The sequence below is a fragment of the Amycolatopsis sp. MtRt-6 genome (genome assembly GCF_017308975.1).
Taxonomy (GTDB): domain Bacteria; phylum Actinomycetota; class Actinomycetes; order Mycobacteriales; family Pseudonocardiaceae; genus Amycolatopsis.
In genome coordinates this window covers 57,672-115,342 of sequence record NZ_JADWPD010000029.1, presented here as the reverse complement: position 1 = coordinate 115,342, position 57,671 = coordinate 57,672, and the positions used below count along the sequence as shown (strand labels likewise).

37 protein-coding genes and 1 pseudogene (1 of these 38 only partly in view) are annotated in these 57,671 nt (G+C 74.3%); 20 read left to right on the top strand and 18 right to left on the bottom strand.

The annotated features are described in order from the left end of the window. Positions 1 to 12 carry the 3' end of an MFS transporter gene (locus I4Q55_RS36905; RefSeq protein ID WP_206794758.1) on the top strand. It extends 1,332 nt beyond the left edge of the window, so only the last 12 of its 1,344 coding nucleotides appear in the window; the start codon falls outside the window, past its left edge; its stop codon occupies positions 10 to 12. A gap of 75 nt (positions 13 to 87) precedes the next feature. Here the strand turns inward: I4Q55_RS36905 and I4Q55_RS49730 are convergent. The 3 genes and pseudogenes from I4Q55_RS49730 to I4Q55_RS36890 all read right to left on the bottom strand — a co-directional run. After that, a pseudogene (locus tag I4Q55_RS49730) lies at positions 88 to 330 on the bottom strand (ion channel); the annotation flags it as partial. A 173-nt stretch (positions 331 to 503) separates the two neighbouring features. Next, the gene (locus tag I4Q55_RS36895) at positions 504 to 866 is read right to left on the bottom strand and encodes an SHOCT domain-containing protein (protein WP_206794756.1); all 363 of its coding nucleotides are present in this window, start codon (positions 864 to 866) and stop codon (positions 504 to 506) included. A 129-nt stretch (positions 867 to 995) separates the two neighbouring features. Further along, entirely contained in the window at positions 996 to 3,662 is a 2,667-nt protein-coding gene (locus tag I4Q55_RS36890) for a LuxR C-terminal-related transcriptional regulator (protein ID WP_206794755.1), read from the bottom strand. Between the two features lie 118 nt (positions 3,663 to 3,780). On the opposite strand from I4Q55_RS36890, the gene I4Q55_RS36885 reads away from it, so the two are divergent. Both I4Q55_RS36885 and I4Q55_RS36880 read left to right on the top strand, forming a co-directional pair. Beyond that, a complete protein-coding gene (locus tag I4Q55_RS36885; RefSeq protein WP_242547403.1) occupies positions 3,781 to 4,104 on the top strand; it encodes a hypothetical protein in 324 nt (107 codons plus the stop codon). Next, positions 4,101 to 4,340, top strand: a complete 240-nt coding sequence (locus I4Q55_RS36880; RefSeq protein WP_206794753.1) for a hypothetical protein — start codon at positions 4,101 to 4,103, stop codon at positions 4,338 to 4,340. Before I4Q55_RS36885 ends, I4Q55_RS36880 begins: the two co-directional genes overlap by 4 nt. On the opposite strand, the gene I4Q55_RS36875 is transcribed toward I4Q55_RS36880, so the two are convergent. Both I4Q55_RS36875 and I4Q55_RS36870 read right to left on the bottom strand, forming a co-directional pair. Further along, positions 4,335 to 5,693 (bottom strand): DUF2252 domain-containing protein, encoded by a 1,359-nt coding sequence (locus I4Q55_RS36875; protein ID WP_206794751.1) that lies wholly within the window; start codon positions 5,691 to 5,693, stop codon positions 4,335 to 4,337. The two genes, I4Q55_RS36880 and I4Q55_RS36875, sit on opposite strands and share 6 nt — an antisense overlap. Positions 5,694 to 6,081: 388 nt before the next feature. After that, positions 6,082 to 6,576 carry a DUF1269 domain-containing protein gene (locus I4Q55_RS36870; protein ID WP_206794749.1) on the bottom strand — a complete coding sequence of 165 codons (495 nt, stop codon included), beginning with the start codon at positions 6,574 to 6,576 and terminating at the stop codon, positions 6,082 to 6,084. A 196-nt stretch (positions 6,577 to 6,772) separates the two neighbouring features. On the opposite strand from I4Q55_RS36870, the gene I4Q55_RS36865 reads away from it, so the two are divergent. Both I4Q55_RS36865 and I4Q55_RS36860 read left to right on the top strand, forming a co-directional pair. Beyond that, positions 6,773 to 7,234 carry a hypothetical protein gene (locus tag I4Q55_RS36865; protein ID WP_206794747.1) on the top strand — a complete coding sequence of 154 codons (462 nt, stop codon included), beginning with the start codon at positions 6,773 to 6,775 and terminating at the stop codon, positions 7,232 to 7,234. Positions 7,235 to 7,337: 103 nt separating this feature from the next. After that, complete coding sequence (locus I4Q55_RS36860; protein ID WP_206794744.1) at positions 7,338 to 9,896, top strand: LuxR C-terminal-related transcriptional regulator; 2,559 nt, start codon at positions 7,338 to 7,340, stop codon at positions 9,894 to 9,896. Between the two features lie 4 nt (positions 9,897 to 9,900). Here the strand turns inward: I4Q55_RS36860 and I4Q55_RS36855 are convergent, their stop codons facing one another. The 3 genes from I4Q55_RS36855 to I4Q55_RS36845 all read right to left on the bottom strand — a co-directional run bounded on the left by I4Q55_RS36855 (position 9,901) and on the right by I4Q55_RS36845 (position 13,353). Further along, on the bottom strand, positions 9,901 to 11,124 hold the full coding sequence (locus tag I4Q55_RS36855; RefSeq protein WP_206794742.1) for an AI-2E family transporter: 1,224 nt from the start codon (positions 11,122 to 11,124) through the stop codon (positions 9,901 to 9,903). A gap of 571 nt (positions 11,125 to 11,695) precedes the next feature. Beyond that, a complete protein-coding gene (locus tag I4Q55_RS36850) occupies positions 11,696 to 12,238 on the bottom strand; it encodes a cysteine hydrolase family protein (protein WP_206794740.1) in 543 nt (180 codons plus the stop codon). Next, complete coding sequence (locus tag I4Q55_RS36845) at positions 12,235 to 13,353, bottom strand: epoxide hydrolase family protein (RefSeq protein ID WP_206794739.1); 1,119 nt, start codon at positions 13,351 to 13,353, stop codon at positions 12,235 to 12,237. Before I4Q55_RS36845 ends, I4Q55_RS36850 begins: the two co-directional genes overlap by 4 nt. 64 nt (positions 13,354 to 13,417) lie before the next feature. Between I4Q55_RS36845 and I4Q55_RS36840 the strand changes: the two genes are divergently transcribed. The 5 genes from I4Q55_RS36840 to I4Q55_RS36820 all read left to right on the top strand — a co-directional run bounded on the left by I4Q55_RS36840 (position 13,418) and on the right by I4Q55_RS36820 (position 18,181). After that, the gene (locus I4Q55_RS36840) at positions 13,418 to 14,368 is read left to right on the top strand and encodes a YafY family protein (RefSeq protein WP_206794737.1); all 951 of its coding nucleotides are present in this window, start codon (positions 13,418 to 13,420) and stop codon (positions 14,366 to 14,368) included. A 90-nt stretch (positions 14,369 to 14,458) separates the two neighbouring features. After that, on the top strand, positions 14,459 to 15,865 hold the full coding sequence (locus I4Q55_RS36835) for a DHA2 family efflux MFS transporter permease subunit (RefSeq protein WP_307793412.1): 1,407 nt from the start codon (positions 14,459 to 14,461) through the stop codon (positions 15,863 to 15,865). Continuing rightward, entirely contained in the window at positions 15,865 to 16,626 is a 762-nt protein-coding gene (locus tag I4Q55_RS36830; RefSeq protein ID WP_206794732.1) for an isocitrate lyase/phosphoenolpyruvate mutase family protein, read from the top strand. The genes I4Q55_RS36835 and I4Q55_RS36830 overlap by 1 nt, the downstream gene beginning before the upstream one ends. Before the next feature lie 50 nt (positions 16,627 to 16,676). Further along, positions 16,677 to 17,234 (top strand): maleylpyruvate isomerase family mycothiol-dependent enzyme, encoded by a 558-nt coding sequence (locus tag I4Q55_RS36825; protein WP_206794730.1) that lies wholly within the window; start codon positions 16,677 to 16,679, stop codon positions 17,232 to 17,234. Between the two features lie 2 nt (positions 17,235 to 17,236). Next, complete coding sequence (locus I4Q55_RS36820) at positions 17,237 to 18,181, top strand: RNA polymerase subunit sigma-70 (RefSeq protein ID WP_206794822.1); 945 nt, start codon at positions 17,237 to 17,239, stop codon at positions 18,179 to 18,181. A gap of 24 nt (positions 18,182 to 18,205) precedes the next feature. On the opposite strand, the gene I4Q55_RS51090 is transcribed toward I4Q55_RS36820, so the two are convergent. The 5 genes from I4Q55_RS51090 to I4Q55_RS36795 all read right to left on the bottom strand — a co-directional run bounded on the left by I4Q55_RS51090 (position 18,206) and on the right by I4Q55_RS36795 (position 21,686). After that, positions 18,206 to 18,913 carry a hypothetical protein gene (locus I4Q55_RS51090; protein WP_206794727.1) on the bottom strand — a complete coding sequence of 236 codons (708 nt, stop codon included), beginning with the start codon at positions 18,911 to 18,913 and terminating at the stop codon, positions 18,206 to 18,208. Positions 18,914 to 18,982: 69 nt separating this feature from the next. After that, a complete protein-coding gene (locus tag I4Q55_RS36810; protein WP_206794725.1) occupies positions 18,983 to 19,450 on the bottom strand; it encodes a hypothetical protein in 468 nt (155 codons plus the stop codon). Between the two features lie 9 nt (positions 19,451 to 19,459). Continuing rightward, positions 19,460 to 20,107: a DedA family protein gene (locus tag I4Q55_RS36805; protein WP_206794723.1), complete on the bottom strand. Its 648-nt coding sequence runs from the start codon at positions 20,105 to 20,107 to the stop codon at positions 19,460 to 19,462. 269 nt (positions 20,108 to 20,376) lie between these two features. Beyond that, the gene (locus I4Q55_RS36800) at positions 20,377 to 20,757 is read right to left on the bottom strand and encodes a bacteriophage spanin2 family protein (RefSeq protein WP_242547402.1); all 381 of its coding nucleotides are present in this window, start codon (positions 20,755 to 20,757) and stop codon (positions 20,377 to 20,379) included. Positions 20,758 to 20,759: 2 nt separating this feature from the next. After that, positions 20,760 to 21,686 (bottom strand): TerC family protein, encoded by a 927-nt coding sequence (locus I4Q55_RS36795; protein WP_206794719.1) that lies wholly within the window; start codon positions 21,684 to 21,686, stop codon positions 20,760 to 20,762. Positions 21,687 to 21,871: 185 nt separating this feature from the next. Here I4Q55_RS36795 and I4Q55_RS36790 point away from each other — a divergent pair, with 185 nt between their 5' ends. Then, positions 21,872 to 22,162, top strand: coding sequence for a winged helix-turn-helix domain-containing protein (locus I4Q55_RS36790; protein ID WP_206794717.1), 291 nt, complete (start codon positions 21,872 to 21,874; stop codon positions 22,160 to 22,162). 33 nt (positions 22,163 to 22,195) lie between these two features. Here I4Q55_RS36790 and I4Q55_RS36785 read toward each other — a convergent pair whose 3' ends face one another. After that, positions 22,196 to 34,441, bottom strand: a complete 12,246-nt coding sequence (locus I4Q55_RS36785; protein WP_206794715.1) for a non-ribosomal peptide synthetase — start codon at positions 34,439 to 34,441, stop codon at positions 22,196 to 22,198. Positions 34,442 to 34,523: 82 nt separating this feature from the next. Then, positions 34,524 to 37,181 (bottom strand): LuxR C-terminal-related transcriptional regulator, encoded by a 2,658-nt coding sequence (locus tag I4Q55_RS36780; protein WP_206794713.1) that lies wholly within the window; start codon positions 37,179 to 37,181, stop codon positions 34,524 to 34,526. Positions 37,182 to 37,572: 391 nt separating this feature from the next. Here I4Q55_RS36780 and I4Q55_RS36775 point away from each other — a divergent pair, with 391 nt between their 5' ends. Next, positions 37,573 to 40,164: a LuxR family transcriptional regulator gene (locus I4Q55_RS36775; protein ID WP_206794712.1), complete on the top strand. Its 2,592-nt coding sequence runs from the start codon at positions 37,573 to 37,575 to the stop codon at positions 40,162 to 40,164. A gap of 13 nt (positions 40,165 to 40,177) precedes the next feature. On the opposite strand, the gene I4Q55_RS36770 is transcribed toward I4Q55_RS36775, so the two are convergent. The 3 genes from I4Q55_RS36770 to I4Q55_RS36760 are packed head-to-tail and all read right to left on the bottom strand — an operon-like array spanning position 40,178 to position 42,113. Further along, complete coding sequence (locus I4Q55_RS36770) at positions 40,178 to 40,381, bottom strand: hypothetical protein (protein WP_206794710.1); 204 nt, start codon at positions 40,379 to 40,381, stop codon at positions 40,178 to 40,180. A gap of 8 nt (positions 40,382 to 40,389) precedes the next feature. Next, positions 40,390 to 41,181, bottom strand: a complete 792-nt coding sequence (locus I4Q55_RS36765) for an ABC transporter permease (RefSeq protein WP_206794708.1) — start codon at positions 41,179 to 41,181, stop codon at positions 40,390 to 40,392. Next, a complete protein-coding gene (locus I4Q55_RS36760) occupies positions 41,178 to 42,113 on the bottom strand; it encodes an ATP-binding cassette domain-containing protein (RefSeq protein WP_206794706.1) in 936 nt (311 codons plus the stop codon). Before I4Q55_RS36760 ends, I4Q55_RS36765 begins: the two co-directional genes overlap by 4 nt. Positions 42,114 to 42,251: 138 nt before the next feature. On the opposite strand from I4Q55_RS36760, the gene I4Q55_RS36755 reads away from it, so the two are divergent. The 8 genes from I4Q55_RS36755 (at position 42,252) to I4Q55_RS36720 (ending at position 57,608) form a co-directional block, all read left to right on the top strand. After that, the gene (locus I4Q55_RS36755; RefSeq protein WP_206794704.1) at positions 42,252 to 43,499 is read left to right on the top strand and encodes a condensation domain-containing protein; all 1,248 of its coding nucleotides are present in this window, start codon (positions 42,252 to 42,254) and stop codon (positions 43,497 to 43,499) included. Beyond that, positions 43,496 to 53,452, top strand: a complete 9,957-nt coding sequence (locus I4Q55_RS36750; protein ID WP_206794702.1) for a non-ribosomal peptide synthetase — start codon at positions 43,496 to 43,498, stop codon at positions 53,450 to 53,452. Before I4Q55_RS36755 ends, I4Q55_RS36750 begins: the two co-directional genes overlap by 4 nt. Continuing rightward, positions 53,449 to 53,658 (top strand): MbtH family protein, encoded by a 210-nt coding sequence (locus I4Q55_RS36745; protein ID WP_206794700.1) that lies wholly within the window; start codon positions 53,449 to 53,451, stop codon positions 53,656 to 53,658. Before I4Q55_RS36750 ends, I4Q55_RS36745 begins: the two co-directional genes overlap by 4 nt. 9 nt (positions 53,659 to 53,667) lie before the next feature. Continuing rightward, positions 53,668 to 53,919, top strand: coding sequence for an acyl carrier protein (locus tag I4Q55_RS36740; RefSeq protein ID WP_206794698.1), 252 nt, complete (start codon positions 53,668 to 53,670; stop codon positions 53,917 to 53,919). Beyond that, complete coding sequence (locus I4Q55_RS36735; RefSeq protein ID WP_206794697.1) at positions 53,919 to 55,142, top strand: beta-ketoacyl synthase; 1,224 nt, start codon at positions 53,919 to 53,921, stop codon at positions 55,140 to 55,142. Before I4Q55_RS36740 ends, I4Q55_RS36735 begins: the two co-directional genes overlap by 1 nt. Further along, a complete protein-coding gene (locus I4Q55_RS36730; RefSeq protein WP_206794695.1) occupies positions 55,139 to 56,119 on the top strand; it encodes a beta-ketoacyl synthase N-terminal-like domain-containing protein in 981 nt (326 codons plus the stop codon). The genes I4Q55_RS36735 and I4Q55_RS36730 overlap by 4 nt, the downstream gene beginning before the upstream one ends. Beyond that, positions 56,116 to 56,850 (top strand): 3-oxoacyl-[acyl-carrier-protein] reductase, encoded by a 735-nt coding sequence (gene fabG, locus I4Q55_RS36725; RefSeq protein WP_206794693.1) that lies wholly within the window; start codon positions 56,116 to 56,118, stop codon positions 56,848 to 56,850. The genes I4Q55_RS36730 and fabG overlap by 4 nt, the downstream gene beginning before the upstream one ends. Positions 56,851 to 57,005: 155 nt before the next feature. Then, the gene (locus I4Q55_RS36720) at positions 57,006 to 57,608 is read left to right on the top strand and encodes a LuxR C-terminal-related transcriptional regulator (RefSeq protein WP_206794691.1); all 603 of its coding nucleotides are present in this window, start codon (positions 57,006 to 57,008) and stop codon (positions 57,606 to 57,608) included. The last annotated feature ends 63 nt before the right edge of the window (positions 57,609 to 57,671 follow it).

Here is a 57,671-nt window from a genome sequence, read left to right as displayed (position 1 = left end):
CCGCCCGAGTGAAGCGTCCTTTGTGGACTGGACCGCGGTGACGATCACCCGCAGGACCACGCCCAGCACCACCAGGTCGGCGATCATCTGCAGGGTGACCAGCACCCGGGCGCCGGTGGCGATCGGGGCGATGTCGCCGAAGCCCACGGTGGTGAAGACGGTGACCGTGAAGTACAGCGCGTCGGTGCGCGTCAAGGCCGTGCCGAACGCGCCCGCGCCGTCCCGGGCGAGCACGTAGTAGCCGTCGGCGAACAGCAGCAGGAAAAGCGGGAGGATGAGGGCCAGCGCCTGGACACCCTGCCACGCCGGGAACGGCGAGCGCAGGATCATCCGCACCTCACCGACGACCAGCAGCACCACGAGGCCGAGCCCGGCGGCGAAGACGACCGCCGTCCACGGCTGGAGTGCCTGGTCGACCGGGAGCAGGTAGTAGAGGCAGACCAGCGCGGTGACCGTGAGCAGCGGCCGGAGCACCGCGAGGTGGACGAACCGCCACCGGCGCGTCACCGCGCGAGCGCCTTCCGCTTGAGCGCCTGGTATTCCGCGTCGTCGATGACGCCCTCCGCGAGCAGCCGCCGGGCTTCGGCGATCTGCGCCGCGCCGGTGGTGGCCGACGCGGCTTCGCGGGCCCGCTGCCGCTCGAGGAGGTGCCGGCCCTGGGTGACCAGGTAGAGCAGGATGCCGAGGAAGGGCAGCAGGATGAGCAGCACCGTCCAGCCGGCCTTGGCCCAGCCGGACACGTCGGTGCGGCGGAAGAGGTCGCCGAAGGCCACGAACAGCAGCCAGAACCAGGCGACCCACAGAAAGAACACCAGCATCGTCCACATGAGGTTCAGGAAGGGGTACTCCGCGCTCGCCAGTGCCATGACATCTCCTCGTCCGGGGATCGGGGGCCCGGCCCCGTAGCACCGGCCCCGCCCCCACCACCCGATCCCCCCCCCCCCTCTTCTTCTCCCCCCGACACCGGCGGCAGGGCCCGGGCCGGGAACCGCCGCTCAGACCGTGAAGTCGGCCACCTCGGCGTCGAGCAGCCCGCGTTCCTGTGCGATCGCCACGGCCTCGCGCCTGCTGCGGACGTCGAGCTTCGCGTAGATGCCGCGGACGTGGGTCTTGACCGTGTTCGGCGAGACCGTCAGGTCCTGGGCGATCTCGTCGATCGACCGCTGGGTGGGCAGCAGGCGCAGGACGCTGCGCTCGCGTTCGGTCAGCGGTGCCGGCATCGGTGGGGTGCGCAGCCGTTGCCGCACGGCCAGGATCTCGCCCGCGAACCGCTCGCCGGCGCCGAGTCCGCCCAGCCTGCTGGTCAGGAAGCCGATCAGCTCGGGCGGGGCGAACACGAACGGGAACCGGACCCCGGTCGGCTCCGCGGCGCGCAGGGCCTCGTCCAGCAGCCGGGCCGCGCGCTCGGCCGCGCCGGCCGCCAGTGCGGCCTGCACCCCGATCAGCGACGCCTCGATCGTGGCCCACGCCAGCTCCATCGGTGCTTCGTCGTCCAGCAGGGACCGCAGCACCGACGTCGCCGCGTGGTGGCGGCCGAGCCGCAGCTGGGTGCGGGCGCGCATCAGCTGCAGCTCACCCGAGCCGGCGAGGATCGGCAGTGCCCAGCGGACCGTCTCCCTGGCCTGGCCCGCCGCGCCCAGCCGCAGCGCGGCGCGCTGTTCCAGGACCGCGCACAACGCCGCGTGGCCGGTCGGGCAGGCGCGTCCGGTGCCGAGGCGGGTGCGGGCCCGGCGCATCCGCCGCAGCCCCGCGTGCCAGCCGCCGAGCTCGAACTCCGCGGCGCCCCGCAGTGTTTCGGCGAACAGCCGCAGCTCCCTGGCCGCCCGTGCGGGCGCGTCCCCGAGCAGCTGACCGATCCGCTTCGTGTGCTTGAGGCAGTCGGCCGGCTCGCCGCACAGCAAGGCTCCGTACGCCAGCAGCGCCCCGGCCTGGGCGCCCTGGAGCGACCGCGGCGGATCCCGGTGCGGCAGCCGGGCGCCGGCCCGGCGGGCCAGCGTCTCCATCGCCCGGTAGTCGCCGTCGTGGCAGGCCAGCTCGGCCAGCAGGGTCAGGCACTGGGCGACCGTGAAGTCCTGGTGGACCCGCTCGGCGGTGCCGAGGACGCGCAGCAGGGCTTCCCGGGCGGCCTCGCGCTCGTCGCGGGCGATGAGGACGCCGGCGCGGTGCAGGGTCGCGAGTGCGCCCAGCCCGGCGCCGCCGGCCAGCTCCTCGTCGACCTGCCCGGCCCGGCGGGCGGCCGGGGCCGGGGAGTGGTCGAGCCGGTCGAGCCAGGCGTACGTCAGCTGCCGCAGCACGGTCAGCTCCGCCGTCGGCCGGTCCGGCCACGACGCCTCCGCCCGGGCCAGCTGCAGGCCGGCCGCCGACGGCTCGGCCGCCTCCAGATACAGCCCGGCCGAGACCAGCGCGGCCGGCGGGTCGACGGCGATCCGGCGGTCCTCCAGCAGGGCCAGCGCCAGCCGCAGGACGTGGTGCTCACCCGCGAGGAACAGCGTCACGGCGTGCTCGCGCAGCAGCTCGCGGACCCGCTCGGGCCGGCCCGAACGGACGCTGTGGAGCAGCGCCGGCGCGGGCCGGTCGTGCTCGGCGAACCAGCGGGCCGCCTTCGCGTGCAGGGTCCGCGTCCGGTCCGGCGCCCGCCGCTGCAGGTCCGCGCGCAGGTAGGTGCGCAGCACCGGCAGCACCTGGTGGTGCGGCGGGGTGCCGCCGGAGTCGACGACCTGGGTGGCCGGCTCGCCGAGCTCGCGCAGCAGGGCCTCGGCGTCCACCCGGCCGGAGAGCTCCGGCGCCAGCCCGGCCGGGACGTCGTCGCAGATGCTGATCGTCCGCAGCAGTTCCCGCTGCGGCGGGGTGAGGGCGGCGAGCACCTCGTCGGTCAGGTAGCCGAGCACGGAGCTGTCGCGGCCGGCGCAGAAGTCCCGCAGGCTGCCGTGCCGGGCCGCCGACGCCGCGGCGAGCCGCAGCCCGGCGGGCCAGCCTCCGGTCCGGGCGACCAGGTGGCCGACCTGGTCCCGCGGGATCGCCGAGCCGGCCGTGGCCAGCAGGGCGCCCGCCTCTTCGGCGGTGAACCGCAGCCGGGCGGCACCGACCTCGACGAGCCGGTCCGCGAGCCGGGCCCGGCCCAGCGGCAACGGCGGTTCCCGCCGGCTCGCGACCGCCAGGCACAGGCCCGCCGGCTGGTGGCGGACCAGCGCCCGCAACCCCCGCCACGGGCCGGGGGAGGTGATCTCTTGAGCGTTGTCGAGGACGAGCACCACGGGTTCGGGCACCGTGTCGAGCGCGTCGGCGACCTGGGCGAGGAAGGTGAGGTCGGTGCTCGGCGCGTCGGGAACCGCCAGCCGCCGCAGCGGGTTGCCGTCCGGGATCCGGCCGCAGCGGCCGAGGGCTTCGAGGGCCGCGCTCCAGAAGAGCCGGTCGTCGTTGTCGTCGGCGTCAGCCGACAGCCAGGCGACCGCGTCGCCGTCGCGGTGCCGCGCCCACTCGGCCAGGAGCAGCGTCTTGCCGAACCCGGCCGGGGCCCCGACGAACACCATGGCCGCTTCGCCCGCTCCGTCGAGGACGCTGCGCAGCCGCGGCCGGGAAACGAAGTCCGCCGGCGGGCTGGGCACGGTGATCTTGGCGCTCGGTACCCGTCTTCGGGTCGGGACGTCGTGGCATTGCCGCATGTCCGTTCTCCTTCTCGATCGGTTCGCAAGACAATCCCGGCGGATCCTGCCACGCAATTGCCCGGCTCACCCGCTGCGGGCGAAGAGAACAACGGGGGCGGGCACAATCGTGGACCGGGTGAAAAATCGTGGAGATTCCCCGGGGAAAGAACGATTCGCCGTTTCCCGGTTCTGCTGGCTCGGGCCGGCCGAGCTCGTGGTCTTCGACGTGGTCCGGACCGGCCGGGTCGGGGCCGGCTCGGTGCTGCTCGGGCTGGCCGTCGCGCTGTCCGCCCTGAGCCCGGCGCCCGAGCTGCGGACCGGCGTCCGCGCCGGTGCGGACCTGGTCGCCCGGCTGGTCTTCCTGCCCACCCGCGGCTGGTCGGCGGCCGTGCTGCTGCTCGACGCGGCGATCGTCGCCCACGCGTGGTTCGCCGCGGGCCGGCGCCGGGACGCCCGGTGAGCCGGGCGAGCGTGGCCGCGGCGAATTACGTCTTCCGCGGCGGTGGTGCCATTCCGGAACGGGCCGCCGAAGGAGTCGAGGATTTCCGCGGTGTGCTCGTCGTGCCGGTGCCGCCGGAGACGATAGTTTTCGGCACCGTTGCCCATCCCGGAAGCCTTCCGCTGATCCTGCGGCAGCTCGAAGCGCTCGGGATGCACGTGCAATCCGTGCACCGGGTCCGGGAACTGCCGTCATGACGCGGCGGCCGCCGTGACGTGCCCGAGCCGGATCGCCTGCCGCAGGGCGGCGTGGTCGCGTTCGTTCTGGTCGGCGCAGGAGACGGCGAACTGACGGACGGCTTCGGCGAACGCCGGGCCGGCGCCCAAGTAGGCGGCGATCGCGAGTGCGTCCCCGGTGCGCGCGTGCGCCCGGGCCAGTGTCCACCCGCACAGCCGCGCGTGCGCCCGCAGGATGTCCGGGGTCATCGTGGTGACGTCGCCACCGGGCTGGTCGTCGCGCAACCGCCGGATGTGGAAGTCGGCGGTCCGGCCGTCGAACCCCGCGGTGCGGGCCCAGCCGAGGAAGACGTCGCCGGTCGCCTGGATCAGCCGCTGGCCGGTGACCACCCGCCGGCCGGGGCCGCCCGGCACGTTCGCGCCGGTGTACTCCTGCAGCACCGACGGCCGGGCTTCCTTCAGCTGCAGCAGCAGCGGATCCCCGGTGCCCGTGTGGGCGAGCATGGCCACCCAGCACCGCGTGCCCGCGTCACCCGGCCCGGTCACCGCGCGGGCCGCGTCGGCGAGCCGGTAGCGGTCCAGCAGCGCTCTGCGTGCGGGGCCGAGTGTGCGCCGGTACTGGGAAAGCACGACGCCGAGGCGCTCGGTCAACGTCGCCGGGTCGCCGTCGCCGGCGAGGCGGCCCGCCGGGACGAGCGACGGCGGCCGCGCGGCCAGCCGCAGGTGCCCGTCGCGGATTTCGGTGCACCGCCGGACGCCGTCGCCGCGCCGCGGGCCCAGCCGGTGGGCCGCGACCACCTGCAGCGTCCGGGCGTCGGGCGGGGCGAAGAAGATGTCGAGCGGCGTGCGCCGCGCGAAGTCGTGCATCGCCAGGCGGTAGGCCTCGACCGCGGCGAGCACGGTGCGCCGGCGCGGGGCCGCCGCGTGGCCGTTCTCCCGGCCGGTGACCTCGAAGCTCGCGGCCAGCCGCTTGACGTCCCATTCCCACGGCGCGGGCAGGGTTTCGCCGAAGTCGGCGAAGTCGAACACGAGCCGGCGGCCCTGGGCGGGGAAGAGGCCGAAGTTGGCGAGCTGGGCGTCGCCGCACGCCTGGACGCCGAACCCGGTCCGCGGGGTCAGCGCGAGGTCGGCCGCGGCGGGGAGCGCGGCACCGCGGAAGTAGGCCAGCGGCGAGGCGGCCATCCGGCCGTAGCGCAGCGGCCGCAGCTCCGGGACGCGGTCGCGGTCCTGACGGGCCAGCAGCGTCAGCGGATCGGCGCGCCGCAGTGGGCTCGGGAACTCGGCGTGGCCGTCCGCCGGGACGGCGGCGCGCGCGGCGCGGGCCCGGGCGATCCGCACGTCGGGGGCCGCGGTCTCGTTGTCGGTGAGAGTCATGGGACGGATCGTCGGCCGCGGCGCGGGCCGGGGCGTCGCCCGCCGGGGGTGAAGCGGGGAGTCATCCACCACGGGTGACGACCGGCGGCGGCGCGGGCCGCAGGGTGTGCCGTGGAGGTGCGGTGATGGCGGAGCGGACGCCGCGCGGCCGGCACCCCGGCGGGTGCGCCACGGGATCTCCCCGCCCGGCCCGGCCCGGCGCCGCGCTCCGCCATCCCGTCCGGGACTGCCCGGCGGCGCTCTCGGGGGAGCGCGCGCACCTCCCACGGGACCGCGGCGGCGCTCGGGGGCGCCGCCGCGGTCCCGCCCGTGATCATCACAGCCACGCTCCGCCGAAGCGGTGGGTGTGCGCGATCGGGCAGCGCCGCCGCGGTCCCGCCCGTGATCATCACCGCGGTGCTTCGCCGAAGGCCTCGCGCAACCGGGCTTCCTCCACGTCGGACAGGTTCGTGCTCAGCAACGTGGCGCCGGTTTCCTTGAACGGCTCGACGACCCGGTCCAGCACGGTCTCCCCGGACATCACGAACAGCGCGGACGTCCCCGGCGTGACCTGCGACCGGACGGTGGCGATGAACTCCGGGTCGATCCCGACGTGGCTGAGCGATCCGGTGAGCGCGCCGATCGCCGCGCCGACGGCCATGCCCAGCAGCGGCACCAGGAAGATCAGGCCGAACAGCAGGCCCCAGAAGCCCCCGCCCAGCGCGCCGGCGCCGGTCAGGCTGCCGAGGTCCGTGGTCTTCGGCTTCTTCCGGCCTTCGGGCCAGGTCACGTAGGCCGCGTCGGTTATCGAGATCAGCTGCTGCTTCTGCAGCTGCCGGAGCAGATCCAGCGCGTTTTCGGCACCTTCGACGGTCGGGAACCGCCACACGGTCAACGTGGACATGACGTCCTCCTCGGTCTGCGGGGATCGGTGGTCGAGCCGCACTGTTTCCCCCGCGCGGGCGGGCGGCATCGCCCACGCCGTGTGAGCCCGGGAGCGAAGCGGCCGATCTCACCTGGGGCGGGCGAGGCCCGGCGGACCGGCGACCGACCATGATCGCCCGGGTCCGCAGCCCACCCGAGGAACGAGGAAGAGGATCATGACCGAACCCAGGCAGCCCCGGACGCAGGCCACCGCCGGACAGGCGCCGCTCCCGCCGGACCGGGCCGTCGCGCGGTCGCGGCGGGTCGGCTGGATCTGGTTCGCCGGGACGATCACCGTCCTGGCCGGACTGTTCAACGTGGTCGAAGGCGTGGTCGCGCTGTTCGACCGGGACTACTACGTGATCGGCCCGTCCGGGCTGCTCGTCTTCACGCTGGCCGGCTGGGGCTGGGTGCACCTGATCGTGGGCGTCCTCGTCGTGCTGACGGGCATCGCGCTGTTCACCGGATCGACGTGGGCGCGGGTCGTCACGGTCGCGCTCGCCGGGTTCAACGCGCTGGCGCAGCTGGCTTTCCTGTCCGCGTACCCCTTCTGGGGCATGCTCGTGATCGCCCTCGACGTCCTGGTGATCTGGGCCGTCATCGTGCACGGCGACGAAGCCACCTACGAAATCTGGTGACCCCGCGAGCCCGGTCGCGGGCCGGTGATCAGTACAGTCGTGGCCTCCGCCCGGCGTCGACCGCGGATCCGGGGCGCATTCTCCCGACAGCCGAGAGGTTCACGTGCCCGATCGAACGACGCCGGAGTTCCGGCCGGTCCCCGGGGTGAAGGTCGCGGTGCCGCGACTGCCGGGCAGCTTCGTCCCCCGCCCCCGCCTGGCCGCGGTGCTGGACCGCGCCACCACCCGCCCCGTCACCGTGGTCCGAGCGCCGGCCGGGGCGGGCAAGACCACCGCGGTGGCCGGCTGGGCCGGCGACGGCCACGACGTCGCCTGGGTGTCCCTCGACGAGGACGACAACGACGAATCCCGGTTGTGGGCGGCGATCCTCTGCGCGTTGCGCCGCTGTCCCGCGGTGCCCGGCGACCGTGGTCTGGACCGGCTCGGCCCGCCGCCGGCCGGGCGGCGGCGGGGCTTCCTGGCCGACCTGGACGACGCGCTCGCCGGACCGGCCCGGCCGGTCCGGCTGGTGCTGGACGACCTGCAGGAGATTTCCCACCCGGAACCCCTGGCCGCGCTCGCGGCGCTGGCCCGCCACCTGCCCGCCGCCGTGCGGCTGGTGCTCGTCACCCGGGTCGAGCCGCGGCTGCGGCTGGCCCGGCTGCACGTCGAGGACGTGCTGTCCCGGGTGGAGGCGGCCGAACTCCGGTTCACCGCGCGGGAAACGGCGAACCTGCTGCGGGCCACCGGAAGCACGGTGAGCGACGACCGCGTCCGGGAGCTCACCGAACGCACCGGCGGCTGGGCCGCGGCACTGGGCTGGGCGGCCGTTTCGGTGCGCGAAGCCGACGACGCGGACGCGCTCGTCGCCTCCGTCACCGGCGACGAGCGGGCCGTGGCCCGGTTCTTCGCCGACGAGGTTCTCGCCCGGCTGCCCACGGCGACGTCGGATCTGCTGCTGTGCCTCGGTGTCTGCGACGCCGTGAGCGCGACGCTCGCGGTCCGGCTGTCCGGACGCGGGGACGCCGGGGCGCGGCTGGACGAGCTCGAGCGCGCGATGGGGCTCGTCACGCGCACGCCCGCCGGCACCTACCGGCTGCCGCCGTTGCTCCGCGGGTTCCTGCGGGCCGAGCTGGCCAGGCAGGATCCGGGACGGGTGCTGCGGCTGCACGGGATCGCCGCCCGCTGGTACGCCGGCGAAGGCCGGTTCGGGGAGGCGCTCCGGCACGCCGTGGCGGGCCGCGACCGGCAGCGCGTCCTCGTCCTGGCGCGCGAGCACGCCGTGCGCCAGGTGCTCGCGGGCGACGGCGAGCCGGTGCGGATCGCGCTCACCTACCTGGGCGCCGCGACGGTCGCCGCGAGCCCGCCGCTGCGGCTGGCGTCGGCGCTGGACAACATCCAGCGCGGCCTGCCCGCCGCGGCCGCGGCCGACCTCGGCACGGCGGAGCACGACCACGAGCTGTGGCCCCTCGCCGTCCGGCACCTGGCGCTGGTCACCGGGAAACGCCCGCCGGAGAACGGGCTTCCGGTGAACCGGGTGCCCGGCTTCGACGCCTGGGTCACCCTCGACCGCGCGTGGCGGTCGCTGCACCGCGGGGCCGGGCGGCACGCCGTCACCCAGGGGCAGGAAGCCCTGCGCCGGGCCCAGCGGGACCGGCTGGACCACCTCGTGCTCCACAGCAGGCTGGCGCTGGCCGTCGCGACCGCCGTCGGCGGAGACCACTCGGCGATGCGGCGGGCCTGCACGGGCGCGCTCGCCGTCGCGCGCCGGCACGGCTGGCGCCGGTCCCCCGGGGTGGCCGAGTGCCACCTGATGCTGGCCTACGACGACCTGATGCGCGCCGAGCCGGTCGCCGCGGCGCGCGAGCTGGCCCAGGCGGCCGCGGCGGAAGTGCCGGGCGGCACGCCGCTGCCGGCCCCGCTGCGCGGGTTCTTCGAAGGCATGGTGCGCTTCGACGACGGCGACCGGACGGCGGGCTCCGAGGCCATGCGCGTGGCCCGGCACCGGCTCGCCGGCCTGGAGCTGCCGGCCGAGCTCGTCGCGGTGTGCGGGGTCGCCGAGTACCACGCGGCCCTGGTCCTCACCGAGGGCGCGCACGCGGCGGAAGTACTCGCGTGGGTGCACGAGCGGCTGCCGGGCAGCGGCGAGCTGGCCCTCCTGCGGGTCCGCGCTCACCTGGCCGCGGACGAGCCGGCGGCGGCCGAAGCGGTCCTGCGCGACACCGCCGTGGCGACGCCGTTGCTGCCGGCCACCCCGGTCGACCGGTGCCTGGCGGAAACGGCGCTGGCGCTGCGGTCCCACCGGCGGACCAAGGCGCTGCACGCGTTGGACCGCGCGCTCGCCCTGGCCCGGCCGAACGGGCTGGTGCGCCCGTTCGCCCTCGCCGAGCCGCAGGTCGGGCACCTGCTGATCGACCACTGCGGCGGGTTCGGCTCGCTCGACCGGTTCGCCCAGGCGGTCCGCGGCAGGCTCGTCCCGCACGCCCCGGCCACCAGCCTGACCGACCGCGAGCAGGTGGTGCTGGAACGCCTGCCGTCCCAGCGGTCCCTGGACGAGATCGCCTCGGACCTGACGGTCTCGGTCAACACGGTGAAGACGCACGTGCGGGCGATCTACGGCAAGCTGGGCGTGAACAACCGGCGTTCGGCCGTCGTGGTGGCCCGCCAGAACGGGCTGACCTGAGTTTTCAGCCGGGTTCGCTTTCGCGGCGCGGGGCGGAGAGCAACGCCTCGGCCCAGCGGGCCCGCGGGTCGACGTCCACCAGCAGGGCCTTGGCCAGCAGCGTCGCCGGCACGGCGAGCACCGCGCCGAGCGGGCCCAGCAGCCAGGTCCAGAACACCAGCGCCAGCACGGTGACCAAAGTGGACAGACCGACCGAGCCGGCCACGAACCGGGGCTGGACGAGGGACTGCACCACGAAGTTCAGCACGGCGTACACGACGAGCACGGCGAGCAGCCGGCGCCATCCGCCGTCGAGGAGCGCGATGACCGCGGGCGGGGCGACGCCGATCACGAAGCCGACGTTCGGGATGTAGTTGGTGACGAAGGCGAGCAAGCCCCACAGCAGGGCGCCCGGAACGCCGAGCAGGGCGAGCGCGGTGGTGTCGAGCGCGGCCACGACCCCGCCGAACACGGTCGTCACGACGAGGTACCGCCGGGTGCCCGTCGCGAATCCGCGCAGCGCGGCGGAGATCCACGGCCGGTCCCGCCCGATCCGGCCGAGGCGTTGCCCGGCCCAGGCGGTTTCGGCGCCGAGGAACAGCAGGAGGGCGAAGAGGAAGGCCAGGTTCGTGACCAGCCCGCCGACGCCGGCGAGCAGGGAGCCGGCCAGGCCGACGAGCTTCCCGGTGTCGACCGACGACAGCATGGCCCGCAGTTCGGGTTCCCCGACCCCGAGCCGGCCGAGGACGGTGAGGCCGTCGTGGAGCAGTTCGTCGACGCGGCCGGTGTAGCGGGGGAGCAGCGCCGACAGCTGGGCGACGGAGACGACGAAGACGAGGAAGAAGCCGACCAGGACGGCGTAGACGGTGACGACGAGCACGCCGACGGTCAGCCACCGCGGCCATCCGTTGCGCCGCAGCCAGGTGCGCACCGGATCGAGGGTGATGACGACGACGAGCGCGAGGAAGACGGGCCCGGCGAACCAGGCAACGGCCCGCACCCCGCCGAGCACGACAACCGCGGCGGCGGCGCCCAGCAGCACGACGAGCGCCCGGGGGAGCGGGGCACCGCCGGTCCCGTGACCGGACGCGGTCTCGGGAGGCCACGGAATTTTGTGGGGGAGCGGGGCACCGCCACTGCCGAACCGGTCGGCAAGTCCCCGGAAGGCGCGGCCCGCTCGCCGGTCCCGGGCCCGCCGGGGCCTGCGGAACCGGGAAGCCGGGACATCGGTGAGAGTGGCACGCACCATGCAAACCTCCGGAGACGAGCGGCGGCGAGGCCACGGTGCCGGGTCGCGGGTGCTTCGGCTTCACCTGGTGCGGGGGAAAGCGGCCGGGCGGGCTTGGAGGTGTGTGGGGGTGGCTCGGCTTGCCGGGGTGGGGCGGGCGGGTGTGGGTGCGCGGTGGTTGCGGGCGGCTTGTCGGGTCGGCGGCGGGCGTGGGGCGCCGGGTGGTTTGGCGGCTTGCCGGGGTGGGCGGCGGGCGCGCCGGTCGGTCGTGGGGCCGTGCGGGTGGCTCGGTTGGCTGGCGGGACTGGGGTTCGCGGGTGTGGGTGCGCGGTGGGTGGCGGGTGCCGTGTGGGTGGCTTGCCGGGGTGGGGCGGCGGGCGTGGGTGCGCCGGTCGGGTCGTGGCTGTTGTGCGGACGGCCCGGCTCCCGCCCCCGAAGCGCCCGCCTTGTCCACAACGGGGCCGGGCTGTGGACAAGGCAGGCCGACCAGCGGTTTGGCGCGGCTTTCCGTCAGACCCTCCCGATACGCTGGAGCGGGGACGGACCCCCAGGGAGGGCGGGTCCTGCCAGGCAGCCGCCGGCCCGGCCCGGTTTACCCCCACCCGGCGCAGTCGCGGACCTCGAAGCCACGACTCGGGAACACCCGCTCCACGAAGAACTCGTGCACCCCCGGATCCTCGTCGGCACACCCGTCCGCCAGCACCGAAACGCCGTACCCCCGGTCCGCCGCGTCGTACGCCGTCGCCGCGACCATCGCGCTCGTCGCCACTCCCGTCAGCGTCACCGCCGTGACCCCGCGGGCCCGGAGCACGAGGTCCAGGTCCGTGCCCGCGAACGCGCTCGCCCGGCGCTTGCGCACCACCACGTCCGCCGGCTCCACCGGCAGGGCCGGCTCGATACCCGGGGAGCCCTCGTGGAACACGTCCGCCGCCTCGAAGAACGCGGCGAACAGCGCGCTGTCCGGCGGCAGGTCCGCGCGGTTGACGCGGAACGCCGTCTGGACGTGCACCACCAGCGCTCCCGCCGCCCGTGCCCGGGGCAGCAGCTCGCCCACCGGTGTCAGCACCTGCCGCGTGAACGGGAACCGGTCCGTGATGCCCCGCTGCAGGTCGCCGATGATCAAAGCTTCGCTCATGCCCCCAGTTTGCCGAAGAACTCCCGGACGTCGGCCACCAGCAGATCGGGCGCTTCCAGCGCCGCGAAGTGGCCGCCACGCGAAAACTCCGACCAGTGGACGATCGTGTGCTCGCGGTCGAGGGCGCTGCGGATCGACACGTCCAGCGGGAACACCGCCACCCCCGTCGGCACCGGGGAGCGCGCGCTCGCGCCCCACGCGCCCGCGTGCGCGGTCTCGTAGTAGCAGTTGGCCGACGACCCGCCCGTGCCGGTCAGCCAGTAGAGCATCACGTTGGTGAGCATCAGGTCCCGGTCCACCGCGTCCTCCGGCAGCTCCGCCGCCGGGTCGGTCCACTCCTTGAACTTCTCCACGATCCACGCCAGCTGCCCCACCGGCGAATCGTGCAGCCCGTGCGCCAGCGTCTGCGGCCGGGTCGTCTGCATCGCCACGTAGCCGGCCCCCTCGGTCCGCAGGTACTCGAAGTGCTTCAGCCGTTCCTTCTCGGCTTCGGTCAGCTCGACGCCGTCGTCCGGGGCGCCGAAGGCGTAGAGCCCGTTCGCGTGCACGCCGACGACCTTGTCCGGGTTGAGCCGCCCGAGGCCCGGGCCGACGATCGCGCCGGTGTCGCCGCCCTGGACGCCGTAGCGGTCGTAGCCGAGGCGGTCCATCAGCTCGGCGAACGCCCGGGTGATCCGGCCGGTGTCCCAGCCCGCCTCGCGGGTCGGCCCGGAGAAGGCCGTGCCGGGGATCGAGGGGATCACCAGGTGGAACGTCTCGCTGAGCGGGCCGATCACGTTCAGGAACTCCACGACCGACCCGGGCCAGCCGTGGATCAGCAGCAGCGGCAGGGCGTCCGGCTCGGGCGAGCGGACGTGCAGGAAGTGGATGTCCTGCCCGTCGATCTCGGTGACGAACTGCGGGAACGCGTTCAGCCGCCGCTCGTGGGCGCGCCAGTCGTAGCCGTCGCGCCAGTACCCGGCCAGCTCCTTGAGGTAGCTCACCGGCACGCCGCGGCTCCAGCCGGCGCCGGGCAGGTCCGCCGCCCAGCGGGTGCGAGCGAGGCGGTCGTGCAGGTCGTCCAGGTCGGCTTGGGGGACGTCGATGGTGAAGGGCCGGATCTCGGTGTTTGCCATGACTCCAACCCTAGAAGCCGGTTAGGTCAACTTCGGTCCTAGGCGAAAGAGCAGAATGAAACCCATGTGGGAAACCTCGGCGCGGCTGCTGCGCCTGCTCTCGCTCCTGCAGACCCGGCGCGACTGGTCCGGAGCGGAACTGGCCGAACGCCTCGGCATCACGCCGCGGACCGTGCGCCGCGACATCGAGCGGCTGCGCGCGCTCGGCTACCCCGTGCTCGCCACCGCGGGCACCGCCGGCTACCGGCTGGGCGCCGGCGCGGCCCTGCCACCGCTGCTGCTCGACGACGACGAGGCCGTCGCCGTCGCGATGGGCCTGCGCACCGCGGCCGGCGGCTCGATCACCGGCATCGAGGAGACGTCGGTGCGGGCGCTGGCCAAGCTCGAGCAGGTGCTGCCGTCGCGGCTGCGCCACCGGATCAACGCTCTGCGGTCGGCGACGGTGCCGCTGGCCAACACCGGCCCCACCGCCGACCCGGACACGCTCACCGCGATCGCCGCCGCCGTCCGCGACTCGGTGCGGTTGCGCTTCGGCTACCGCGCCCACGACGGCACCGAGAGCGTCCGCACGACCGAGCCGCACCGGCTGGTGCACACCGGACGGCGCTGGTACCTCGTCGGCTGGGACGTCGACCGCGAAGACTGGCGCACCTACCGCGTCGACCGCCTCGACCCCCGGACGCCCACCGGGCCCCGGTTCACCCCGCGCACCCCGCCCGACCCGGACCTCGGCGGCTACACCTCACGGGCGATCTCGACGTCGGCCTACCGCTACCAGGGCCGGTTCACCCTGCACGTCAGTGCCGAGACCGCGGCCGAGCGCATCGCCCCCACCACCGCGGCGCTGGAGCCGATCGACGAGCACCGCTGCACCCTGCGCGCCGGCTCGGATTCGCTCGACGAGCTGGCGATCTACGTGGCCGGCAAGGGCTTCGACTTCGAGGTGCACGAGCCACCGGAGCTCGTCGGCCACATCCGGGCGCTGGCGGCCCGGTTCGGCCGGGCGACCGGCTGAACCGGCGGCACCGATTCCTTCGGGGCCCGCGCGGTGTCCAAGTCTCCGGAAGCGGCGAAACCGCCGGTGCCCGGAGGCAAGGAGACACGAGTGCACACCAGGACTTCACCCACACCGGTGACCGCCGGGCCGGCCCGGCGAAGGTGGGTGCTCGCCATCACGTCGGTCGCGTCGCTGATGGTCGTCCTCGACGCGCTGGTCGTGGCGACCGCGCTGACGGCGATCAAGAACGACCTCGGCGCGTCGGTCACCGAGCTCGAATGGACGGTCAACGCCTACGGCCTGAGCTTCGCCGTCCTGCTTCTGACGGCGGCGGCCGCCGGTGACCGCTGGGGACGGCGCCGGGTCTTCGCGGCCGGGGTGACGCTGTTCGCGGCGGCGTCGCTGGTCTGCGCGGTCGCGCCCGACGTGGCCGTGCTGATCGCCGGGCGGGTGCTGCAGGGCGCCGGGGCCGCGTTCGTCATGCCGCTCGCGCTCGCCCTGCTCGGCGCCGCGTACCCGCCGGAACTCCGCGCCAAGGCCCTCGGCGTCTTCGCCGGGATCAGCGGGGTGGCGGTGCCGCTCGGGCCGCTGCTCGGCGGCGCGGTCGTGGAGGGCGTCTCGTGGCCGTGGATCTTCTGGATCAACGTCCCGATCGGCGCGGTGCTGGCGTCCTTCGCGCTGACCCGGACCGAGGAGAGCCACGGCCCGGACCCGGCCCTCGACGTTCCGGGCCTGCTGCTGGCCGGCGCCGGCTCGTTCGGGGTGGTGTGGGGCCTGGCCCAGGGCAACTCGGCGGGCTGGACCGCGGTGGCGACGCTGGCGCCGCTCGCGGCGGGCCTCGTGGCGCTCGGCGCGTTCGTGGGGTGGCAGCGGCGGGCCGCCCACCCGATGCTGCCGCCGCACCTGTTCCGCTCCCGCCGGTTCGCCGCGGGCAACGCCGTGATCTTCTGCCACTGGGCATCGGCGCTGGGCGCCGTGTTCTTCATGGCCCAGTTCCTGCAGGAGGGCCTGGGGTACGGGCCACTGGCCGCCGGGCTCGGGCTGGTGCCGTGGGGACTGACGACGACGGTCGTCCCGCAGCTGGCGGGCCGGCTGGTCGGCCGGTTCGGCGAACGGCCGTTCATCGTGGCCGGGCTGGGACTGCACGGCCTGGCCATGCTCTGGCTCGCCCTGGTGGCCGGGCCGGGGATCGGCTACTGGGTGATCGCCGTGCCGCTCGTGCTGTCCGGGACGGGGATCGCGATGTGCCTGCCGGCGGCGCAGAGCGCGGTGCTGACGTCGGTCGCGCCGCGGTTCCTCGGCAAGGCGTCCGGCGCCTTCAGTGCGATGCGGCAGCTCGGCGGGGCGTTCGGGGTCGCGGTCATGGTGGCCGGGTTCTCGCTGGCCGGCGGCTACGCGTCGAGCGCGGAGTTCTCGGCCGGGTTCAGCGTCGCCGCCGTGCTGAGCGCCGTCCTCGCCGGGGTGGGCGGGCTGGCCGGTTCCGTGGTTCCCCGTCGTTCCGAAGGAGCCGAGTGATGGCTGACCCGAAGGCCGATCTGCTGCGCGAACTGCACCACGGGAAGCTCCTGGTGCTGCCGAACGCGTGGGACGAGGCGAGCGCTTCACTGGTCGTCGAGGCCGGGTTCCCGGTGGTGGCGACGTCGAGCGCGGCGGTGGCCGACGCGCTGGGGTACGAGGACGGCGAGCGGGCGCCGTGGCGGGAGATGTTCGCCGCCGTGGCGCGGATCGCCCGCGCGGCGCCGGTTCCGGTGACGGTGGACGCCGAGGCGGGCTACGGCCTGGCGCCGGACCAGCTCGTCGCCGAGTTGCTCGCCGCCGGGGCGGCGGGGTGCAACCTGGAGGACACCGACCACCGGACCGGGGGACTGGTGCCGGCGGCGGCCCAGGCGGACCGCTTGGCCGGAGTCCGCGCGGCGGCGGGAGCGGCGTTGGTCGTCAACGCGCGGATCGACACTTTCCTGCCTTCCAGGGGGTTTTCCGGGGCCGAGCGGACGGCGGAGGCGATCCGGCGTGGCCGGCTCTACCGCGCGGCGGGGGCGGACTGCGTGTACCCGATCGGGGTTTCGAGCGCGGCCGACCTGGGGGAGGTGGTCGACGGCGTGGGCGGGCCGGTCAACGGGAACACTGGTGCCGAGCTGGACTTGGCCACCCTGGCGTCGCTGGGGGTCGCCAGGGTGTCCTTCGGGCCCCGGTTCTACCGAGCGGGGTTCGCGGCGATGCGCGACGGGCTCGGGGAGCTGCGCCGCGCGGCGGGGATGGCGGTGCCGGGTGCGTGACGCCGAATCCCGTTGCGCGGCACGCCGCCCTGGGGACGCGGAGGTGCCGGATGCCCGCCGATGAGGTGATGCTCACCGCCGCCCTCGACTACGCCGTCGCGTCGGCGGCCGGGGTCGGGCTCGCCGATCTCGGCCGCCCCTCGGCCTGCGCCGGCTGGACCGTCGCCGACGCGCTGGCCCACCTCACGCGGTCCCTCCGCTGTGTCGCGACCTCGCTCGCCTCCGGCGCCGTCCCGCCGGCCCCGTCGCCGCGGACCGGGCCGGTCACCGCCCGGAAGCTCCGGCGCGACCTCGGCCGGGCGGCGGCCGCGCTCGCGTCCGCGGCGACCGATCTGCGCGGCCGGCGCGCGGTCGCCGTCGACGGGCTGCCGCTGCCGTGTCACCGGCTGCTCGTCGTGGGCGCGCTCGAAGCCGCCGTCCACGGCTGGGACGCGAACCGGGCCCGGCCGGTCCCCGACGACCTCGCCGTCCGGTTGCTCGCCGCACTGCCGTCGGTGCTCGACCGGGGTACCCGCCGGGGCATGTTCGCCGAGCCCGTCGCCCTGCCGCCGGGGCACCCGCCCGGCGTCCGCCTGCTCGCCGCCCTCGGGCGGGATGATCGACGATGACCATGACGGACGAGGAGCGTGTGGTGTCTTCCGAGGAGCGGCTGCGGGACGAGTTCGGCTCGCTGCGCCCGGCGCTGGTCGCGCACTGCTACCGGATGACCGGGTCCTATCAGGACGCCGAAGACGTCGTCCAGGAGACCTACCTCAAGGCCGCGCGGGGTGTGGACGCCTTCGAGGGCCGGTCGTCCCTCAAGACGTGGCTCTACCGGATCGCGACCAACACCTGCCTCACCGAGCTGAACCACCGGAGCCGGCGCGTGCTGCCGTCCGGGCTCGGGGCGCCGTCGGACGACCCCGGGGCGCACGTCTTCGCCGACGACTCGATCGCGTGGCTGGGACCGCTGCCCGACGCAGTGCTGGGCGACCCGGGCGAGGTCGTCGTCCGGCGCGAGTCCGTCCGGCTCGCGCTGGTGGCCGCGCTGCAGCACCTGCCACCCCGGCAGCGCGCGGCTTTCCTGCTGCGCGAAGTGCTTTCGTGGTCGGCCGCCGAGATCGCGGACGTCCTCGGCATCAGCGTGCCCGCGGTGAAGAGCCTCCTGCAGCGCGCCCGCGTCCGGCTCGACGAGCTGGACCCGGAGGCCAGGCTGCCGGAGCCGGCCGAGCGCGCGCTGCTCGACCGCTACATCGCGGCGTTCGAGACCGAGGACACCGCGGCGCTGCGAGCCGTCATCCAGGACGACTTCAGCCTCGAAGCCGTGCCGCACCCGGTGTGGTTCCGGGGCGTGGGCGTGTGCCTGCCGTTCATGGAGCGCGCGTTCGCAGGGCGGGGCGGCGCCGTGCGGCTGCTGCCGACCCGCGCGAACGGCCAGCCCGCAGCGGGCAGCTACCTGCGCGGGCGAGCCGACGGGCTGTGGGTTTTCACGATCACTTCCGGCAGGTTCGCACGGGCGGTCAAGTTCCACGACCCGCGGCTGGTGACGGTGGCCGGGCTGCCGGCTCGGCTCTAGGACCTGTCTCGCGGTGGCTGGGTTTCAGGCGCGCTTTGGTTGCCCTGCAATGGTTTCCGGTTTTCTGGGTTTCATGCACGATCGAGTGATGACCCTGTGTTCGATGGCCGGTAGTTTGGAGGTATGACCAGCGATGCGGCTCTCTCCTCCGAGGCGGTGGCTCTTGCCGACCGCATCGGTGAGTTGGTCGCGCGCATGCGGTCTGCTGAGGCCGAACTTGGTGCGGTGCTGGTGGAAATCGAACAGCGCGGGGTGATGGAGCTGTTCGGCTACCGCTCCGCCGCCCGGCTGGCTCCCGCGACCGGTGTTGCGGCTCGGGCGGGGCGGTTGAGTAACCCGATGATCGATGTGATCACCTCTGTGCTGAGCCAGGTTCCGCCCGAGCATTGCGTGAGTGCTGAGGCCAACCTGCTGGCTTTCGCCGAGGAGGCCGGGCACAAGCAGGTCGCTGCCCTCGGTGCCCGCATCCTCGCTCACCTCGCCCCCGACGGCCCCGAACCCGTGGTTCCCACCCGGGAACTGTTCCTGCGCCTTAAAAGAACCGGGGTCTGGGAATTGAGCGGCCGGTTCGATGATGAGACCGGCACCCGTGCGAACGCGTTGTTGGATGCTCTGGCCGAGCGCCGCACCGGGGATGAGGGTCCCGACTTCCGCACCACCCCACAGCGCTACGGCGATGCCTTCTCCGACGCCGACAACCCCGGCGCAACAACCTCCACGAACCACTCCCATTCACAGCCTGACCACGGGACAGGCCCACACCCACGAGCACACCAGCTCGACACGGCTGCGATTGAGGCCCTAGTGGGCGATCAGCTTCACGCCCACGACGGCGAGCGCGATCGCCACCTCGACGACGAAGAGCAGCAGCTTGACCGGCCACCGGACGGTGGTCCGCCGCGTCGCGAGCAGGGCCAGCGTGGCGATGGTGAGCACCAGCGACAGGGCGGCGATCCACAACGCGGTGTCGAGCGGCAGCCAGCCGAGCGCCGCGGCGCCGACGCAGAGGACGGGCAGCAGTGCCGTCTCCAGGACGTGGCCGGTGGCCGTCAGGATGTGGCGGAGGTCGTCGCCGCGGGGGAAGCTGCCGTGGGTGATGCGGTGCGCGCTGACGTCGGCGAACCCGCCGGCCAGGCAGAGCGCGCCCATCGCGGCCCCGATTTCGGCGACGGCTTCGCCCGCGGACGTGCCGGCGGTGTAGTTCAGCAGGAGGAGCACGGTCGACAGACCCACCAGTGTCGCGTACACGCGTTCCCGCAGGGCGTTCATGCCCGAACTTTAGACGTGCTTGCGTCCCCGCACCCGGCGGACCACGAACAGGCCGACGGCAACGGCGATCGCGGCGAAAACGACGTACTGGAAGATCGACGCATACCGCTCGACGACCGCCCAGTTTTCGCCGAGCAGATAGCCCGCGACGACGAACCCGGTGTTCCAGACGAGGCTGCCGGCGGTGGTGTAGAGCAGGAACCGCCCGAACGGCATGCGTTCGACGCCGGCGGGCACGGAGATGAAGCTGCGGAAGAGCGGGATCATGCGTCCGAAGAAGACGGCTTTGCCGCCGTGCCGGGCGAACCACGCGGCGGTCCGGTCGAAATCGTCGGTCTTGACGAGCGGAATCCGCCCGACGAGCCGGCGCGTGCGGTCGTGCCCGAGCCGCAGCCCGAGCAGGTAGACGACAACGGCACCGGCAACGGAGCCGAGCGTGGTCCAGAAGAGGGCACCACCGAGCGAGAAGGCCCCCCGCCCGGCGGCGAACCCGGCGAGCGGCAGGACGAGTTCACTGGGAAGCGGAGGAAAGAGGTTGTCGAGCCCGACGACAAGGGCGGCCCCGGGCCCACCGAGAGATTCCATGAGCCCGACGGCCCACCCGGCCACCCCAGTCAGCTCCCCGGCGGCAGCAGTGGGGGCGGGGGAAACGGACATGAGGGCTCCTGGGGTGGGGATCGCGGGGACGGGCGGGGCATGGCGGGCAGCCCCGACCCGGCTGGGTCAGGCCTGGCCGGCTGGGGGCGGGGTTGGCTTGGGCGGGGTTGGCTGGGGCGGGCCTGCCGGGCACCTGAACCCGGCTCGGCGGAGCCGGCGAGGACACCCGCCTCCGCTGACCCGCGGACGCCCGACCAGCCTCCGCCGATCCGGCCGCCGATCCGGTCGTCGCCCGGCCGAGCCACTCAGGGCCCGGCCGAGCCGGGCACTCACCCGCCGCAAGCCTTGGTCAGCGCCGTCACCTGGTCCGCCTTCTTCTGGACCCACTCCGCCGGTGTCTTCACCAGGCTGTCGACCGTTGTCTCGCGCATGGTCGTTGCCAGGTTGTTGATCGCCTCCGCTGCCGACGTGTTCGCCGCCTTGGCTGCCAGGCCTGTCAGCTCTTCCGCCGATGCGTGGGCTTTGTCGGCCGCCGCCTGGGGGTTTGTCACGTCCAGGTTGGCCGTTGCTATGCGGAGCGCGTCCGCGCAGACCGCTGCCGTCGAGGCCGCGTTGCTCACCTGGCCCGCCGTCTCCGCCACGCCGCAGCCGGTGAGCGTCAAGACCAGGCCGCCGGCCAGCGCGGCCGTTGTGAAGCGAGTGAAATTCATCATCATCCTTTCGGGGAAACCGGAGTTCGAGTGCGGATCAAGCTGGCGGCGACCGCCGTGGCGAGGATGGCCGCCACCACGCCCAGGGACAACGCCGTCGGGATCTTCCAGATGTCCAGGAGCAGCATCTTCACGCCGACCCAGACCAGCACCAGCGCCAAGCCGACCTTCAGGTACACGAACCGGTGCATCACGTCGGCGAGCAGGAAGTACATCGCCCGCAAGCCCAGCACCGCGAAGGCGTTCGACGTGAACACCAGGAACGGTTCCTGGGTGACCGCGAAGATCGCCGGAATCGAGTCGACCGCGAAGACGACGTCGGTGACCTCGATCAGCACCAGGACCGTCAGCAGCGGCGTCGCCACCCAGCGGCCGGCCTGGCGCACCAGGAACTTGCCGCCGTGGTCGCCGTCGGTCGACGGGACGATCCGGCGGAACAGCCGCAGCACGCGGTTCTGCTCGTAGTCGACCGTCTCGTCCCGGTGCCTGGCCATCCGGATGCCGGTGACGACCAGGAAAGCGCCGAAGACGTAGAGGATCCAGGAAAAACTCGCGATCAGCACCGAGCCCGCGGCGATGAACACCGCCCGGAACACCAGGGCACCGATCACGCCGTAGAACAGGATGCGGTGCTGGTATTCGCGGGGGACGGCGAAGTAGCCGAAGATGATCGCGAACACGAAGACGTTGTCGACCGCCAGGGACTTCTCGATGACGTAGCCGGCGAAGTACTGGCCCGCGAACTCCGCGCCCCAGACCCACCAGACCACGGCACCGAAGGCGAGCCCCAGGACCACCCACGCGCCCGACCACGCGAGCGCCGACCGGACGCCGACCACGGGTGTGCGGCGGTGGGCCAGCAGGTCGACCGCGAGCATGGCCAGGATGACGCCGAGCACGGCGACCCAGGCCCAGAACGGGACGGTCACGAGATACTCCTCCGGTTCGGTGACGAACCGGAGGTCTCCCCGATCACCCGAAGGTGACGCCGGCACCGGGCCGCACATGTGCAGCCGGATTGACGATGCCGGACCGGGCGGGTACTCCCCTCCGCTGCCACCAGAATGACGAACTGGACTTCGTCTGTCAAGTTCGGACGGTTAATGTGACGGGTATGGCTTCGTGGACGTTCCTCAGCAACCACGCGCACGTCCTGCTGTGCGTCGCCGCGGATCCCGACCGGACCCTGCACGACATCGCCGAGCGGGTCGGGATCACCGAGCGCGGCGTGCAGCTCATCCTCGCCGACCTGATCGCCGAGGGCTACTTGGAGCGCGAGCGCGTCGGCCGGCGCAACCACTACAAGATCCACCCGGAAGGCCGGCTACGTCACCCGTTGGAGGCGCACCACCGGGTGGCCGACCTGGTCGCGGCGCTGGGCGCCGAACCCGCGACGCCGGCGTGAAACCCGGCGTGACCGCGTCACCGGCGAACGTGATCACCACCCGTCGAGACCTTCGCCGAGTTCGTCCAGCTCGTCCCGGCCGAGTCCGGGCAGGGTAAGCCCGGCGGCGCCCGTGCCGGCCGTGGGCAGTGCCGCCACCGCGGCCGCCCAGCCGTCGGCGAGTTCGTGCGCCTCTTCGTCGGTGAGGCAGTTTCCCGCCCAGCTCCAGTGGGCGACGAGCCGGAGCCCGCTCGGGCCGTCCTCGAGGGCGGCGTTCACCGTGAGCACGGCCGGTACCGCCATTCCCGGGCCGGCTTCGGGCACCGGGGACGGTTCCGGCGCCACCGCCCAGTCGGCCGGGGCCCCGGCCGGGTAGCGGCCGAGGTAGTTGAAGGCGATTTCGGGATCCGCGCCGAGCACGTCGCCGTCCTCCGGGTGCAGGAAGCGAAGCAGACCGTAGCCCAGCCGGTCGGCCGGCCCGGCCCGCAGCTGCTCCTGCGTCCGGCGCAGCACGTCGTGGACCGCGTGGGGGTCGGTCCACGGCCGGGTGCCGCCCGCCGGTCCCGGGTCGAGCCGGACCGGGTACACGGTCGTGAACCAGCCGACCGTGCGGGTCAGGTCGAAGTCGTCGCGCCCGTGTCCTTCGAGCGTCACCGTCAGCGCGCTGCCCTGGTCGCCCCGGCGTCGCCGGAAGCCCGCGGCCGCCAGCGCGAGTGCTGCCAGCAGGCGCTCCAGGATTCCCGGTGTCCCGGCCGCCAACGTCGAAGCGGGCAGGTCCAGCCGCAGCCGGCGCAGCGTCGCGGCCGTGTCCCGTGCCGGGTCGAGGGGCCGCCCGAGCCACGGCCGGACGTCCCGCGTCACCTCCGCCCAGCGCTCGCGGTCGGCCGTCACCTCGGGCAGCCGCGCGGTCAGGAGCCGGGCCCACTGCCGCACGGACGTGCCCACCGGCTCGAGGACCGGGACCGCCGCCGCGCGCACGGCCGTCCACGCCGTGGCCAGGTCCTCCAGGAGGATCCGCCACGAGACGCCGTCCACGGCGAGGTGGTGCACCACCAGCAGCAGGCGGCCGCGCTCGGCGGGCCCGGCGTCGAACCAGACCGCCCGGACCAGCTCGCCCGCCGCCGGGTCCAGCTCCGCCTGGGCGGCGGCGCCGTGCCGGGCCAGCTCGGTTCGCACGGCCTCCGGTCCGAGCCCGGTGACGTCCACAGTGGACACCCGCACCGTCACCGAGCCGGGCGGCCGGACCTCCAGGCCGTCGCCGGTGTCGACGAGCCGGAGCGCGTCGTGGTGGTCGAGCAGCGCGGCCAGCACGGCGTCCAGTTCCGCCGGCCCGATCCCGGCCGGGGTCTGCACGAGCATCGACTGGTTGAACCCGGCAGCCGACCCGCCGGTGCGGCGCAGCCAGGCCACCATCGGGGTGTCCTCGACGGGTCCGACCGGGTCGATGTCCGCCGTGGTCCCGCCGCGCACCGGCTCGGCGGCCTCGGCCATCTTCGCCGCGGTCCCGCCGAGCAGGACGTCACGCGGATGCAGCGTCCACCCCGCCTTGCGGGCCCGGCTCACCACCTGCAGGGCGATGATGCTGTCGCCGCCCAGGTCGAAAAAGCTGTCTTCGGCACCCACCGACGCCAGCCCGAGCACGTCGGCCAGCACGGCGCAGAACACCCGCTCCGCCTCCGTGCGGGGCTCGGCGGCGCCGCTCTCGAACCGCGGAGCGGGCAGCGCGGCCCGGTCGAGTTTCCCGTGCGGTGTCCGGGGAAACTCCGGCAGCCGGATCACCGCCGCGGGCACCATGTGCTCGGGCAGGCGCCCGCGCAGGTACTCGCGCAGCGGGGCGTCGTCACCGACGTAGTAGGCCACCAGCTGCCGCCGCCCCGGCCGGTCCTCGCGGAGGAGCACCGCGGCCTGCCGGACCGCGGGGTGGCCGGCGAGGACCGCCTCGACCTCGCCGGGCTCGACCCGGAAGCCGCGGAGCTTCACCTGGTCGTCGGCGCGGCCGAGGTAGGCGAGCGTGCCTTCGGCCGTCCACGCGGCGAGGTCGCCGCTGCGGTAGAGCCGGGCACCGTCCGGGGCGGCGACGAACCGTGACGCGGTCGGCCCGGGACGGCCGAGGTAGCCGCGGGACACCTGCGCGCCGCCGAGGTAGAGCTCACCGGGGACCCCGGGTGGGACCGGCCGCAGCCACTCGTCGAGCACGTGGGCCGTCGTGTTGGCCAGGGGGCGCCCGATGGTGAGCCGGGCGCCGGTCTCCAGGGGCTCGGTGATCGTGACCGAGACGGTGGTTTCGGTCGGCCCGTAGGCGTTGACCATCCGGCGGCCCGGCGCCCAGCGGTCGGCCAGCCCGGGCGGGCACTCCTCCCCGGCGGTCATCAGCGTGATCCCCTCGGGCAGCCCGCCGGGCGGCAGGGTCGCCAGCACCGTGGGCGGCAGGGCGACGAAGTTCGCGCCCGTCTCGGCCACCAGCCGCGCCAGCGGCTCGCCGGGGACGCGCTGCTCCGCCGGCACCGGTACCAGCACCGCGCCCGCGAGCAGTGCCACGAGGATTTCACCCGTTGCGGCATCGAACCCGAGCGGCGCGAACTGCAGGAGGCGGGTGCCGCGGTCGATCCCGAACCGTCCGATGTGATCGGCGACCAGCGCCACGATGTTGCGGTGCTCGACGACGACGCCCTTGGGCGTCCCGGTCGAACCGGACGTGAAGATGACGTAGGCCGCGTTGTCCGGCCGCAGCGGCACTTCCGGCGCCGTCGCGGGCCCGTCGCCCACGAGGTCGCCCGGGGTGAGCACCACCGTGGGCCGCGCGTTCTCCAGCAGGTGGGCGATCCGTTCGGCCGGGTAGGCGGGGTCGACGGTCAGGTAGGCGGCCCCGGACTTGAGGACCGCGAGCAGCGCCACGATCAGTTCGATCGACGGCGGCAGCTGCAGCGCGACGATCCGGTCCGGGCCCGCACCCTTCCCGATCAGCACGTGGGCCAGCCGGTTCGCGCGCTCGTCGAGCTCGCGGTAGGAGATCTCGGTGCCGTCGAAGAGCACCGCGGTGTCCTCGCCGCGCTCAGCCGCCGTGGCCGCGAACCACGCGGGCACCGTGGTGGCCGGGAGCCGGCGGCGGGGGCCGTGGGACGCGGCGAGGACGAGGTCGCGTTCGGCGGGGGTGAGCACGTCGATCCCGCCCGCCATCGCGTCCGGGGCGGCCACCGCGGCCGCGAGGACCCGGACGAGCCGGGCGGTCAGGGCCTCCGCGGTCGAGCGGTCGAAGAGGTCGGTGGCGAATTCGAGGTACCCCCGCATGCCCTCGCCGCGGCGGGGGACGAGGGCGAACGACAGGTCGAACTTCGCCGTCCCGGTGCCGGCCGGGACGATCTCGGCTGTCAGGCCGGGCAGGTCCAGGCGCGGCTCGGCCGTGGTCTGGAACGCCAGCAGCACTCCGAACGGCCGCCGCCCGTTCGTCACCCGGGCGAACGGGACGTCCTGGTGGGCCAGCGCGGCGACGTCGGTTTCGCGCACCCGGCCGAGCAGCTCGCGGAAGGTCGGCCGCCCCGACAGGTCCACCCGCAGCACCAGGGTGTTGGCGAACAGGCCGATCAAGTCGTCGAGAGCGGTGTCGCCGCGGCCGGCCACCGGCGTGCCGATCGCGATGTCCGAGCCCGCGCCCAGCTTGCCGAGCAGGGTGACCAGCGCCGCGTGCACCACCATGAACTCGGTCACCCCGGCGGCCGCCGCGAGGTCGGTGATCCCGCGGTGCAGCCCGGCTTCGACGGCGAATTCGACGACGTCGCCGCGGTGCGACGGCGTGGCGGGACGCGGCCGGTCGGTGGGCAGCGGTAGCTCCTCCGGCAGGCCGTCGAGGGCCCGCCGCCAGAACTCCACCTGCTCGTCGTCCGGCCGTTCCCGCTGCGCCAGCACGTGATCCGCGTACTGCAGGGGCAGCGGGGCCCAGTCCGGCGCCTGCCCCCGCGCCCGGGCCGCGTAGGCCCGCGAGAGGTCCCGGGCCAGCGGGTCCAGCGACCAGCCGTCGGCGGCGACGTGGTGCACGACAACGGAAAGCACGTGCTCGTGCTCGCCGAGGACGAACAGGTGGGCGCGCAGTGGAAGGTCTTCGGCGAGGTCGAACGGCTCGCGTGCGTGGGCCGCGACGGCGGCGCCGAGCGCCTCGGCGGTGACCTCGGTGACGGGCAGTTCCGGCGAAACCCGGTCGCGGATCACCTGGTGAGCCACGCCGTCGGTGTCGGCGACCACGGTCCGCAGGCTTTCGTGGCGGGCGACGACGTCCGCCAGCGCCGCGCCGAGGGCTTCGCGGTCGAGCGGACCGGAAAGCCTTACGGCGGCAGGGATGTTGTACAGGGGAGACGGGCCGGAAAGGCGCTGCTCGACCCAGATCCGCTCCTGGGCGGGCGAAAGCGGCAGGCGGTCCGGACGCGGCGGCCGGGCCGCGCTCACCAGGGGGGCCGCCGCGGCCGCCCGTTCGATCGCCGTCAGCAGCTTCGCCGCCGTCGGCTCTTCGAACACCGCCCGGACGCTCAGCGCCACCCCGAAGTCCGCGTGGATCCGCCCCACCAGCCTCGCGGCCAGCAGGGAATGCCCGCCCAGCTCGAAGAAGCCGTCCTCCGGCGAAACCCGGTCGACGCCCAGCACGTCGGCGAACAGCGCGCACAGCTTCTCTTCGGCCGTGGTCCCGGGCCGCCGTCCTCGCCCGCCCGAGAAGACCGGGCCGGGCAACGCCCGCCGGTCCAGCTTGCCGTGCGGGGTCAGCGGGAGGTCCCGCAGTACCAGGAACGCCGAGGGCACCAGGTACGAGGGCAGTTGCGTCCGGGTCCACGCGCGCAGCTCGTCGACGTCGAGCGCGGCGCCCGCCGCCGGGACGACGTAGGCGACCAGCTGCGTCTCGCCCCGCCGGTCCGGCGCCGCCCCGGCCGCGACCTCGCCGACCGCGGGGTGCCCGGCCAGCACGGACTCCACCTCGCCGGGCTCGATCCGGTACCCGGAGATCTTGAGCTGGCTGTCGGCCCGGCCGGCGAACTCGAGCTCGCCGGTGTGGCTCCACCGGCCCAGGTCCCCGGTCCGGTACATCCGCTCGCCGTCGCCGAACGGGCAGGCGACGAACCGGCCGGCGGTGAGCCCGGCGCGGCCGAGGTAGCCACGGGCGAGTCCCGGCCCGGCGACGTACAGCTCGCCGGGCACGCCGGCGGGGACCGGCCGCAGGCCCCGGTCGAGCACGAACACCCGCAGGTCGGGCAGCGGCACCCCGATCGGGCTGCCGTCGTGCGTCACGGCGTCCGCGCCGAGCTCCCGGTAGGTCACGTGCACGGTCGTCTCGGTGATCCCGTACATGTTGACCAGCAGCGGGGCTTCGCCGGACCGCCGGCCGTACCAGTCCGCCAGGCGGCGCGGTTCGAGCGCTTCGCCCCCGAAGATCACGGTGCGCACCGCGGGCCGGTCCCAGTCCTGCGGCCGGTCCGCGGTGAGGTGCAGGAAGGCCGACGGGGTCTGGCACACCGTCGTGACCCGCTCCTCGGCGAGCAGCCGCCGGAAGTCCCGCGGCGTCCGGGCGGTGTCGAGGGGCACCACGACCAGGCGCCCGCCGTGCAGCAGGGCACCCCAGAGCTCCCACACCGAGAAGTCGAACGCGTAGGAGTGGTAGAGGGTCCAGACGTCGTCCGGCCCGAAGCGGAACCAGCGGGCGGCCGAGGCGAAGAGGCGGGTCACGTTGGCGTGCGAGACGAGCACGCCCTTCGCCCGGCCGGTCGAGCCGGAGGTGTAGATGACGTAGGCGAGCTGGCCCGGCAGGATCCGCCGTCCGGGCGGTGTCCGCGGGTGCCTGGCGAGCCCGGGGTCGTCGAGTGCCAGGCAGGGGACCCCGGTCTCGACCGCGTGGGGGCTGATCACCAGAAGCGGCTCGGCGTCGCCGAGCACGTGGGCGAGGTGGCCTTCCGCGCATTCCGGGTCCAGCGGCAGGTAGGCACCGCCGGCCTTCAGCACCGCCAGGATGGCGACGACGAGGTCCACCGAGCGGGGGAGCAGCAGCGCGACCAGCCGGTCGGGGCCGACGCCCCGGGCGATCAGCGCGTGCGCCAGCCGGTTGGCCCGCGCGTCCAGCTCCCGGTAGGTGACCTGCTCGCGGCCGCAGGTGACGGCGACGCGGTCCGCCGAAGCCGCCACCTGCGCCTGCCAGAGGTCCACCAGCGTCGTCGTGACGTCTTCGCGGGCGGGCTGCCGGGCGGGCTCGGCGCCCAGGTCCAGCGTGACGGCCGCGGCATCCGGGTTTGCCAGGACGGCTTCGACGGCCGCCTCGAAGCAGGCCCGCACCTCGGCCGGTCCGGTCGGGCCGAACAGCCCGGCCGCGTAGCTCAGCTCGCCGGAGGTGTCCTCGCTCCGCCGGATCAGGTCGCGGACCGTCACCGAGCCCGGCACCGCCGGCACGTCGTCGCCGAGACCCAGTTTGGCGACCAGGACCGTCCACACCGCCCGCGCCGCGGCGTCGGGGGACACCCCGGCCTCCGCCGCGAGCCCGGCCAGCCGCTCGCGGGCGGCCGGCAGCTCGACCGGCACCCGCCCGGGGAGGGCCGGGGGAGGCACCCGGGTGCCACCTGCCGTGCGCTCCAGCCGGGGCAGCGCGGCCCGGTCGAGCTTTCCGTGCGCGGTCACCGGGAACGCGTCGACGGGCACGAACCCGGCGGGCACCATCACGGCGGGCAGCCGGCCCGCCGCGTGGGCGCGCAGCACGTCGGTGTCGCACGCGTGACCGGGCGCGGCGACGACGTAGGCCACCAGCTCCTGGCCGCCCGCGGCGTCGGGCAGGGCCAGCACGACGGCCTCGGCGACGGTGTCGTGGTCCCGCAGCGCGGCTTCGATCTCGCCCGGTTCGATCCGCACCCCGCGGATCTTGACCTGGTGGTCGGCCCGGCCCAGGTACTCGATCTCGCCGTGGCGGTTCCAGCGGGCCCGGTCCCCGGTCCGGTAGATGCGCTCGCCGTCGCCGAACGGGCTCGCCACGAACCGTTCCGCGGTCAGCCCCGGGCGGCCCCGGTACCCGCGGGCGAGCTGGACCCCGGCGAGGTACAGCTCCCCGGGTGCGCCGGGCGGCACCGGCCGCAGCCGGTCGTCCAGCACGTACAGCCGGGTGTTCCACACCGGCCGCCCGATCGGCACCACCGGCAGCTCCCGGTCGGGCGGCGACGCCCACGCCGTGACGTCGATGGCGGCCTCGGTCGGGCCGTAGAGGTTGTGCAGCTCGGCGGCGAGCTTCGCGTGGAACTCCGCGCGCAGCGGCGGGGAAAGCGCTTCCCCACTGCAGTAGACGCGCCGCAGGCTCGGGCACCCGGCGGGGTCGGCCGCTCCCAGGAACTCGCGCAGCATGGACGGCACGAAGTGCAGGTCGGTCACGGCCTCGCGGCGGATCACCTCGGCCAGGTACCACGGGTCGCGGTGCCCGTCCGGGCGGGCCACGACCAGCGTCGCCCCGGTGACCAGGGGCCAGAAGAACTCCCACACCGACACGTCGAACCCGCAGGAGGTCTTCTGCAGCACGCGGTCGCCGGCGGACAGCCCGTAGGCGCCCTGCATCCACAGCACGCGGTTCGCCAGCGCCGCGTGGGACACCACGACCCCCTTCGGCCGTCCGGTCGAGCCCGAGGTGTAGAGCACATAGGCGGCGTTGCTCCCGTGGGGTCGGGCTTCCGGCAGGGGCCGCGACGGCGGGAGGTCGTCGTCGAGCGAGAGCACCGGACTGTCCACAGTGGCCGGAACCAGCGCGGCGGCGGTGGCGTTGGTGACCACCAGCACCGGCGCGGCGTCGCCGAGCAGGTGCCCGATCCGCTGGGCGGGGTAGTCCGGGTCGACCGGCAGGAACGCCGCGCCCGACCGCGCGATCGCGTGCAGTGCCACGATGAGCTCCACCGAGCGCGGCAGCACGACGGCCACCACCCGCTCCGGTCCCGCCCCGGCCGCCACGAGCGCCCCGGCCAGCCGGTCGACCCGGGCCGCCAGGTCCGCATACGTGACCGTTTCGCCTTCGAACACCACGGCGGGTGCGTCCGGGGTCGCCACGGCCTGGGCGGCGAACAGCTCCGGCATCGTCACGGCCGGGACCGGGTGCCCGGTGTCGTTCCACGCGGTCACCACCTGGTGCCGCTCGTCATCGGCCAGGACGTCGATGCCGGAGATCGGCCGCCCGGGTGCCGCCGCGACGGCTTCGAGCACCCGGGTCAGCCGGCCGGCCAGCCGCTCGGCGGTGCCCGCGTCGAACAGGTCCGCGCGGTACTCCAGCGCGCCCGCGAGCCCGGCGGGCTCGCCGTCTTCGAAGGACTCCGCGTAGTCGAGCAGCAGGTCGAACTTCGCGGTAGGGGTGTGCAGCTCTTCGACCGTGGCCCGGACGCCGGCCAGGTCGCTGTGCCGGTCCGCCTGCGCCCGGGCGACGACCATCACCTGGAACAGCGGGTTGCGCGTGAGGGAGCGTGCCGGGTTGAGCGCGTCCACGACGAGCTCGAACGGCACGTCCTGGTGGGCGAACGCGGCCAGGTCGGTCTCCCGGACCCGGGCCAGCAGCGCGTCGAACGACGGGTCGCCCGAGACGTCGGTGCGCAGCACCACCGTGTTGACGAAGAAGCCGACCAGGTCGTCCAGTGCCGCCTCCGCCCGGCCCGCGCAGGCCGTGCCGATCGGGATGTCGGTGCCGGCGCCCAGTTTCGCCAGCAGCACGGCGAAAGCCGCCTGGACCACCATGAAGACCGTCGCGCCGCCGCGGTGGGCGAGGTCGCCGAGCCCGGCGTGCAGCTCGGCGTCCACCGCGAACGGCACCCGGCCGCCGTCCGCCGACGGAGCCGCCGCCCGGGGCCGGTCGAAGGGGAGCGGCAGCTCGTCCGGTACCCCGGCCAGCGCGGCCCGCCAGAAGTCCAGCTGGCGGCGCACGACACTGTCCGGATCGGACTGCGAGCCCAGCATTTCCCGTTGCCACACCGCGAAGTCCGCGTACTGCGCGGGCAGCTCCGGCGGGGCCGGGATCCCACCACTCGCCCGTGTCTCGTAGGCGGCGGTGAAGTCGCGCCACACCGGGGCCCACGACATCGCGTCACCGGTGATGTGGTGCATCACCAGCAGCAGGACGTGGTTCTCCGGCGCGAGGCGGAACAGCCGGGCCCGCAACGGCAGGTCCGCCGCCAGGGCGAACGGCCGCCGCACGGCCACCGCCACGGCGGCGTCGAGGTCGGCTTCGGCGATCGGCACCGTGTCGAACGCCAGGCGCCGCAGTGCCGTGTCCGGGTCGAGGACGTGCTGGTACGGCACCTGCTCGTGGGCCGGGAACACCGTGCGGAGGCTTTCGTGCCGGGTGAGCACGTCGCCGAGGGCCAGGTGCAGCGCCGCCGGGTCGACCGGGCCGGACAGGCGCACGAGCACAGGGACGTGGTACGCGGAGCCGGCTTCACCGAGCTCTTCGAGGAACCACAGCCGCTGCTGGGCGTAGGACAGCGGCACCCGGTCCGGCCGCTGGGCCGTCCGCAGTGCCGGGCGGGCCGAGCCGCCGTGCGCCGCGATCGTCGCGGCCAGTGCCGCCACGGTCGGCGCTTCGAACACGGCCGAAACACCCAGGTTCGTCCCGAACACCTCGCGGATCCGCCGGACCAGCCGGATGGCGAGCAGCGAGTGCCCGCCGAGGGCGAAGAAGTCGCCTCCGCCGGCGGGGTGCCCCAGCACTTCCGCGAACAGCTCCGCGAGCGTTTCTTCGCGCTCGTCGCGCGGCTTGCCCCCGGGCACGGCGGGCCACGCCGGTTCCGGCAGCCGCCCGCGATCGATCTTCCCCTTGCGGTCCAGCGGAATCCGGTCGACGGTCGTGACCAGGACCGCCGGCTTCACCGCGGCCGGGAGCCCGGCGGTCAGCACCGCCCGCGCGGCGGATTCGTCCGGTTCGCCCTCGACGTAGCCGACCAGGAACGGCTCTCCCGACGGGGCCGGGCGCACTACCGCGACGGCGTCGCGCACGCCGCCGAGCCCGCGCAGCGCGGCCGCGATCGCGCCGAGGTCCAGGCGCACCCCGCGGAGGCTCGCGGCGTCGACGTACTCCAGATCACCGGTGGTGGTCCAGCGGGCCCGGTCGCCGGTCCGGACCATCCGCGACCCCGGCGGGCCCGCCGGATCGGCGACGAACCGGGCCGCGGTGGCCGCGGGGTCGCCCGCGAGGCCCCGGGCCACCCCGGCACCGCCGACGTACACCTCGCCCGTGACGCCCGCCGGCAGCGGCCGCAGATCCGGGCCCAGCACGGCGATCCGGGTGTTGCGCACGGTTCGTCCGATGTGGACGGCGCCGGAGCACTCGGTGAGGCCGTATGCCGTGGGGGTGACCTCGGCGACCGGACCGCCGTCCCCGGCGATCCGCACCCGGCCGCCCACCGCCAGCGCGGCGAACAGCTGCCACACCGAGCGGCCGGACGTCAGCGGCGCGTCCAGCAGCACAGTGCCGGCCGCGGTGATCCCCAGCTCCTCGATCCGGGCCCGGAGCTGGTTCATCAGCCCGGCGTCGCAGACCACCGGGCCGTTGACGAAGGCGGCGCTGCTTTCGTGCCTCGGCACGAAAGCGAACTCCGTGGCTTCGGGAAGGTCTTCGACGACGAGCAGCCGCAGGCCGGGAACGCGCGCGGCGATCTCCTCCGCCGTCGCACGCCACCGCAGGCCGGTCACCAGGAACCCGGCGTCGCAGCCCGCGAGATCGGCCGGCTCCGCCGGGTCCACCGGCACGTATGCTCCACCCGCTGCCCACACGCCCAGCACCGCGCCCGCGAACCCGCCGCCGGGCTCACCCATGACGCCGACGACGGACTCGGGCCCCGCCCCGGCCGCCACCAGACCGGCGCCGACCTTGCGGGCGAGGCCCAGGAGCTGCCCGTACGACCACGCTCCCTCGCCGGCCAGCACGGCTTCCGTGTCCGGCGCGGTTTCCGCCACCGCGCGCAGCAGCTCGCCGAGGTGCTCGGTGGGACGTGGTTCGCCGTCGCCCCACGGTGGCCGGGCCGGACCGGCTTCGAGCCGGGCCAGCGGCCGGTCGTCGGCGAAGTTCGCGAACTCCGCGAGGAACTCCACGAACAGCCGCAGCAGCCGGTCCAGCTCGTCGCCGGTGTACAGCGCCGGGTTGGCGTTGACGTCGAGGAAAAGCCCGTCGCCTTCGGTCTCGCCGACGATGAACTCGAGGTCGTCCACGGGACCGGTGGACAGCACGCGTCCGGTCGCGACGCAGCCGCCGAACGAGCGCACCTGGCCCAGCCCGAGGACGTTCACGGCCGGACCGAACGGGCGGACGTCGCCCGGCAGTCCCAGGTGGCCCCGCACCAGGCGGCCGCGGTACCGCTGGTGCCGCACCGTGCGCCGGACCTCCGCCGCGGTGCGGGCGAGCAGCTCGCCGCGGGTCAGGTCCGGGCGGACGGTCAGCGGCAGGGGCAGGGGGTTCGCCAGCACGCCGGGAATCCGCCGCGTGGCCGCACCGCGGCGGCCGGTCGTCAGCAGGGTCAGCAGCACGTCCGGCGACCCGGTCATCCGCCGCACGAAGGCCGCGGTCGCCGCGACGACCAGTTCGGGCAACGCCACCCGCGCCTGCCACGCGCTTTCCTTCAGCCGCTCGGAGTCGGCGCGGGACAGCCACGCCGACCGCCGCACGACGTCCGTCGCGAGCACGGGGGCGCGGGTGGAGAGGCTGATCAGCTCCGGCGGGTCAGGGAAGCGCTCCGTCCACAATGCACGGTCGGTGTCGAACTCGGCCGAGCCGCTGTGGTAAGTACGATCGTCGTCGACGAGGACCGCCAACGGCGGCAACGCGTCGTCGTCCGACGGGCGGCCCGAGACGAGCGCGTCGTAGACGTCGGTCAGCCGCTTCAACAGCAGTCCCTGGCTGAAGCCGTCGGCGGCCAGGTGGTGCAGGCACATGAAGAAGCGCCATCGCCCCGGGCCGAGCCGGTAGAGCACGCAGCGGGGCACGAGCGGCACGGAAGGGTCGAACGGGGTCCGCACGCCGGCCCACATCAGCGCTTCGGCCGCCGCGGCCGGGTCCGGTTCCCCGCTCAGGTCCAGCACCGGGACGTCCACGCCGGCGGGCTCGACCACCTGGCGGGGTTCCTCGCCCACCACCTCGAAGCGCACCCGCAGCGTTTCCGCTTCGCGCACGACCTGCCGCACCGCCGCGGTCCACAGCTCGGGGTCGAACGGTCCCCGGATGTCGTAGTACCCGGCGACGTTGAAGATCGCCTTGTCGCGGGCTTCTTCCCAGCGGTACCACAGCTCGGTCTGCGCGGCGGTCAGGGGTAAGACGACGCGGCTGGCCATGCTGGCGGCTCCTCTGCACGGTGGGGACGCCAGTATCGGCAGGGGCGGACTGGCAATCCGCAAAGAAGCGTCCGGGGGCGGCTCAGCCCCGCGCGTACTGGCCGGAGAGGATCGCGGTCGCCAGTTCCACCCGCGACCGGTAGCCGCTGCGCTGGAAGAGGCGGGACAGCCGCCCTTCGACGCTCTTCTCGCCCGTCTGCAGGAGGGTGGCGATCTGCTTGTTGCCCAGCCCCTCGGCCACGAGCACCGCGAGCAGGCGCTCGTTCTCGGCCAGCGTCGTCTGCCGGCCGGGCACCTGCACTCCGCACTGGCGCATCAGCGTCCGCGACCAGGACCGGCTCATCAGCGCGTCCATTTCGCCGAAGATGGCATAGGACTCCGAAAGCAGGGCCGGCGGCTCGCCCAGCCCGTACCGCACGAACCGTTCCAGCGCGACGGCCTGCTCCAGCGGCTGGTCGCGCAGGCGCAGCAGGCGCATCGCCGCCGTGGCCGCGGCCGGGTCGTCGTGCACCAGCGCGTGCAGGGTGAGGCGGTTGAGCTCGGCGCGCTCGGTGCCCAGGCACGTCGCCACCTGCTCGAGCTTGCGCAGGTAGTCCGGCAGGTGCTCGGTCCGGTGCGTGCGGACGCCGATGTCGGCCAGCGCGATCCACAGCAGGTCGGTCTGCGCCACGACGCCGTTCTCCTCGGCCTGGCCCACCGCCGCCCGCAGGATCGACTCGGTCCGCGCGTATTCGCCGTGCGCACGCTCGTACAGCGCCTCGGGAATCGCCAGCAGGTGCGGCATCACCGGACCGCGGGCCCGTGCCGTGGCGAGCAGCTCGCGGGCCCGCGAGAGCTTGCCGCGGCACAGCTGGATGGTCGAGGCGAGCTGGAACATGACGGTCTGCGCCGGGTCGCAGCCGTCGGGGGCGCCCGCGGCGATGTGCTTGCGGGCCAGCTCCATGGCGTCGTCGAAGCGGCCGGCGCCCACCGTGCGGATCATCCGGCTGGGCGTGCCCAGCGAGACCGGCACCTTCCGGGTGGCGTCGAGGAGCTGCTCCGCCTGTCGCAGCTCGCTCAGCGCCACGAGCGCGCCGGCCTGGGAGGCCGCTTCCGCGGACGGCCGTTCCCCGGCGCCGATCCGGCGCTCCAGCTCGGCGAGGTCGTGGTCGAACGCCGTGCGGTCGCCCAGCCACAGGTCCACGACGGAGCCGAACTGCCGGACGGCCGCCGCGACCCGCGTGCCGCCGGCATCCTCGCGGATCCGCCGCAGCAATTCGTGCGATGCCCGCCAGCGGCCGAGCAGGGCCAGCGCGTACGCGCGGACGACCAGGCCTTCGAGCGGGGTGGCGAAGGACAGCATGGGCGAAGCTCCGCCGTCGGCGATCTCCGCCAGTTCGTCCCGGCGGCCGGCCTCGGACAGGGCCCGGAGGTGCACGAAGCAGACGTCCAGGCGCTCGTCGTCCGGGATTTCCGCCGCGTGCGAGCGCAACACCGTTTCGGTGGACTCGAGTGCCTGGCCGGGATCGTCGTTGGCGGCGCTGGTGCGGGCGTGCAGCAGCAGGATCTCGGTGCGTCCGGCCGGGTCGTCGGTGAGCCTGGCCGCCGCCCGCAGCCAGGGCAGCGCCCGCCGCCCGTCGTCCGGCGCCACGGCACGGGCGTGGGCCAGCAGGTCCGCGGCGGCCCGGCCGGGGTCGACGAGCTGCCCCGCGTTGACGAGCTGGTCGGGCAGGACGTAGGGCGTGGTGCTGCGCGCCGCGCCGGACCACAGCGCCTGCACGGCGATCTGGGCGAGCCGGCGCCGCTCGTAGGGGCCCATCGCCCAGGTCAGCGCGACCGTGACCAGTGGCTGGCGGAACGCCCAGGTGTCCCGGGAGCGGGAATGGCGCAGCACGCCGGACCGGGCGAGCAGAGCCAGCTCGTGCCGGGCCTGGGCTTCGGAGGTGCCGAGTGCTTCGGCGACCAGCCGGGGGGCGGCCGGGCCGAGCAGCCGGAACACCGCGATCGCCTTGGCCGCCGCCCAGGCGGTCGCGCCCAGCCGACGGATAGCCGTGAGCAGTTCGTCCTGTTCGGACATCCGCAACGGCAGGGGCGCCCCGGTCACGTAGGCGTGCCGGTCCACCACGCGCACGATGTCGTGCGCCTGGCCGATTCGCAGGCCGGCCTCGACCAGGGCGGGCCAGCCGCGGGTGGCTCGCCACACGTCGTCGGCGAGCCGGCGTTCGGGCACCGCGCCGAGCAGGGCCGTGACGAGCGCCGGCAGCTCGGCGCGGGGCAGCGGGCGCAGGGTGATGTGGTGGAGCAGGCCGTCCCGGTGCAGCCGCGCCGCGCTCTCCTGGAAGGCCGCGCGGGTCGCGGCGGGCAGGGGCAAGGCGACGGTGCACACGCAGGCGGACTTCGTCGTGGCCAGCTGCCGGACGAGCGCGTCCAGCGAGCAGATGCCTTCGGTCGGCATCAGCTGGACGTCCTTGAGGAGCAGCAGCGTGCCCGCGGTGACGCGCAGCACCGCCGCCGCCGGGATCCGCTCCAGCAGGGCCGCCCCGGAGGGGGAGCCGGCGAACCCGAAGTCGACCACCCGCACCTGGGCGAAGGGCGGCGGGTTCTCGGTGAGGTGACGGCAAAGGGCGGCCTCGACCGCGGTGAGGTCGGCGCCGACCGGTCCGGTGAGGACGGTCAGCACCGGACGGCCGGGCGAGTGGAGCGCCTCGGCGATTTCGAGGGCGACCCGCTCGGACGGCGGGACGAATCGATCAGGCTGCACGCTTTCCGCTCTGCTTGTTCGGGAACCCCGGCCGGGCACCGGTTCGCCGGGCGGGGTGTGTCAGATTAACCGCAGTCCTCCGGAGCCCGCCAACGCCGCCGAAGCGGTTGCACCGCCCGAAGATCACTCTGGTGGGGGACCTTCGGCGCTCAGTGAATTCCGCTTGTGCCGCACCCGGTGGTCGGTATCACTCCGGAGTGTCGAGTAGGCCCCTGGCCGGGTGATGCAGGCTGTTCACGCGCACATATGCGTAATCGCCTACTTGAGGTGTGTCCCCGAATGGGGTACATCTCAGTCGACTTTCGGCCGGACGGCGTAATGGGTGTAGCCCGCTCTCGTCACCCGAGGGAGAACGGCGGCCGGCAGGTCGGCGGACGGGAGGAGGCGGTCGGTGATCCGGGACTGCGGTGCCTTGCCGGGCCGGGGTGACGAGGTCGCCGCGCTCGAAAAGGTCGCGGGACGGCCCGTTCTCGTCGTGCTCAGGGGGGCGGCCGGCGTCGGCAAGACGGCGGTGCTCGGCGCGGTGCGGGAAAAGTGGCGCGAACGTGGAATGAAAATTGTTCACGTCTGTTTTTCCGCCGGTGTTTCCGGCGAATTCGGCGTCCCGGCCGTCCTGGCCGCTTTCCGGGCGGAATTCGGCACTCGATGTGACACTCGGCTCGCTGCTGTAAACCGGCTTTGTGGCACCGGGAGTTCACCTTCCGATCCCGCGTTGTTCACCGAACTGACCCGGTTGTTCGGGGCGCTCCGGCAGAGCGGTCCCACGGCCGTGGTCTTCGACGACCTCCACGCCGTGCCCGACCCCGGCTTCACGATCGCGGCCGCGCGCTACGCCGGCTGCACCGTGCTCGCGGCCTGCCGCGACGACGAGGCCGTCGAGCCCACCGTGCTGAGCGCGTTCGCCGACCAGGTCGTCGACCTGCGGCCGCTGCCGGACTGCGCGATCGACGAGCTGATCGCCGCCCGCGGGCCGGTGGACCCCGCCGTCGGCCCGGCGCTGCGGGCCGCGCTCGGCTCCCTGCGCGGCAACCCGGGTGCCGTGCAGGCGATCCACGACGAACTCGAGCGGGCCGGCCGGCTCGTCCCGGTGCGCGGGGTGCGGTGCCTGGCCGATCCCACCGCGCCGATCGCGCTGCCGCCCGGCCACGGGCTCGTGCGGCAGGTGACACAGCTGCCCGAGCCGGCCCCGGCACTGGTCGCGCTCGCCGGCGTCGCCGGGACCATCCCGGTGGACGACGTGCTGCGCCTGGCCGAGACCGCCGGCTGGGAGCCGGCCGCCTGCGGCCGGGCCGCCGACCGGCTCGTCGCCGCCGGGCTGCTGGGCTGCGACGAGCGGGGCGAGCTGTTCGTGCCCTGCCCGGCCCTGGCCATGGCGGTGCTGGACACCCTGGGGGAGCAGCGGATGGTCGCCGGGCACCTGTTCGACGGGGTGGGAGACGGCGCGTTCGCCGCGGAGCACCTCGCCCGGCCCTGGGCCGAAGTGCGGGGCGACCCGGACGTGATCGCGCGGTGGTGCCGCGAAGCCGCCCGGGTCCGCCCCTCCGCTTCCGCTTCGGCCGCCCGGTGGTACCGCACCGCGCGGGCGCACTGCGCGGCGCACGACCCCGGCCGCGTCCCGGACCTGACGCGGTCGCTGCTGCGCCTGCTGGTGCGGATCGGCCGCCACGACTGGCTGCGCGACCTGGTCGCCGAGGTGGTCGCCGCCGGCGTGCCGGCCGGGCTGGAGTACGACCTGGCGGTGGCGGCGGCGCTGGGGGCGTTGCACACGGGTGTCCCGGTGCCCTCCGCCGTGGCGGCGGAGCTGGCGGCCGATCCGGCCGGCCGGCCCCCGCTCGAGTTCGCCGGGCACTGGTTCGACGGCCGCGAGGCCATGAGCCTCGACGGGTTCGTGGCCGCGTTCGGCGCCTTCCGGCTCGCCGGCGCGCCGGACGCCGTGCCGGTGCGCGACCAGCTCGAGATCTGGGCGGGCCGGCATGACCTGGTCTCCCTCTTCGGGTTCCTGTTCGGCGACGAATACGGCGTGCCGGAGGGCGGCCCGCTCGCGCTGTACCACCAGGTCATCACCGGCTACCACCGCGGGGAGTGGGCCGAGGTGCTGTCCGCGACCCGGGCGCTCGAGCTGAGCGGGCAGCCGACCACGCCCGTGCACTCGCAGGCGCGGCTGCTGGCGGCGGAGATCCAGGCGTGCGAGGGCGAGTTCGAGCTCGCCGCCGAATGGCTGGCCGCGGCGGGTGAGAGCACGTTCCCCGCGATCGCGACCTGGGCCGAAACCGGCCTGTTGTGGCGCAGCGGACGGCTGCGCGAAGCGGTCGACGCGGGCTGGCGCGGCTACGAAAAGGCCGCGGCGGCGGCCGAGCGGGGCAATCCCATCGGGATGCACTGGCTGCTCGTGCGGCTGACGATGCTGGAGTTCGAGGCCGGCGGCGGGGAAAAGCTGGCCGAGCTGCGGACGCTGGCCGGGAAGTGGTACCGCCGCTACGGCGGCCGCCGGCTGCAGATGGCCGACCTGATGGTCACCGGCCTGGTCGAACGCGACTTCGCGAGCGCCCGCGCCGCGGTCGAAGTGGTGCGCAACCACGACAACCAGAGCGAACTGATGCGAGCGTGCCTGATCGCCTCGGGCATCGCCGACGAGCCGCGGCCGTGGCTGCACGAGGCCTACGACATCGCCCGCCGCCTCGGCGGCGACCTGCTGCGCATGACGATCAAGGCCCGGATGCGCGAGCGCGGCGTGACCCCGCCCCGCCGTCACCTCGCCTCGGCCGACCTGTCGGCCGTCGAACTGCGCATCATCGACCTGATCCGCCAGGGCCTGACCAACCGGCAGATCGCCGGCGCGCTGCGGATCAGCGAAAAGACGGTGGAGAGCCACCTGACGCGGCTGTTCGCGAAGACGGGCTGCCGGTCGCGGCTCGACCTGGCCACCGCGAGCATCGAGGGGCGGCTGACCGTCGCGGGCCTCGACCGGAACGGAACGGCCTGACGGAGCCGCCGCGTCAGCTGCCCTGGACGACCCCGAGCAGGTCGCCGACCGACAGTGGCGCCCGGCCGCCGAGGACGACCGGGACCGCACGGTCCGCGACGGCGCCGCCGTGGGCGAAGAACTGGTCGCAGATCGCCGCGACCGGCTGTTCCGGACGGCCGAGCGCCAGCGGGTCCGGGGCGGCCGTGGTGTTCACTGTGGACTCGACGGTGTTCATGCTTCTCCTCAAGGTGTTTTCTCGGAAACCGAACGGAAAACCCGCGAAGCCGCCGTCACGACGACGGCCAGCAGGATCGTGATCGTCACGCCCGCCACCGGGACGGCGTGGACGACGGCGAGGCTGTCACCGGTGTCCGCCACCGGGTTGCCCCACAGCAGGCGGCAGGCCGTCGACACCGTGCTCACCGGGCTCCACGACGCGATCGCGTGCAGCCAGCCCGGCAGGCCGTCCGGGGGGACGAAGGCCGTCGAAACGAACGAGCCGACCACCAGGACCAGGCCCGACAGCGAGTTCACCGCCGGGGTGCTGCGGATCCACAGGCCGGCCAGGATGCCCGTCCACGACAGCAGGAACGCCAGCGCCAGCAGCAGGCCGAAGCCCGCCAGGCCCGCGACGATTCCCGTGTGGATCCGCCAGCCCAGCAGCCAGCCGACGGCCAGTGCGATGGCCATGCCCACCGCGAGCAGCAGCAGGTCGCACAGCGACTGCGCGAGCAGCACCGGGGTCCGGCCGATCGGCAGGGAGCGGAACCGGTCGACGAGCCCGCCGCGCAGGTCTTCCGCCACCGCGATCGCGCTCGTGCCGAAGCCCGCCAGCGCCACCTGGGCGCCGACGCCGGCCATGGTGAAGTCGAGGAAGCTCGTGCCGTCCGGCATCGCGATGGACTTGTTGAGCAGGTAGCCCATCACCACCACCATCGTCACCGGGGTGAGCGTGACGGCGAACAGCTCGCCGGGCGACCGGCGCAGCCGCAGCAGCCGCCGTCCGGTGAGGGCGGCGGTCTCGGTGAGGATCATGCGGCCTGCTCCTTTCCGGTGAAGGCGAGGAAGACGTCGTCGAGGGACGGCCGCCGGACAGCGAAGTCGGTCACGGCCAGGCCCGCCCGGTCGAGGGCGGCCGCCGCCGCGGCGACGGTCGCCATGCCGTCGTCCAGCGGCAGGGAGAGCCGTCCCGCCGCGGGGTCGACGTCCGACGCCGCCGGGCCGAGGGCGGCCACCGCGGCCGGGACGTCGGCCGGGTCCGCCAGGACGATGCCCAGCCATTCGCCGCCCACCTTCCGCTTCAGTTCTTCCGGGCTGCCCTCCGCGACGACCGACCCGGCGCCGAGGACGACGATCCGGTCGGCGAGCTCGTCGGCCTCTTCGAGGTACTGCGTCGTGAGCACCACGGTGATGCCGCTGTCCACCTGCTCGCGGACCTCCGTCCACAGCAGCCGGCGGCTCGCCGGGTCCAGCCCGGCGCTCGGCTCGTCGAGGAACAGCACCGCGGGCCGGGTGACCAGGCAACACGCCAGGTCGAGCCGCCGGCGCATCCCGCCCGAGTAGGTGCCCGCCCGGCGGTCCGCGGCGGCGGTGAGGCCGAACCGCTCCAGCAGCTCGTCCGCCCGGACGCGGGCGCCCCGGGTGCCCAGCCGCAGCAGCCTGCCCAGCAGGACCAGGTTCTCGCGCCCGGTGAGCTGCGCGTCGACGGCGGCGTACTGGCCGGCGAGCGCGATCCGGCGCCGGACTTCCCGCGGCTCCCGGGCGACGTCGAACCCGGCGACGCGCGCGGTCCCGCCGCCCGGCGCGAGCAGGGTCGCGAGGATCCGGACGGTGGTGGTCTTGCCGGCCCCGTTGTGGCCCAGCAGGCCCAGCACAGTCCCGGCCGGCACGTGCAGGTCGATGCCGCGCAGGGCCTCGTGGCCGGGATAACGCTTGCGCAGCTGGCAGGTCTCGACGACCGCGTCCACTTCGGACCCCTTTCCTGGCGTTGCCCGCCGATCCTCGCCGCGGCCGCACTGGCATGGCGCCAACGTCGCTTTTGCGCTTTGCCAGTGGTGCCCTGCCGATACTGGCGGCCCCACCCGCCTCCGGAGAGGAGCGCCCCGATGCCCGAAACCGCGCTACCGCTGACCGCCGCCCAGTCGGAGCTGTGGCAGCGCTGCGTCCGCGAGCCGGGCAACGCGGTGTACAACCTCGGCGGCGTCTACGACATCCACGGCCCGCTCGACCCCGCCCGGTGGACGGCGGCGGTGCGGACCGCCGTCCGGGAAGCCGAGACCCTGCGCGTGCGGTTCGTGCTCGAAGACGGCGAGACGCGCCAAGTCGTCGTGGCCGCCGAACCCGAGGTCGCGCTGCTCGAGCTGAGCCGGGACGCGGCCGAAGAGTGGATGCGGGCGGACGTCCGCACGCCCTTCGACCTGACCGCGCCGATGCTGCCCCGGTTCGCGCTGATCCGGGTCGCCCCCGAGCACCACCTGGGCTACGTGTGCGTGCACCACGTCGTGTCCGACGGCTTCAGCCAGCTCCTGCTGTTCCGGCGCATCCTCGAGATCTACGACGCCGGGCCGGAGGCGGGGAAGGGCGCGCCGCCGCCGCTGCGGCTCCTGGTCGAGGACGACGTCGCCTACCACGCGGATCCCGCCCGCCACGGAACCGACCGGGCGATGTGGGCGAGCCGCTTCCCCGGCGAGCGTGAGCCGACGACGCTGTCGAGCCGTCCGTTCGCGCCCGCGGCGGACTTCGTCCGCGAGTCCGCGCTCGTACCCGGCGAAGCCGCGCGGAAACTCAAGGCGGCCGCGTGGCACGTCCGCGCGGCCCTGCCCGGACTGCTGATCGCCGCGACGGGGGCGTACGTGCAGCGGATGGCCGGCACCCCGGACGTCCTGCTGAACCTGCTGACCACCGCCCGCACGGACGCGCGGCTGCGGCCGATCCCCGGCATGGTGGCGAACACGCTGCCGGTGCCGGTGGCGATCCGGCCGGGGATGACCCGCGCCGAGCTCGTCGCGGAGTCGGCCGCGGAGATCAAGCGGACCGTGCGGCACCAGCGCTACCGCGGCCGGAAGGTGCGCGAGCACCTGGGCCTGCCCGGCGATCCACGGCCGTTCGGCCCGACCGTGAACATCCTGCGCGTCGGCCAGGAACGGCACTTCGGCGGCTGCCGCGCGACCGTGCACGACGTGTCCACCGGCCAGGTCGACGACATCGAATTCGTCATCGGCGAAACCCCGGACGGCGGCCTGCCGGTCACCGTCATCGCCAACCCCGCGCTGTACGACCAGGACGAGGTGGCCGCGCACGCGACGCGGTTCGTGGCGTTCCTCGCCGACTTCGCCCGGGAGGGATCGCTGTGACAACCCAGGGACTGCAGGACGTCCTCCCGCTGACGCCGCTGCAGGAAGGGCTGCTCTTCCACGCCGCGCTGAGCGACCGCGGCACCGACGTCTACCACGTCCAGCTCGTCGTCGACCTCGAAGGCGACCTCGACACCGAACGGCTGCGCGCGGCCGGGCAGGCGTTGCTGGACCGGCACGCGCCGCTGCGCGCGTGCTTCCGGCGCCGCCGCTCCGGTGAGCCGGTGCAGGTCGTCCCGGCGCGCGCCCGGCTGCCTTGGCGCGAGCTCGACCTCCGCGGCCGGCCGGACGGCGAAGCGGACGCCGTCGTCGACGAGGAACGGACCCGCCCGTTCGACGTCGAAAACCCCCCGCTGCTGCGGTTCCTGCTGATCCGGCTGGACGAGAAGCGCCACCGGTTCGTCTCGACCAACCACCACGTCCTCGCCGACGGCTGGTCGATGCCCTTGATCCTGCGCGATCTCTTCGCGCACTACGCCGGCCGGCCGGTCCCGCCGGTGCCGGACTACCGCGACTACCTGAAGTGGCTGCGCGGCCAGGACCGCGCCGCGGCCGAGCAGGCCTGGCGCGAAGCCCTCGACGGCCTCGCCGAGCCGACGCTCGTCGCCGGCCCCGGCCGCCTGCGCGAGCCGAAGCTGCCCGAGGCGCTGGTCGTCGACGTGCCGGAACGGCTGACCACGGACGTCACCGCGTGGGCGCGTGCCGAAGGGCTGACCCTCAACACCGTGCTGCAGGGTTGCTGGGCGATCGTGCTCGGCGGGCTCACCGGCCGCTCCGACGTCGTGTTCGGCGCGGTCACCGCCGGACGGCCGCCGGAGGTCGCGGGCATCGCGGACATGGTCGGGCTGTTCATCAACACCCTGCCCGTCCGCGTCCGGCTCGACCCGGCCGCGACCCTCGCCGGCACCCTCGCGCGCTTGCAGCGCGAGCAGTTCGAGCTCCTGCCGCACCAGCACCTCGCGCTCGGGGAGGTCCAGCAGCAGGCCGGGCTCGGCGAGCTGTTCGACGCGGCGTTCGTCTTCGAGAGCTACCCGCTCGCCGCCGAGGGCTTCGACGGTGAGATCGCCGGGCTGCGGGCGAGCGCCGCCGAAGCCCGGGACGCCACGCACTACGCGCTCAGCCTCACCGTGGTGCCGAACCAGCGCCTGCGCCTGCGGCTGGAATACCGCGACGACGTCCTCGACGCCGGGACCGCCCGCCGCACCGCCGACCGCGTCCTCGACCTCCTGCGCACCGTGGTCGCCGAGCCGCACCGCCTCCTGGCCCGGGTTTCCCCGCTCACCGCGGCCGAGCGGGAAGCCGTGCTGGCCGCGGGCCGCGGGCCGCGGCACGAGCCGGGCCCGCCGGTCGCGGATCTGGTCGAGGCCCAGGCGGCCCGCACGCCGGACGCCGTGGCCGTCGAGCACGACGGCGTCGCGTTGACCTACCGGGAGCTGGACGTGCGGGCCAACCGGCTCGCTCACCGGCTGATCGGCGCGGGCGCCGGGCCGGAGCAGGTGGTGGCCGTCGTGCTGCCGCGCTCGGCGGACCTGGTCGTCGCCGCGCTCGCGGTCGCCAAGTCCGGCGCGGCGTACTTCCCGGTCGACCCCGGATACCCGGCCGAGCGCATCGCCGGGCTGATCGCCGACACCGAACCGGTCGTCGTGCTGCGCGACGCCGAAGCTGGTGACCACCCCGGCACCGCCCCGCCGCGCGACGTGCGGCCGGAGCACCCCGCGTACGTGATCACCACGTCCGGCTCGACCGGGCGCCCCAAGGGCGTCGTGGTGCCGGTGGGCGCGCTGGCCAACGCGATCGCCGACGTCGTGCGTACCTGCGGGCACGCCCCGGGGGACCGGGTGCTGGCCGTCGCGGCGCCGACGTTCGACATCGCGCTCGAAGAGCTGTTCGCGCCCCTGGTCGCCGGGGCCACGCTGGTCGTCGCCGGCCAGGACACCGTCCGCGACCCGGTCGCGCTGACTGCCTTGATCCGCGATGCCCGGATCACCCTGATGGACGCCGGGCCCGCGCTGTGGCACTACGTCCTGGAAGAGGACGCCGCCGCGCTCGCCGGGCTGCGGGCCATCGTCGGCGGCGAGGCGGTCGGGGCCGAGCTGGCGAACCGGCTGCGCGCGGCGACCCGCGGGGTCGTCAACTTCTACGGCCCCACCGAAACCACCATCAACGCCACCGGCTTCCGGCTGCCCGGGCACGTCGAGGAGGCGCCGCCGATCGGGCGGCCGGTCGCGAACACCGACGCCTACGTGCTCGACTCCGCCCTGCGCCCGGTGCCGCCCGGCGTCACCGGCGAGCTGTACCTCGCGGGCGCCCAGGTCGCCCGCGGCTACCTGCGCCGTCGCGGGCTCACCGCCGAGCGGTTCGTCGCCGACCCGTTCGGCCCGGCGGGGACGCGGATGTACCGCACCGGCGACCGCGTCCGCTGGACCGGCGGTGAGCTGGAGTTCCGCGGCCGCGCCGACGAGCAGGTCAAGATCCGCGGCTTCCGCATCGAGCCCGGCGAGGTCGAAGCCGTGCTCGCCGACGGCGACGGCGTCACCGGCGTGGTCGTGCTCGCCCGCGACGACGACGGCGACCGCCGCCTGGTCGCCTACGTGACCGGCACGGCGGGCGCGGACGAGCTGCGCGCGCGGGCGGCGGCCCGGCTGCCCGAGCACTGCGTGCCGTCCGCCTTCGTGGTCCTGGACGCGTTTCCGCTGACCGCCCACGGCAAGGTGGACCGCCGTGCGCTGCCCGCGCCGGACTTCTCCGGGGTGCGGGACCGCCGCGCGCGGACCTCGCTGGAACAGATCCTCTGCGGGCTGTTCGCCGAGGTGCTCAAGCTGCCGTCGGTCGGCGCCGGGGACAACTTCTTCCACCTCGGCGGGCATTCGGTCCTCGCCACCCGGCTGGCCGGGCGGATCCGCACCGTCCTGGGCACCGACCCGGGGGTCCGGACGATCTTCGAGGCCCCGACCGTGGCCGAGCTGGCGGTCCGGCTCGCCGGCGAATCCGCGGCGCGCCCCGCCCTGACGGCGATGCCGCGGCCGGAGACGGACCTGCGGCTGTCCTACGTCCAGGAACGGTTCTGGTTCATCGACGAGATCGCCGGGCGGGACGGCTCGCTGGAGATGCCGCCGGTGGCGGTCCGGCTGCGCGGCGGGCTCGACGTCGAGGCGTTTTCCGCCGCGCTGGGCGACGTCGTCGAGCGGCACGAGTCCCTGCGCACGCTGTACCCCGTCGTCGGCGGCGAACCGCGGCAGCGGATCCTGCCCGCCGCGCAAGCCCGGGAGCTGGCCCGCCTGGACGTCCGGGGCCCCGGGGAGATCGCGTCGGTGAACCGGCGCTTCGACACCACCACCGAACTGCCGGTGCGGGCGGTGCTGTTCCGCGAGGCCGCCGACGAGCACCTGTTCGTCCTGGTCCTGCACCAGATCGCCGTCGACGGCTGGTCGCTGGTGCCGCTGGCCCGCGACTTCGCCGACGCCTACCGCGCCCGCCTCGCCGGACAAGCTCCACAGTGGACACCACTGAAGGTGCAGTACGCGGACTACGCGCGGTGGCACCACTCGATCCTCGGCGAGGAGTCCGACCCGGACAGCGGAATCTCGCGTCAGCTCGCCTACTGGAAGGCTGCCTTGGCGGGACTGCCCGAGGAGCTGACGCTGCCCGCCGACCGGCCCCGGCCGGCGACGCCGACCTACCGGGGCCACGGCATCGACTTCGAGATCGACGCGGCGATCCACCGCACGCTCACCGACGTCGGCCGCCAGACCGGCACCACGGCGTTCATGATCGTGCAGGCCGCGCTCGCGGTGCTGCTGGGCAAGCTCGGCGCGGGTACGGACATCCCGCTCGGCACCGCCGTGGCCGGCCGCACCGACGAGGCGCTCGACGAGCTCATCGGCAACTTCGTCAACGTCCTCGTGCTGCGCACCGACCTCGGCGGCGACCCGACGTTCCGCGAGCTGCTGACCCGGGTCCGGCGCACCGACCTGGCCGCGTTCAGCCACCAGGACGTGCCGTTCCAGCGGGTCGTCGACGCGCTCAACCCGGTGCGCTCGGCCGCCCGGCACCCGCTGTTCCAGGTGATGCTCGAATTCGAGAACCTCGACGAGGTGCGGTTCGAGTTCGCCGGCCTGGACGCCGGGTTCGAACACCAGGCCCTCGAAGCCATGGACTACGACCTCATGTTCATCATGCGGGAGCGGCACACCGCCGACGGCGCGCCCGCGGGCATCCGGGCCTTCCTGGAAGCCGCGCTCGACCTCTTCGACCCGGAGACTGCCGACGCCATCGCCCGGCGGCTGGTCCGGCTGCTCGGCGACCTGGTCGCGGCCCCGGACCGGCCGATCAGCGCGTTCACCGTGCTGGACCCGGCCGAACGCGACCTGGTGCTGACCACGTGGAACGACACCGCGCGCGTCGAGGAGTTCGTGGACGTGCCCACCAGGGTGCGGGACTTCGTGCGGTCGGCACCCCGTGCGCTGGCGGTCGCCGACGACGACGGCGTGTGGTCCTACCGCGAGTTGTGGGCGTTCGCCTCGGGCGTGGCCGGGGCGCTGCCCGGCGGCGCGCCGGTGGCGGGGATCCTCGGTGACCCCGGCCGCGAGTTCGCCGGCTCGGTGCTCGGCGTCTGGGCCGCGGGCGGCGCGTACGTGCCGGTGGACCCGGCGGCCCCCGTGGAGCGGATCGCCGGCATGCTGACCGACGCGGGCGCGGAGCTGCTGCTGGCGCCCGAGGAGTCCCGCTCGCGGGCGGAGGAGATCGCCGCGGCCGTGCCCGGCCTGCGGGTGCTCACCGCGCGTGCGTCCACAACGGACTTCACGCCGGTGCCGCGGAAGCCGGACGACGCCGCGTACGTGCTGTTCACCTCCGGCTCGACCGGACGGCCCAAGGGCGTCGTCGTCCACGACGGCGGGATGGTGAACCACCTGCTCGCCAAGGTCGAGGACCTGGGCCTGACCGCGGCCGACACCGTGCTGCAGAACGCCCCGCTGACGTTCGACATTTCGGTGTGGCAGCTGTTCTCCGCGCTGCTGACCGGCGGCGCCGTGCGGATCGTGGGCGCCGACCTGCGGTCCGACCCGCGGCGGCTGTTCGACGTCGTCGATGCCGACGAGGTGACCGTGGTCGAGGTGGTGCCGTCGCTGCTGCGCACCGCCCTCGACGAGTGGGACCCGCGCGTGGAGCTGGCCGCCGTGCGCCGGCTGCTGGTCACCGGCGAGGCGTTCCCGCCGGACCTGCGCGACCGCTGGTTCGCCCGGTTCCCGGACATCGGCCTGGTCAACGCCTACGGCCCCACCGAGTGCTCGGACGACGTCACGCACGCCTTCCTCGGTCCCGGCGACGTCGTCCCGATCGGGCGGCCGGTGCGCAACACGCAGCTCTACGTGCTGGGCCCGGAGCTGCGGCCCGTCCCGCCGGGCGTGGTCGGCGAGCTGTACGCCGGCGGCACGGGCGTCGCCCGCGGGTACGCCGGGCGCGCCGGCGGCACCGCCGAGCGGTTCGTGGCGAACCCGTTCGGCCCGCCCGGTTCACGGCTGTACCGCACCGGCGACCGCGTCCGCTGGAACCGCGACGGCGAGCTGGAGTACTTCGGTCGCGCCGACGACCAGGTCAAGGTGCGTGGCGTGCGCATCGAGCTGGGCGAGGTCGAGGCCGCGCTGCACGCGCTGGACGGCGTCCGCGCCGCCGCCGCCGCGGTCCGGCCCGACCCCGCGGGCCAGCCGTCCCTCGTCGGCTACGTGGTGCCCATCGGCGACCTCGACGTCGACTTCGACGTTGCCGCCGCGCGCACGGCACTGGCGGGCAAGCTCCCGGTGGCGCTGGTGCCCGCGGTCCTGGTCCCGCTGCCGGAGCTGCCGGTCGACGGCAACGGCAAGATCGCCCGGCGCGCCCTGCCCGAACCGGTGTGGCCGGTGGCCGCCGTGACCGGCGGCGAGCCGAAGACGCCGCGCGAGGAGATCCTGTGCGGGCTCTTCGCGGACGTCCTGGGCAGGCCCGGGATCGGGACCGGTGACAGCTTCTTCGACCTGGGCGGGCATTCGCTGCTGGCCACCCGGCTGGTCGGCCGCGTCCGCGCGGTCTTCGGTGCCGAGCTGCCGGTTTCGGCGGTCTTCGAGGCCCCGACCGTCGCCGGGCTCGCCCGCGCGATCGAGGCCGCGGCCGCCCCGGCCCGCCCGGCACTGCGGGCGGGGGAACGGCCCGAGCGCGTCCCGCTGTCGTTCGCGCAGCAGCGGCTGTGGTTCCTCGACCAGCTCGGCGACGGCGGTGCGGCCTACCACATCCCGACCGTGGTGCGGCTGACCGGCGAGGTCGACGTCGACGCCGTCCGGGCCGCGCTCGGGGATGTCGTCGTCCGCCACGAGAGCCTGCGAACCGTCTTCCCGGAGCACGACGGCTCCCCGTACCAGCACGTCCTCGACCCCGAAGAAGCACTGGCCCGCCTGCGTTTCGACGTCGCCACCGAAGTCGCGGTGGAGCGGTTCGCCGACGAAGGGTTCGACCTGGCCGCCGACCTGCCGCTGCGCGTCCGCCTGTTCGCCCCGGGCGGCGGCGAGTACGTCCTGGCCCTGGTGCTGCACCACATCGCCGGGGACGCGTGGTCGTTCGGCCCGCTCACCGCCGACTTCACCACCGCCTACCGCGCCCGGACCGCCGGGTCGGGACCCGAGTGGCCGGACCTGCCCGTGCAGTACGCCGACTTCGCCGTGTGGCAGCGGGAAAGCCTCGGCGAGCAGTCCGATCCGGACAGTGTGGTGCGCACCCAGCTCGCCTTCTGGCGCCATGCCCTCGACGGCGCACCGGACGAGCTGGCCCTGCCGTTCGACCGCCCGCGCCCGTCCGCGCTGTCCCTGCGCGGCGACCGCGTCCCGCTCGAAGTGGACGCCGGCACCCACCGGGGCCTGACCGAGCTGGCCCGCCGCACCGGGACGACGGTGTTCATGGCCGTGCAGGCCGCGCTGGCGGTGACCCTGGCGAAACTCGGTGCGGGCACGGACATCCCGATCGGCACCGCGGTCGCCGGCCGCACCGACCGGGCCCTGGAAGACCTCGTCGGCTTCTTCGTCAACACGCTGGTCCTGCGTACCGACGTCTCGGGTGACGTGTCGTTCGAGGACCTGCTGGCCCGCGTCCGGGCGACCGACCTGGCCGCGTTCGCGCACCAGGACGTGCCCTTCGAGCTGGTCGTCGACGCGCTCGGCCCCTCGCGGTCGCTGGCGCGGAACCCGCTGTTCCAGGTCATGCTCGTGGCCCGGAACGTGCCGGACGCGGGCGACGAGCCCGACGGAGTGCACGCCGTGGTCGGCACCGTCGACACCGACACCGCGAAGTTCGACCTGCTCTTCGACTACGCCGAGCGGCACGACGACGGTGCCCCGGCCGGGCTCGCCGGATCGCTGGAGTACAGCACCGACCTGTTCGACCGCGGCACCGCCGAGCGGATCACCGCCTGGCTGACCCGGGTCCTGCGGGCCGCCGTCGCCGACCCGGCCGGCCTGATCGGCGCGCTGGAGCTGACCGGGGCCGCCGAACGCGAGCAGGTCGTGACCGGGTGGAACGCCACCGCGCACCCCACCCCGGCCGTAACCGTGCCGGAGCTGGTCCGCGCCCAGACAGTCACGACACCGGACGCGGTCGCCGCGGTCGACGAGGACGAGCAGGTCACCTACCGGGAGCTGAACGTCCGGGTGGACCGGCTCGCGAGGGCACTGGCGAGCCGCGGTGCCGGGCCGGAACGCGTGGTGGCGATCAGCTTGCCGCGGTCGGTCGGCCTGGTGGTGGCGCTGCTCGCGGTGCTGCGCACCGGTGCGGCGTTCCTGCCGATCGACCCCGACTACCCGGCCGAACGCGTCGCCCACCTCCTCGAGGACGCCCGGCCCGTGTTCGTCGTCGACGACGTCCGGCTCGACGGTGACGCTGAATTCCCCGGCCCGGTCTCGGGAGACGGCGCGGCGTACGTGATCTACACGTCGGGGTCGACCGGCAAGCCGAAGGGCGTGGTCGTCTCGCACGCGGCACTGGCCAACCGGCTGCTGTGGATGCACGAGACGTACGGACCGCCGGGCCGGGTGCTGCAGAAGACCTCGTGCGGGTTCGACGTGGCGCTGTGGGAGTTCTTCTGGCCGCTGGTCTCCGGCGGGACGCTCGTCCTCGCCCGGCCCGACGGCCACCGCGACCCGCGCTACCTCGCCGACGCCATCCGGCGGCACGGCGTCACCGACGTCCACTTCGTCCCGTCGATGCTGCGGGAGTTCCTGCCCGAAGCGGCCGGACTCACCGGGCTGCGCCGCGTGTTCTGCAGCGGCGAGGCCCTGACCCCGGCCCTGCGCGACCGGCTCCACGCGACCCTGGACGTCGAGCTCCACAACCTCTACGGTCCCACCGAGACCACGATCGAAGTCACCGCGTGGACGTCGCCACCGGGCCCGGTCGAGACCGTCCCCATCGGACGTCCATTGTGGAACACGCAGGCGTATGTCCTGGACCGCTGGCTGTGCCCGGTGCCGCCCGGCGTGGCCGGCGAGCTGTACCTCGCGGGCGCGCAGCTGGCCCGCGGCTACCAGGGCAAGCCCGGGCTGTCCGCCGAGCGGTTCGTCGCGAACCCGTTCGGGCCTCCCGGTTCCCGGATGTACCGCAGCGGTGACCGGGCCCGCTGGAACCACGACGGCGAGGTCGAGTACCTCGGCCGGGTCGACCACCAGGTCAAGGTGCGCGGCGTGCGCGTCGAGCCCGGGGAGATCGAGGCCGTCCTGCGGGGCCACGACGGCGTCTCGGACGTGGTCGTGCTGCCGCGCCCGCTCGCCGCGGGTGACCACCAGCTCGTCGCGTACGTCATCGGGGACGCCGACGCCGACGCGCTGCGGACGTACGCGGCCGAACGGCTGCCGCAGTACATGGTTCCTGCGGCCTTCGTCGCGCTCGACGCGTTCCCGGTGACCGTCAGCGGGAAGCTGGACCGGGCCGCCCTGCCCGCGCCGGATGTCACCGTCGGCAGCGGCCGCGGGCCGCGCACCGACCGGGAACGCGCGTTGTGCGCCTTGTTCGCCGAAGTCCTGGACGTGCCGTCGGCCGGGATCGACGACGACTTCTTCCACCTCGGCGGGCACTCGCTCACCGCGACCCGGCTGGTCAGCCGGATCCGCGCCACGCTGGGCGTCGAACTCGGCGTCCGCGCGCTGTTCGAACGGCCGACGGTCGCCGGCCTGGCCGAGCGCCTCGAGTGCGCCGAGGCCCGCGACAGCGCGTTCGACCCGGTGCTCCCGCTGCGGACCGGCGGGGACCTGCCGCCGCTGTTCTGCGTCCACCCGGTGGGCGCGCTGAGCTGGTGCTACTTCGGGCTCCTGCCGCACCTCGACCCGCGGCGGCCGGTCTACGGCCTCCAGGCCCGCGGCCTGGCCGGCGACGAGCCGCTGCCGGCGTCGCTGGAGGAGATGGCCGCGGACTACCTCGGCCGGATCCGGGAGATCCAGCCGGCCGGGCCGTACCACCTGCTGGGCTGGTCGTTCGGCGGGCTCGTCGCCCACCACGTCGCGGCGCTGCTGCAGCGGCAGGGCGAGGAGGTCGCGCTCCTGGTCAGCCTGGACAGCCACCCACTGGCGAGCACCGGCGAACCGGTGGGGGAGCAGGAGATCCACGAGACAATCCGGGACGCGGTCGGCGGCGCCGGGCTCTCGCCGGACTTCGGCGAAGAGCAGCTGCGGCGGCTGGTGGCGGTGTGGCGCAACAACGACGAGCTGGCGCGGAAGTTCGTGCCCGGCCGCTACGCCGGACGGCTGCTGCACTTCGCCGCCACGGACGCACCGGCCGACCCGGCCGGGGTCTGGGGACCGCACGTCGACGCCGTCGACGTCCACGCGGTCGACGCCGTCCACGCCGACCTGACCAAGCCCGGACCGCTGAAGCACATTGGCGAAATTCTCGACGCCGCACTGTTTCACTGTGCTCGAGAGTCCCGAAAGGAGCAGCGATGAGCAACCCGTTCGACGACGCCGACGGCACCTTCCACGTGCTCGTCAACGACGAAAACCAGCACTCCCTGTGGCCGGCCTTCGCCGAGGTGCCCGCCGGCTGGACGGTGGTCCTGCGCGACGCGACCCGCGAAGCCGCGCTGGCCTACGTCGAAGAGAACTGGACCGACATGCGGCCGGCGAGTCTCGTCCGCGCCATGGGTGAATAGGAGCCAGCCATGACCGAGGTGAAGGTCGAGCTCTACGACGAGCTGCGTGACCTGGTGTGCGACGTGCTCGAACTCGAGCCCGGCGAGGTCGACGGCACGAGCTCGTTCGTCGACGACCACGGCGTCGACTCGCTGTCGCTCATCGAGCTGGTGTCCCAGTGCGAAAAGCGCTACCGCATCCAGATCGCCGAGTCGCAGCTGAAGACGATGCTCACGCTCGACGGCGTCTACCAGGTCGTCACCGAGGCGGAAGCGATCTGATGAGCCGCCGGGTGGTGGTGAGCGGGCTCGGGGTCGTGTCGAGCATCGGTATCGGCCGGGCCGAGTTCGCGGACGCGCTGCGGGCGGGCCGCAGCGGCGCCCGGCCGATCAGCGTCTTCGACACCGAGGGGTTCGAGCGCACGATGGGGTGTGAGGTCGCGGGGTTCGACCCGCGGCCCTGGATCCACCGGGTGGACCCGGAGGAGCTCGGCCGGGCGAGCCGGTTCGCCGTCGCGGCGTCCCGGATGGCCGTCGAGGACGCCGGGTTCACCGAAGCCGAGCTGCGTGCCCGGCGCGGCATGATCTGCGTCGGCACCACCGACGGCGAGGCCCACGACCTGGACCGGCTGGCGGAGCTGGAGCTCGCCCACGGACCGGCGGCGATGGACCCGGTACTGGCCCGGCGCTCGCCGGCCACCCGGCTCTCCGCCACGATAGCGCAGGACCTCGCCCTGTCCGACGTGGAAGCGGTCACGGTGGCCACCGCCTGCTCGGCCGGGAACTACGCCATCGGCACCGGGTTCGACGCCGTCCGCGCGGGTGAAGCGGACTTCGCCCTGTGTGGCGGCGCGGATTCCCTGTGCCGCAAGACGTTCGCCGGGTTCTACCGGCTCGGGACGGTGGCCCCGGACTGCTGCCGCCCGTTCGACTCGGAGCGGAAGGGCATCCTCACCGGCGAGGGAGCCGGGGTGATCGTGCTGGAGACCGCGGAGTCCGCGCTGCGCCGCGGGGCCCCGATCTACGCCGAAGTGCTCGGGTACGCGCTCAACTGCGACGCCCTGCACCCCGTCGCGCCCGACCGGGCGAGCATCAAGGAGTGCATCGAGCTGGCCCTGCGGGACGCCGGGGTCGACCCGGCCGAGGTGGACCTGATCTCGGCGCACGGCACCGGCACCCCCGCGAACGACGTGACCGAAACCGGGGCGATCCGGGACGTGTACGGGGAGAAGCCGCCGCCGACCGTGTCGTTCAAGGCGATGCTCGGCCACGCGATGGGTGCCGCGAGCGCGCTGGCGGCCATCGCGTGCGGGCTGGGCATCACCCACCGGTTCATCCCGCCGACCATCAACCACCGCGAAACCGATCCGGAGTGTGCCATCGACTGCGTGCCCAACCACGCGGTCGAAGCCGAACTGAAGATCGTGCAGAACAACGGCCTCGCCTTCGGCGGCAACAACGCCGTCGTCGTCCTCGGCCGGTTCGACGAGGAGGTGACCCGGTGAACCCGGTCATCACGGCGTGGACGGCGGTCTCGCCCTACGGCATCGACCGCAACTCCTTTGTGGACGGTCTGCGCGGCGGGCGCCCGGCGGCGGTGTCCGACGGCGCGGTCCACCAGGCGGCCCTCGTGCCCGGCTTCGACGCCCGCGAGCTGCTGGGCCGGAAGGGCACCCGGTCGATGGACCGGCTCATCGGGCTCGCCGTGTGGGCCGTCGGCCACCTGACCGCCGACCGGCCCGCCGAACGCGGGGACCGCTCCGGGCTGGTGCTCGGCACCATGGGCAGCCTGCAGAGCACCATGGACTTCAGCCGCTCGTCCTTCACGGAGGCCAAGCCGTACTTCGTCGACGCGGCCCGCATGCCGAACTCGATCATGAACTCCGCCGCGGGGCAATGCGCGATCTGGCACAGCCTGACCGGGCCGAACGTGACGCTGGCCGCCGGCCGGCCGGCCGGTCTCTCGGCGCTGGCCTGCGCCCTCCGCCTGCTGCGGGCGGGCCGGGCGTCGAACGTGCTCGTCGGTGCCGTCGAGGAGTACTCCGACACGCGGTCCTGGATCGAGTCCCACAGTGCTGTCGACAGTGTTGCCGACAGCGTTGGCGGCGTGCTCGGCGAGGGCTGCGTGATGCTGCGCGTCGAGCCCGCCGGGGCGCACCCGGCGCTGGCAGAGGTGCTCGCCGTGCGGTCGCGGGTGGCTCTGCCCGGCGACCTCGAGGGCACTCTCGCGTCCTGTGTGGACGACGCGCTGGCCGGCGCGGGCGTGTCCGCGGACGACGTCGCGATCGAGTTCTGGTCCGGTGTGCCGGGCCGCGCCGACCCGGTGGCGGACCTGATCGGCGACACCGGCGCGGCGACGGCCATGTTCCAGGTCGCCGGGGTCCTGGCGACCGGCGAACCCGGTGCCGTCGCCGTCGTCGGCTCGGCCGACCGTGACGGCGCGGTGGTGTGCGCGGTGCTGCGCCTGGGCGGGCCGCGATGAGCGGGGTGGCGCTGGTCAGCGGCGGCTCGCGGGGGATCGGCCGGGCGGTCGCGCTCCGCCTGGCCCGGGACGGTTTCGATGTCGGCTTCTGCTACCGCTCCGACGAAGATGCCGCGCGCGAGGTCGAGAAGGAACTGGCCGAGCTGGGCGTGCGGGTCCTGGCCGAGCGGGTCGACGTCGCCGACGCCGAAGCGGTGCGGGCGTGGGTCGCCCGCACCGAGGCCGAGCTCGGCCCGGTCACCGCCGCGGTGACCTCCGCGGGCATCACCCGTGACCAGCCGCTGGTCCGGATGCCGGACGAGGACTGGAAAGCCGTGCTGGAGACCAATCTGGACGGTGTTTACCACGTGTGCCGCTCGGTCGTGTTCGGGATGATGAAGCGCAAGGCGGGCACGGTGATCGCGATCAGCTCGATCGCCGGCGTGCACGGCGCCGCCGGGCAGACCAACTACAGCGCCTCGAAGGCCGGCACGATCGGCTTCTGCAAGGCACTGGCCAAGGAGGTCGGGCGCTACGGCGTGCGCGTCAACGTGGTGGCACCGGGGTTCATCGACACCGACATGGTCGCCGTGCTCGACGAGCGGACCCGCGAGCGCGCACTGGCCGACATCCCGCTGCGGCGGTTCGGCACCCCGGACGACGTCGCCGACCTGGCCGGGTTCCTCGCGTCCGCGCGGGCCCGGTACATCACCGGTTCGGTGCTGCACGTCGACGGCGGGCTCATCCGGTGACCCGGGAGCCGGAGCCGTTCCGCGTTCGGCGGATCGCGGCTCCGCCCGCGCCTGAATTGCCTCCATCGCCACCTCGTTCCGCGCGGCCCGTGCCTAACGTGAGCGACGCGGCTCCGCACATCGGTGGAGCCACGGGCGAAGGGACGGTGGTCAGCATGAGGGAAGCGGCGCTGCGCCGGGGAAAACGGCTCCCGGAGCGCGTGGAGCCGGAGGCCGGGATGGCCGAGCTCGGCCGCGACCTGGTGGTCCGGCGGGTGAACGGCGCGTTCGCGGACCTGTTCGGCACCACGCCGGACGACGTGATCGGCACGCCGTTCTGCGGCTGGTTCCTGCCGGCGGTCCAGGACACGGTGCGGCGCGAGCTGGCCGGGCTGGCCCTCGGTGGACGGTTCGACGAGCGGCTCGTCGGACTGGGCCCCGGGCCGTTCCTCGCCGACGTGACGGGCCACGCCATCGACGACGACGGCGAGGCGCGCCTGGTGCTGCTGGTGCGCCCGGTGCCGTCCGGCGAGGCACCGGTGCGGCTCGCCGCGCTGGACGCGCAGATCCTGGAAGGGCTGGCGGCGGGGGAGCCGGCGGTCCGCATCGCGATGCGGCTGTACCTGAGCCGCCAGGCGGTCGACTACCGCATCGGCGCGATGTTGCGGAAGCTCGGGGCACCGAGCCGGGCCGCGCTCGTGTCGCGGGCCTACGCGGCCGGGGTACTGCGCCCGGAGCAGTGGCCGCCGCGGGTGGCGTCGCACGTGCTCGAGGACTGAGCCTCCGCACCGGGACGCCGCCGCTCGCGTGGATCGCGGGTACCGCGGCGGTCATCCCGGCTA

Coding starts and splice junctions, on each gene's coding strand:
- I4Q55_RS36800 (WP_242547402.1), bottom strand. CDS start 20,757: ATGAATTTCACTCGCTTCACAACGGCCGCGCTGGCCGGCGGCCTGGTC.
- I4Q55_RS36830 (WP_206794732.1), top strand. CDS start 15,865: ATGGCTGACCCGAAGGCCGATCTGCTGCGCGAACTGCACCACGGGAAG.
- fabG (WP_206794693.1), top strand. CDS start 56,116: ATGAGCGGGGTGGCGCTGGTCAGCGGCGGCTCGCGGGGGATCGGCCGG.
- I4Q55_RS51090 (WP_206794727.1), bottom strand. CDS start 18,913: ATGGGAGTGGTTCGTGGAGGTTGTTGCGCCGGGGTTGTCGGCGTCGGA.
- I4Q55_RS36745 (WP_206794700.1), top strand. CDS start 53,449: ATGAGCAACCCGTTCGACGACGCCGACGGCACCTTCCACGTGCTCGTC.
- I4Q55_RS36855 (WP_206794742.1), bottom strand. CDS start 11,124: ATGGTGCGTGCCACTCTCACCGATGTCCCGGCTTCCCGGTTCCGCAGG.
- I4Q55_RS36755 (WP_206794704.1), top strand. CDS start 42,252: ATGCCCGAAACCGCGCTACCGCTGACCGCCGCCCAGTCGGAGCTGTGG.
- I4Q55_RS36805 (WP_206794723.1), bottom strand. CDS start 20,107: ATGTCCGTTTCCCCCGCCCCCACTGCTGCCGCCGGGGAGCTGACTGGG.
- I4Q55_RS36735 (WP_206794697.1), top strand. CDS start 53,919: ATGAGCCGCCGGGTGGTGGTGAGCGGGCTCGGGGTCGTGTCGAGCATC.
- I4Q55_RS36790 (WP_206794717.1), top strand. CDS start 21,872: ATGGCTTCGTGGACGTTCCTCAGCAACCACGCGCACGTCCTGCTGTGC.
- I4Q55_RS36875 (WP_206794751.1), bottom strand. CDS start 5,693: ATGACTCTCACCGACAACGAGACCGCGGCCCCCGACGTGCGGATCGCC.
- I4Q55_RS36770 (WP_206794710.1), bottom strand. CDS start 40,381: ATGAACACCGTCGAGTCCACAGTGAACACCACGGCCGCCCCGGACCCG.
- I4Q55_RS36895 (WP_206794756.1), bottom strand. CDS start 866: ATGGCACTGGCGAGCGCGGAGTACCCCTTCCTGAACCTCATGTGGACG.
- I4Q55_RS36825 (WP_206794730.1), top strand. CDS start 16,677: ATGCCCGCCGATGAGGTGATGCTCACCGCCGCCCTCGACTACGCCGTC.
- I4Q55_RS36765 (WP_206794708.1), bottom strand. CDS start 41,181: ATGATCCTCACCGAGACCGCCGCCCTCACCGGACGGCGGCTGCTGCGG.
- I4Q55_RS36720 (WP_206794691.1), top strand. CDS start 57,006: ATGAGGGAAGCGGCGCTGCGCCGGGGAAAACGGCTCCCGGAGCGCGTG.
- I4Q55_RS36890 (WP_206794755.1), bottom strand. CDS start 3,662: ATGCGGCAATGCCACGACGTCCCGACCCGAAGACGGGTACCGAGCGCC.
- I4Q55_RS36845 (WP_206794739.1), bottom strand. CDS start 13,353: ATGGCAAACACCGAGATCCGGCCCTTCACCATCGACGTCCCCCAAGCC.
- I4Q55_RS36810 (WP_206794725.1), bottom strand. CDS start 19,450: ATGAACGCCCTGCGGGAACGCGTGTACGCGACACTGGTGGGTCTGTCG.
- I4Q55_RS36865 (WP_206794747.1), top strand. CDS start 6,773: ATGACCGAACCCAGGCAGCCCCGGACGCAGGCCACCGCCGGACAGGCG.
- I4Q55_RS36740 (WP_206794698.1), top strand. CDS start 53,668: ATGACCGAGGTGAAGGTCGAGCTCTACGACGAGCTGCGTGACCTGGTG.
- I4Q55_RS36785 (WP_206794715.1), bottom strand. CDS start 34,441: ATGGCCAGCCGCGTCGTCTTACCCCTGACCGCCGCGCAGACCGAGCTG.
- I4Q55_RS36820 (WP_206794822.1), top strand. CDS start 17,237: ATGACGGACGAGGAGCGTGTGGTGTCTTCCGAGGAGCGGCTGCGGGAC.
- I4Q55_RS36850 (WP_206794740.1), bottom strand. CDS start 12,238: ATGAGCGAAGCTTTGATCATCGGCGACCTGCAGCGGGGCATCACGGAC.
- I4Q55_RS36870 (WP_206794749.1), bottom strand. CDS start 6,576: ATGTCCACGTTGACCGTGTGGCGGTTCCCGACCGTCGAAGGTGCCGAA.
- I4Q55_RS36840 (WP_206794737.1), top strand. CDS start 13,418: ATGTGGGAAACCTCGGCGCGGCTGCTGCGCCTGCTCTCGCTCCTGCAG.